Genomic DNA, 57,671 nt, shown 5'->3' on the forward strand with positions numbered 1-57,671 from the left:
ACTTCTTCCAAGGCAACAGCTGTCGCGGTATTACAGGCTATAACGATCATTTTTGGATCGAATTGTGCTAAGTAGTCGACAATTTGTCGGGTGAATAACCGTACCTCGTCTGCTGCGCGAGGCCCATAAGGTGTACGGGCAGTGTCACCAAAATAAATAATCTTTTCCCTCGGGAGCTGTCTCATAACTTCTTTAACAACGGTTAACCCGCCAACCCCCGAATCAAACATTGCGATAGCTTGCTGCACGAATACACCGCTTCCTTCATTTCTTGTTTGACTGACTTATGCTAGAACTTCCGCGTGTGTTTATGCGGATGGTATGGTACACCATATGTACAGTCCTTGAAAAACGTACCTTGATCTTAACTGATACCGAGACAAGGTTCAAGTCGAGCGCCATCCCAAATAAATAGCCTTGACATCAGCGTTAGCCGACATCAAAGCTATTTGTATCCAACACTTGTTATGAAATTTATTTATTGGACTCGCAAGTGCTGCCGCTCTCACACTCTTCTTCACCGCATGGAGGCTCATCTGCTTCGTTATCGACAGAAATCTCTTCGGCTACGGAAGATACTTGGAGTCTGGATTGCTTCCATTCCGAAATCGACTGCTTCACTTCGCCAATCCGATTTTTGGAAGCCTCAATAAATTCGCTCGTCGATTCACCAACTTGCTTAGCAATCGTTTGTGTGCGCTCTCCAACCTGTTTTGCGCCTTCCGCAATATCTTCTCTTAACTCACGCCCAGACTTTGGCGCAAACAATAAAGCGGATACGGCTCCTACAACTGTACCAATAATCGTTCCAATCCAAAATGGCTTTGTGCCCTTTGCCATATTCAACGTCCTCCTCGCTGTTGTCTCCGTCATTCATCCCGACAAGCATATGTTCAACGATCCGGTTGTTATTGCTTGACTGCTGCATCAGTCTCATCTGGCGTTCGCGCAGACTTAGTTGGCGGCGAACGGCGAGCCGCCACACTGGCATACAACCCAGTGGCGGTATCTATCCAGCGCAGCAAATCATGGATTCGATGTTGTTGGACTTCATAGGCGCTATCTAACGTATTCATCGTACGTGTAATCCAGCCGTCCACCTGTTCATGGACATGATTGACCGAGCCGCGTATGCGTGAAGATGTATCGCTCCATGCGGCACTTTCTTGGCTTACTCGCTCTACTGTATCAAGTAGATGCTGCCCTCGCTCGGTAATCGATCTCCCTTGCTGAATCAGCTGCAGCGTCTCTTTATGCAGCTCAACGAGCATGTGCTCTGTACGATGCATGAACTTCATCAGACGGTCCAGCAATAGCAAAGCGGCGGCGGCTGTAATAACGGAGAACAGCAGCACGATAGCAATGATCCAATCCATCGAATCCCTCCTTAACAACGGTCTTGACGGGCGAATGCCCATGTCATAGTGACAGTATAAGAAGGTTGGGCTTGACTTGACACAAGGGAACGAAAAAATATTTTCCGGTGTAGAAAAGGTGTGCTATTGGCAGATTGTCCATGTAGACTATCTATACAGCGGTGAGAGATGGTTAGCAACAATAAGGAATGTTGAAGAATATACAGGGATGTGGCGCAGCGAAGAACATATACAGTAATTGGAGTAGAACAGGATCACATTACCTTACATTTGATTATCAAACGGGTAGATGTATGAAAAAATGCTGATGGCAAGCAAAAAACTAACAACGAGTGCCTTGGCATAACTAGTCATTTTGTATGGCATATACTTAATCCCTAAAGCAGCGATCCCCCATATGACTCCGAGGCTTAACGTTTTCGCTATATAGTTGCCATATAAAAAGCCGCCAATCACAAGATACGCTAAAGATACTAAGCAAACACCAACAAAACTGAAAATTAAGACAGCGATGAAAATCTCTATGAGTTTATTCACTTGGACCTCCATTAGTACTTTAGTACTTATAATCACATAACACCATAATATACCACCAAAGCAAATGACAACAATACTTGGTTATTTAAGAATACATAAAGACTGATAGAGTTGTACGCTTTCTATCTGTATATCCATCTAATCTATTGCAAATACCCATCGCCAAATGGATACTGAAATAAGTAAATACTAATCACACTCAGCAATATGATAATTAGAGCTTTGGCAACGTTGTTTAAATTAAAGGGAGCAGCCTTAGCATACAAAGCTACAATAGCCCACACAACTACTATTCCTAATATCTTTGCAACGATGGAGTCGAACCAATAACCTGAAATTAGAAGTAGGGCTACCGATCCTAGGCTGACCCCAACGATACCAAAGGCTACTGCAACAATGCCAAACTCTATTATTTTTCTCATTCAGCTCTCCAAGATAACTTTCTCATTCACATTCGTATTCTTTCTTCTAATGCACAGAAAAAACCTGCCTACACCCATAATGTATGGATAGCTGACAGGTTTCGGATTAAATATTGTTATATCATGCATGTTCAAATGACAATAGTTCACGCGCGTAGCGATATCATGGCCACAATCATGATTAGCCTACAATGATGCTATAGTGTTCCCCTTACAACATTGCCTTGGAACACGACAGCCTTACGCGCTGGTCTTCTGGCCACCACTTCAGCCGAACAGCTTGCCTCAAAGAAGATCATGTCCGCTTTGTCTCCTACCAGCGGCCATAGGCGGTTGCCCTGCTCATCCAGCGTCTTGCGCCCACCTGTAATAAAGGTCAACGCTCCTGTGAGAGAACGCTCATCAATCCAACGATAACGCTCTGCAAGCAAAGTTGCTTTCTCTAACACATCGCCTGTTCCAAATGGAGCCCATGAATCATAGAAGCCGTCACATCCGAGAGCAACGGTAATTCCCTTTTCATGCATTTGCGGTACTGGGATAGGGCGGCTGCTGGCAACAGTCGTCATAATCGAGACACCGAGCGCTGCAAAACGATCAATCATATCGTTCACCTGTATTTGTGGCGCATCCCCTAACGCAAATGCATGGCTAATCGCCATTCGGTTATGCCATCCCGCTTCCTCCGTCAAGTCAGCAATGCGCTTCATCGTATGCAAGCCTAGCGTAGATGCATCATGCAAATGGATATCCACATCTGCATTCGCCTCTACTGCAATGTCCATCATTAGCCCCAGCGACTTCTCAATGTCACCGTCTACGCCGCCTGGATCTAGGCCCCCAACATGAGTGGCGCCTTCCCTCATCGCCTGCCTCATCAATGCTCCCGCATCGGAACGCAGCAAGCCATGCTGCGGGAATGCGACGATTTCTGCCGTCATGCGATCACTGTACGTATCCAATGCCCGGCGAACGCCTTCGAGATTTTTCAACCCAACATGCGGATCAATATTAACGTGAGTACGAATATGTGTCGCACCGAATGAAGAAATAAGCTCCAGCATCGCTTCTGCTCGTGTTTGAATCGAGTCCAACAGCAAGATGGATTCCTTTGCTTCCATATCCAAACGCTCAATCAAATTTTTGACTGGCTTGCATGATTTCCATCCGTAACCGAGATAAGTCTTGTCCAGGTGGTTATGATTTTCTTGAAAAGATGGCAAGGCCAATTTTCCATTCGCATCATGCCTCTGAAATTCTGTCTCCAACTGACGATCAGCGGGTACAATTTGCTGGATTACTCCATTTTCGATGAAAAGATGAACAGGTTCCGACAAGGTGTGAAATACACCATCTTCATCTTCTTGGAAGCCACTGTCTAAACGAACGTTTGTTATCCAATATGCGCTCATTGCTGTATCAGCCTTTCTGTATGCAAGATCGTGAAAATGACTCTATCTATGAGATTAGCACATCTTGGAACGTTAGAAACATACGGATATCATATTACGATCATATCAATAAACGTATATACCAATCCTAAATAAATGCGAATATAAGCCAATGAAGCACCCTATCCTCGGAAGGATGTATCATTACTTTACATAGACGCACAAGCACATTGAAATACATCGGATTGCAACATAAAAAGACCAGCCATCAGGCCGGTCTCATTTCTAATTCACATGTTGAAAGGGGTACAGGATGATTGCATGGATCCAAAAAGTATCTAATCCCCCTTGTACATCCCATCAGTCATCCAGCTTATTAGCTATCTGACGAAGACTGCCTGTTACGTATCCGATACGTACATCTACTGCCCTGCTTCGCTAAACATTCAAGCCGTTCTACATCAGCTCCAAGCAATTCTCGGAACAGCTCCAATTCACAATGACAAGGATATTCATACGCTTGTGCAACTTGGGCAATTGGACAATTATATTCATGCAGCAGCCATTCCTCATCAGACAACTGCTCTGTTTCTACCATATATCCGCCTGCATCCTGAATGCTGCTCAGCTGTTGAACACGCTCACTGAACGTCTTCCCTATCATAGAAGATTCATATTTACGCTTTAAAGAACGACGTCGACCTTCAAATAGCTGTTGAACACTATTATCCGTACCGCTATCATTTCCTTCTACTTCATGCAGCAAATCCAATAGCAGCTGATGGTATTGCTTCGGAAACTGCTCATCGCCTTGTGCAGAGATGCGGTATAACTGCAATGGTCGACCCATAGGCTGCTTGACCTGCTCGGTTTCCAGCACATTCTCTTCGATCCCTTGATGAAGATGGCGTCTAACACCCATCTCAGTTAATCCCAAACGCTCTGCAAGCTGAGCCGCAGACATTGGGCCGTTTCTCTTAAGCAGCATGAGCAGCAAATTACGAGTTGACGGTTTCTGTTGCGCTCGATTCACTGGCATTCACCTTTTTAACGGTCATTTAGTACCGTCATTGTAACGCATATCATACATCTTGTAAATTCAATGACATTCTACGCCTTTACGAATTAAACTTGCAGTGCAGGCAATTCCTTCTGTAAGAAACGATGTACACTTTCGCTGAATTGACGCATCGTAACATCCAAATTTTTAAATAACGGATGCACACCTTCACGCTTCCACTTCTCATAATCCTGAACAAGAGGTCTACGCAAAGCTACTAATTGAATCAAGACTTGATGCAATTCTTCATCCATTGCTCCCGCTTCAGCAATAATATCTACAATATCTTCATAACTGCTGGCATCACGCAAAATAAAGCCGTCAATTAATAGCGAGCCGACATCCGTAACAATCTCAATGGCAATATGCAAAGCTCGTTCTTGGGCCAAATGATCTACAATCGAACCGCTCCAATTTGATGTTAAGCTGCCTACTGCCTGTTCTAGCAATTGGGCTTGATCCAAACGATTATCAATCTGTTGACGATTTACGTAATACATAGCACAGCCCCCATACGAGTCATAGTGGATCAAAAAGAGGCTTTCAGCAAATGAAAGCCCTTTCTGCCTCTAATTATTATTTAACCACACTTGGGGATTTACTGTCATCCTTATCCTTTAGACGAATTCATTATTGTTGTTATTTGCGTCGAGACTTATTAACGCGTGTTCGAGTATTCCTCTTCGTTCGTGATTGTTTCCTACCAGATCGCACAGTTACACGCCTATTTGAAGCAGCTTGTCGCTTCGTAGAGTGAGCATTTTCCAAGGATGACCCTGGTGCTGTCGCGCTCTTGCCTGTCTGTTCAGCTTGATGCCCCACCTTTTGCTTCGTCGATTGTTCGTCTACGCGGAGCTCCTCTTGCCATGTTATCTGATCTTTTTTATTCTGTACTTTTCGCAAATCTATATCCACTTCAAATGGCCGCTCAGCTTCCACCGCATGCTTCTTTACTGCCTGTCGCTGTTCCGTGACCGATTGTGGTTCCTCTAGCTCACGGTGTGACCACTCTCTTAGTTCTCTTTCTTGAATGGGACTTTTGATGACGAGCAAATGCAGCATGAGCTGATAAGCTACATTCATCTGCGACTGCCTTAATCGACGAAGCTCCACTTCATCATAAAGACATTGATACTCTGGAAAATAGAAGTACTCCATTCGCAGCAGCCGCAAATCCATGCTTTCTTCTGATGTAATCTCTCCATTCGATAGAAGCAAAGACCAATTTTCACTAAGTGGATGGATAAAGTCCTCTTCATCTAGCATCGAATTCGAATACGGGGACCAATGACGAGCAGAATGTTCATTAAATAAATGCAGATAATGAGGATGAGTAAGATGCGAGCTTACATGTGCATAGGGTACGACAAGGCAAACGAGTGCCCTATCTTGGCTTACCCGATAGATTTCACGCATGATATATGTCAGATCATTCACATATTGGAGCAAATGTGATGCCATTACAAACTGTACATGATTCGAGGGAAACGGAACTCCATCGTTCAGATCATGAACGAGGTCAACATCTGCATATGGATGCTTATCAATGCCTATGCAATGAGAATGCTTATTCCGTCCACAGCCCAAGTCTATCCTCACCGGTCTTCACATCCTTCAATCGCAGCTATAAATTTAGTACAGTCTATTCGCTGCACATAAGACCAGTTTGTACAGCCGCCTTGTAGCCCGTATTTTTCCGCGAACAACCTTGCCCGCTTTCTACTTATAGGCTCATTTGTCGGAATCCTTTTTATTGTCATCCTTTTTGAGAACAGACATGATTTGCTTAATACGATCTGGGAGAGGAAGTCCAAGGCGTCCATAGTTCTCTGTAATACTTAACAGCTCATTCACCATATAAAAGCAAATAGCTCCATCTCTAAACCCTTTCGTGCCAAAAAGCAAATCCATATGATACGCCATCCCGATAATGAGCAGCATGAGCGCTTTTTTGGCCAGACCCCAGAATCCAGCATTACTGCTTAATCCTTTTCCCTCTCGAATAGAAGCTGCAAGACCGGACAAATAGTCAATCACAATCATTAGCATAAATAGTGTAATTAACGGATCCCACGTACCAAACAAAAAGGTAAGAATCCCGCCCGTTACACCCGCGAACATGTTCAATGCCAATTGGTTCATCCCTGTTCCTCCTTATCCTTTAAGGGATGATATATTGTATTCGACTTGTCCAGTGCTGGCACGGCAGGACGACTATGAGTTAAAGCTTGTACACCTGATATTTTCTTAGTAAAAATACATAGCCAAAAAACCTATCCCCTGTTCGACATAAAGGAATAGGCTGTTTCAATTCTTATAGGCTTATCAAATATTGTTCTTTATTGATTAGTCTCTACTTATTCTTAGTTTCTCGGTCTTGTAACTGTTCCTCAAGCCGCTTCTTATCCTCCAAATACAGCTTATGACTTTCTTCCTCGGCTCGTTTCTGTTCCTCCTCGCTTAATTGCGGCTTGTTCCACATGGATGGCCTAGCGTTCTTAACAGCCTGTTGTATCCTTTGTTCAAAAGACTCCATACTCATTCCTTCTAAAGATCCTTGAAAATGCTTAACGCCACCGTATTTATCCGCATCATAGACGACTTCATTATCGTCATCTATTGCAAATATCCCTTGATAATATCCGACGACAGCATACGCTTCTTCTGTAATGGGACCATCATATTTGTTTAAGAAAAGTACACTCTTTGTGTGCGGAGCCGAGTTAAGACTGCCTATGTCAATAATTTTAATGGTTTGACCTGCTAACTTTGGATCTCCCTCTAACACTTTATTAATCTTGATGTCGTTAAGCTCAAAATTCGCCCCTGAAACGTTAACGCGTTCCGTTTTATTCGTCCATTCAGCTTCTACAATATATTCAGCATCATAGGCAAGCTCTTCAAGCGCCATATAATGAGTAGCCACCGAAACCATACCGTAAAATGGTTGCTCTACTTCTTTTGGGGCTGTGCTATGTTTTTGACCACACGCAGACATGGTTGCAACGATTAATACAAATAAGATAAAGGTCAAGAATTGATTTTTCATCTAATATCCTGCTCCTTGTCTGTAGATAAAGACTATAAACTAGTTCATATCATTTCATTGCAGTTCAAATGAACATGAAAACCACTCTAACTGTTAAAACTAAATAAAGGCATCTTTACAGAATGACCGAGTCGATTGTTCACCAACGTCATTTGCAAGATGCCTTCTTTATTTTCAAGTAGCGTTCACTCGAAAATAATCGCTACTTGGCGCTATGCATTCTTATATTATCTTCCCGCACTATTTACGAAAGAAGTTCGGCAAGTACTCTCGGTTCGCTTCCAACATCTCATCCAACAGCTTCTTCGCTACTTCAATCGAAGGAACGAGCGGATGATGAACAAGTGCTTGTAATGCAATGCCGCGATCCCCCGTAATCGCAGCTTCAATCGTCAGCTGCTCATACACCTTCACCGCATGCATCAAGCCTTTTACATGCTCAGGCACATTGCGTGGAGGAAGAGCGATTGGCCCTTGTGCCGTAACGACACAGTTCACCTCGATACTAGCATCAGCTGGCAGGAAGTCATAGATGTTACCGTTCGCAACGTTCAACGTCTGAATATCTTTGCGATCGTTGTAGATCGAGGTCATTAGATTTACCGCTGCTTCGGAGTAATAAGCGCCACCGCGCTGTTCCAACTGCTTTGGCTTCTCACGCAAGCTCGGATCTTTGTACAACTCGAACAACTCTTCTTCTACGCGGCTTACGACGTCGGCACGAGTACCGTTCTTCTCCATCGCTTCCTTCATCTCGTTGAACATATAATCCGTCATATAGAAATATTTCAGATAATAGGTCGGAATGCCACCAAGCGACTTCAAGAAGTCGGCATCCCAGCCTACAGTTGGCACGTTCTTCGCCGTGTATGCCATACCGCCGGACAAGATTTCAGGCAGCTTCTCTTCGCCTTTAACTTGGCAAGAAGTAACCCAATGAAGGTGATTGATGCCCACGAACTCTGGCAATACGTCTTTCTCGGACACTTCATATTGCGCAGCTAGGAACTTTTGCACATTGATTGGAGAGTTGCAAAGACCAATCGAGCGAACACGGCTGTACTTTGCCACCGCCTCTGTTACGATACCTGCAGGATTTGTAAAGTTCAGCATCCACGCATTTGGCGCAAGCTCTTCAATATCGCGGCAAATATCCAAAATGATAGGAACGGTACGAAGCGCTTTGAACATCCCACCTGGACCTGTCGTCTCTTGACCGATTACGCCGTGTGTGATCGGAATATGCTCGTCTCTCTTGCGAGCTTCAAGCAATCCGACGCGCATTTGCGTAGATACGAAGTCAGCGCCTTCAATAGCTTGACGACGATCAAGCGTAAGATGAACCTCAATCGGAAGTCCGGATTCCTCCACCATGCGTTTGGCCAAGTTTCCTACGATATCTAGCTTGTGCTTGCCTTGCTCAATATCTACAAGCCATAATTCACGAATCGGCATTTGATCGTAATTGCGAATAAACCCTTCTACGATCTCCGGTGTATAAGATGAACCTCCACCAATAACTGCAATCTTCAACCCAGAACGTTGTGTCATCCAGCTCTCCTCCTCATTATGTACACTAGGATATCAATTCAAATGTTAACGACTTCATACGAGTTTCTAATTCTTCGTTTAACGTTATTCCATCGCATTCCATGGCACTCATAACAGCCCCTGCTACTGGATCTGCCGTCAATCTAACACAGTTTGCATTCGGTGCATGTTGAGCTACAACTCGCTCAATCGCATCTGTCAAATACGCGCCGCTTCCTTTATTTAATACACTGCCAATATATACGATATCGAATTTATCTTCTGTCATATTCAACCGGCGAATTAGCGTGGCAACAGCATTACCCAGCTCCTCACCTTCTGTTGTCAAAATATCAATGGCCACTTGATCACCCGCTTGTGCTGCCTCAAACAAAGTCTTCGCCAAGTCAAGTGGTATGGAGCGCTTCTTATCTAGAACTTCATTAAACAATTGCTCCGCACTGCTCATATTCATATGTCGGAGCACAATATCTGTAAGCGCTGTCTTAGGACCACGTCCATCCCACGCACGCATTACTGAACGGAATGCTAGCATAGCCAAGCTTGATCCCGCTCCATATCCATCCCCGAACTTGTAGCCAAATCCACCATATTGCAGTTCATCTCCTGCACGATTACGAGCAGCGCTGTTGAATCCCGTTCCACAAATGATGACTGCGCCATGCGCTTGATTCGTACCTGCACGCATACCAATCATCGTATCGCATGTAATAGAATGTCGTGGGAAGCCCAGACCCGCTATCATCGGACGCAAAATTTCATAATCCGCTTCACGATCCGCTCCAGCCAGACCAAAGTAGGCGTAATTTACTTGTTCACGCGTAACTCCCGCTTCCTGCAAAGCACCTTCACATGCTTGACGAATATTACTTTCTGCCACTTGGCGGTTGACCTGATGATTACCGTTGCCTGCATGCCCCTTGCCGAGCACTTGGCCGTTATGATCGGTGATGACGGCATGTGTCTTGCTTCCGCCTGCGTCTACACCCAAGTAAATGCCCATCGTTCTCTCTCCTGTCACACCTAGAGTTAGTAATGATTCGCTCCATATCTATCCTAACGATACACCTTTACAAACTGCCAAACTACTACTATACCGTTAATGATTGATACTATCTTACTGTCTCTATAAAAGTAGGAACGCCTTCATAATGCTGTCTCACATCACTCGGCGAGGTTCCAATATGCTGCTTGAACAATCGATTGAAGTTGGACAAGTTACGAAACCCGCATCGTTCAGCAATATCAATAACTTTTAGCTCCGATGATTCTAGCAAGTGAACCGCTTGCGTCAATCTAAGCTGAATCAAATAATCCATGGGTGACGTACCTACAGTTTGTTGGAATAAAGCACTAAAGCGTGATGGGCTTAGATGAACGAGATCCGCCAGTTCACCTAGCGTCCAAGGGTAAGCCATATTTATTTCCATCGTATGAATAATTTCTTTTATTGCATTCATACCTCTGTGCTTCACCGGCGCAAGCGGAACTTCAGATAGTGCTAAATGACGATTGGCAAGTGCGAGAAACTGCAGTAAATACGCGCGGGCGAGGGTCAACGCGGAAGGTCGTTCATGCTTCATTTCATCCATTATCGCTCTAAAAAGATGAATTAAATCTGCGGACACCCGCTGCTCACCCCCAACAAGCGGAGAGAACGAAACTCCCATTTCACGGAACGGACGCAAGATGTCTGGGTCATATTTAAGGTCAACTGCTAATAAAGAAGGTTCAAATAAAATAACGTCCATCACGAGCTGTTCCTGTTCGAATGCACGATGAACATCATTTCCATTTATTATAATCAAATCGCCTTGCTTAAAAGGCACCTTGATACCATTAATCAAGTAATAGCCGAAACCATGACGAATATAATTCATCTCCATGGCGACATGCCAATGAAGCCGCTGGAATCCAGGGCTTACTCCTTCTGTCGTCGTTGCCATTAGCGGGAATGAAGGGTTATCGAATTGGATTTTATCTCGTTCTATCATATGGGGTCTTACCATCCAACAGCCGCTCCTTTCAAGCATATCCTATGTCACGATTTCGATATAAATACGACTTATCCTTTTTTATAAGCCAACTTTCTTTCACCATAAACAAAAGTAATACCATGTAACAGATGATAACGAAACTATTTATACCGCAAATCCAGATGGGAATCAATCCATATCTCGAGTCGTTTATATTAATTCTTACTAAAAAGTGCATCCAACTAGGCAAATTGTAATTATGAAAATAGAGTTTTTCTGTATACTGTGCATAAGCTATCTCCTGTCGAAAACTCCAAAAAAAAGACAGCCTCTCAGCCGCCCCTCCCTTGTTAATGAATTACTTCATACTAACGCTATATTTCAAATTATTTGATCGACATCACTTGACCGCTAGTCGCTCTGCATATGAAAATGCACTATCTATCACACTCAAAGTTCATGCAGCATCTGCATAAAATCATCTTCAGATATAACGTTGAAACCATGCTTCTTCAGCAAAGCAGCGGTAATTCCATTCCCCGCTATTTTCTCACCTACAAACTTACCATTATAAATGTGCGAACTGCCACAGGACGGACTGTTTTCCTTTAATACAACAAGCGTAGCTTGAAGTTGTTGAGCCAACTCAAGCGTTCGCACAGCCCCTTCCATATAAGCAGCAGTCACATCTACACCCGAGCGATCCTTTATGATGGCCGCCCCGTTCAAAACATCGTAGCCATCACCCTCAATGATCTCAGCTGGCTCTCGTGGCGTTGGTAGTCCCCCCATAAGCTCGGGACATACTGTTATCGCTTGTTTATTATCGACCAGCTGCTTTAACTTATCATGCAGACAATGAGTACCATTATATCTGACTTCCAAACCAGCAAGACAAGAACTCACCATAATCATATTGGATACCTCTCTCACCTATTCGATATGCCGTGTTGTTATTCCAAGACGATATGGGTCCTCATCATCGTATAGACCAGCTGCGGCATGACATTGTCTACATATTAGACGATCTGCGTTTAAATCCTTCCAGAAACAGTGAGATTACGTTCATCGTTTCTTCCAGAGATTGTTTCGAATCCGATTGCTGTGCATTCCAAAGTGAAATTTCATTTAATGCTCCTGAAAGAAAATGTGTAATCGCATCAATCGAAACAGGATGAAGACAGCCTTGCTCCTTCATCAATTGAAGCTGCTCGCGCAGCAGACGCATCGAATGCTTCTCATCGAGCATACGCCACTCTTCCCACCCTAACACAGATGGGCCATCTATAAGCATAATTTGTTTGCGTCGAGGCTCTACTGCAGCAATAACAAATGCACGACATCCAAAATGAAGTTGTTCCCACATATCTTCACTCCTAGAAGCTGCTTGCTCTAAAAACTCGGCAACTTCCTGCTGAACCGATTCTAGTACAACGCGGAACAATCCTTTTTTATTTCCAAAATGATGGTAGAGTGCCCCGCGTGTTAACTGTGCATCCTGTACGATCGATTCCAATGATGTATCCGCGTATCCATGCTCCGTAAAATGGGCTCTGCCCACTTCAATCAACTGACGGATCGTTTCATCTGTATCTGCCTTATTCCTCTTCATTTCCTGTATAGCTCCGTTCGTACGATATTTCTATATCCGTATCCATTACCTCTATATTTTTTCTAACTTCACTTATTTTCTTTTTCCTCATCCCATACTGTTTCATTGTACTGACTTAAAAACTGTTCTGAAGGCGGAATGATGGTAATGATATCGATCAATACCCCATTAGGATCTGCCGTGATGAAATGTCGCTGACCAAATGCTTCATCTTTTATTTCTGAATGAAGGGGCAGCTTCGCTGTCTGAATTAATCGTTCATACTCTGCATCAACATCGTCTACTTCAAAGTTAAGAATTAAACCTTGCACTTTGTGTTGAAAGGCAGCGGGTATCGTAGCATGAGTAGGATCCATAATAGCCAGCTCGTACGAAATATCGCCGTTAGACAATCGCAGACTTACATACCAGTCGGATTCGAAAACAGCCTCGAAGCCAAAGTACTCCTTGTAAAATGCAGAGCTTGCAGCAACTTGTTCTGACAAAACGACAGGATAAAAGCTGGATATTTTCATATGATCATTCTCCTCCAACATTTGGGATGAACTCAATTTAACATACATTCTGTATGTATGTAAACTATGTATGTTTATGAATAGGTTTAGCGCATTCTACACATAGATAGGGAGATATGGATTTCATTTTGTTCATTTATAACGAACTTATATTTATATTTGACAACATAAAATTCACGAGTTATAGTTATCTTATTACTAAAAGTAAGTCAATTATTTTCACTTTTCATCTGTATGATTCCCTATCAAATAGTCCAATTTGTATAAAATCAAATCAACGATGAGCTGCATTTTTTAAGCCTTTAAATTATCAAATTATAAATGCCACTCAACACGAATCGTAATAAACATACACAAGGAGGCAATTACAATGAATTTCCACCGCGAACCAAACACTTTTGTAGGCCAAGTCAACCTAAAGGTACAGAATTTAGAGCGTTCCCTTGCCTTCTATCAAGAAGTCATTGGGTTTCAAGTGCTGAAGCAATCTGCCACAAGTGCGGAATTGACTGCCGACGGCAAGACTACTTTAGTAAAAATAGAGCAACCCGAACAAGTCATTCCAAAGCAACCCAGAACAACTGGCCTCTATCACTTTGCTCTATTGCTGCCAGAACGTTCTGATCTAGCTAATATCGTACGTCACTTTGTCGAACTTGATGTCCAAATTGGAGCGGCCGATCATCTTGTAAGTGAAGCTCTATACTTATCTGATCCAGATGGTAATGGAATCGAAGTCTATACTGATCGTAATCCTGGAGTATGGGATTGGGATAATGGAATCGTGGCAATGACAACGGAGTCGCTGGATTTCCCAGAACTTATGACGAATGAAACGGGTAAATGGAGTGGCCTTCCAGCTGGAACGATTATGGGGCATATTCATCTTCATGTTGCAGATCTAGCTAAGGCAGAGCATTTTTATACGAAAGGTCTCGGTTTTGAAATTGTAAACCGCTTCGGCCCCCAGGCACTATTTATCTCGACAGGTAAATACCATCACCATATTGGATTGAACACATGGGCTGGAGTTGGCGCTCCTACACCGCCTGTGAACAGCCCAGGCTTGGAATCCTATGCAGTCGTGTTCCCGAATGATGCTGAAAGACAGCGCATTATTGCTCAATTGAAAGAGATTGGCGCAGCTGTCCAAGAAGTCAACGGTCGTTTTATAACGACGGATCCGTCAGGCAACCGAATTCAATTGCAAGTGTAATCTGTTGAAGATCTCATCGGCAAACGAATATCAAATGATCTTAACACCCTGCCTTCCCCTTTTGGCAGGGTGTATTTGCATACTCACAGCTAGCCATCCTCCCATTTTGAATTGAAATTTTGACATCAATAATCAATTTATAGTTATCTTTCGTGCAGCTTCATCTGAAATCCAAGTGCTTTTCACAATCCACGTAATGCTGGACGATAGAAGCTTTTTAGCCCTTGTCTTGACGAGAAGAAATTCATGAGTTAATATTTTGATTAATCGATCAGTTAATTATTTAAACGATTAATTATTTTTTTCTGTATGGAGGAATCATCATAATGACGAACAACAAACAAGAACACGCAATTGGAGTATCCGCATGGTTGCAAAAGGTAATTCCTTTTCTAAGTGCATTTCTTGGAGGGGCTGCACTCTGGTATACTTGGTATATGTACAACGATAATTGGTATGCGCTAGACTTTCCTTGGTACGGATGGATACGAGTTGCATGCATCGGTCTGCTCGGGATATTCTGTGTAACCGCATCATTGCTGTTACTACTAGGCAAACCGTCTGGTTGGAATGTGCTGAAGCTCGGATTGTCCATCATTCCATTTATGCTCTTGTCGGGGCTCATCATTGTCGGATTCCGCGGCATTCATTATTTGTTCAACAACAGCGGAGTATTCTTTGAGCGCCTATTCACGGATCCAAGTAATTTTGTGATTCCCATTATCGTCGTGGCTTTATTATTGCTCGGGAAATTAAATCAGACAAAATCCAAATAATTGCGACAATCGAGGCGATGTTAGATGAACCAGGATCATAAACCAGAAGGAAAGCAATCATTTATTGCAGCTGCGAGACGTGAGCAAATTATTGAGGCTGCTGTTCAAACCCTTGATGATATCGGGTACGTAAATGCCAGCCTAGCTAAAATAGCGAAACAAGCTGGCATTAGTACGGCGCTTATTTCCTACCACTTTTCGGATAAGAATGATCTGATGAATCATTTGCTCATCAAACTTGTAGAACGTTCTTCGTCCTACATTCTTGAGAGAGTCAATCAGGGACGTACGCCTGAAGAGAAGCTGGAAGCTTATATTGCTGCTAGCTTAGCTTATCAGGTTACGCATCCTGCTCATCAAACTGCGCTAATCGAGATTATTTTCAATGCGCGAACGCCTGAACAAGTTCCGTATTATAAATTGGGCGCGGAGGAAGACGAGGAAGATGCGTTGATGAGTACATTGCACAGTATTTTGCGAGAAGGCCAACAGCAAGGGGTATTTGGAAACTTTCACGTAACCGTGATGGCAAATGTAATTCAAGGCTCGATTGGTGAGTACATGCTAAATACTTCAACAAAAGATGTAGATTTGGAGACCTATAGCAGCGAACTTATCAGCATTATTCAACAAGCCACGAAGAAACAGTAACAAATAAGTAGGCTTTCTTAGTTATCAAGTAAATAAGCACGACAACAAAAAGAGACAGCGACGGTGATCCATTTACCGCTGCTGTCTCTCTTTATTGTGAACCTAATGAACGATACCGATTTTTTCGTCCATAGCAAGTAATCCTTCTGATTCAGGGAAAGACGGAATACGTTCCCTCATCCAATCAAGCCTCTGCAGGAACTGCTTTGTACGTTCCTGAGTCGGAGCATCAAATAACTGATCTGGCGAGCCTTCTTCGATAACGACCCCTTGATCAAGGAAGATAACATGATCAGCAATAATACGAGCAAATTGCATTTCATGGGTAACAATGACCATGGTCATCCCTTCCTGCTTGAGATCATCCATCACATTGAGCACTTCTCCCACAATTTCAGGATCAAGCGCAGAAGTAGGTTCATCAAATAGCAATACATCCGGCTCTAATGCCAATGCTCTCGCAATACCGACGCGCTGCTGTTGACCTCCTGATAACTGGAACGGAAACGAATCTGCCTTATCGGCCAATCCTACTTTCTTCAACAGCCGGAGAGCCGCTGTCCGAGCTTCAGCCTTCGCTTGGCGCCGGACAGTAACGAGCCCTTCCATTACATTTTGCACCGCAGTCATATGCGGAAATAAATGATGTGCTTGAAACACCATCCCTGTATGCAGTCGTATTTTCATTAGATCTGCCTGCTTGATCGAATCGCCTTCCTTAAGCTGAAGCGAATCATCTGCTATACGCAAATAACCGCTCGTCGGCTGCTCAAGCAAATTCAAGCAGCGCAGCAAAGTTGACTTTCCCGATCCAGAAGGTCCGATAATAACGACGGTTTCTCCCTTATTTACGTGCAGATTAATATGTTTTAATATGGGGACATTTCCGAAACTCTTGTTTACGTTTTTTAACTCAATCATAACGATGCCCCCTTAACGAACGGTATAGCGTTCAAAGTATTTTTCCACTCTTGCTTGCAGTGCAGACAAGATCGTACTGAAGAACAAGTAAATTAAGGCCACTTCACAATAAATAAGCATGTGTTCGTAGGTTACAGCCGCAATTTGTTGGGCACGCTGGAACATTTCCGTTACCGTAATCGTCGCAGCTAAGGAAGTATCTTTTACTAAACTAATAAAGGAGTTCGATAACGGTGGCACCGATACCCGGGCTGCCTGTGGCAAGATAATACGGCGTAAAATTTGGCTGCGTGTCATACCAAGAGATTCTGCCGCTTCCCACTGTCCTTTTGGAATAGACTGAATAGCAGCTCGCATCACTTCTGCATTGTATGCACCAACACTAAGTGAGAATCCAATAATGGCAGCTGAAAACGCGCCAATTGTAATGCCTAAGCTAGGAAGTCCATAGAAAATAATAAACAACTGAACGAGCAATGGTGTTCCACGTATAATCCATACATAGAACCTCGCCAGCCATACTAACGGCTTAATGGATGACAAGCGAGCAAGTGCAGTTAATAACGCTAACACGAGACCAATTGCAAAAGAGATCAGAGTAAGCGGAACTGCGAACAGCAATCCCGCTTTCAATAACGGCCATAGTGAATCAAGGAATATATCCAAATATTTATCCACGAGCGATCACCCAATTATTTTGAAATGTCAGCATTAAAGTATTTCTGAGAAATAGCTAAATACGTGCCGTCGGCCTTCATATCTGCAAGTGCTTTGTTAATCGCATCAACAAGCTCTTGCTCACCTTTAGGAATCAATACACCGCTGCTGGAAGCATTCGGATGCTCGTCCACAACTTTTACTTTTGCATCGGGACGATGTTTTTTAAAGTCTAAGAAAGACAAACCATCATTAATCGTCACATCAATACGCTTGGAAACTAACAATTCGATCGCTTGGTTGAAGCCATCTGTTTGTACAATTTCCGCGCCGTTTGCCTTAGCGATCTCGGTTAAGTTGGACGTCAAGGATTGACCAGCCTTCTTGCCTTTTAAATCCTCAAATGATTTCACATCAGCTGTTTCTTCGTGTACAATAAGCACAGCTTTCGATACACTATACGGGTCAGAGAAATCATACTTCTTCTTGCGATCATCGTTAATGGACACTTGGTTTACGACAATGTCAAACCGCTTGCTGTCCAAGCCTGCGAACATGCCATCCCATTTTGCCTCGTGAAATTCTGGAGTGACACCTAAGCGCTTTGCTATCTCTTCAGCAAGCTCTACGTCAAAGCCTGTCAGCTTGCTAGTAGCATCATGAAACGTAAACGGAGGATACGTCCCTTCTGTACCGATACGAATCTTGCCATTTGCCTTAATTTGCGCCAGCGAATGGTTCGCTTCTGGTGTACCTTGGCCAGCTTCCGACTTGGCGCTATCACCCTGACTGCCGCATGCCGCCAGTACCATTGTGACAAGTGTAATAAGCAAGATGGTTAGCGTCTTTTTCTTCATATCGTACAGCCCCCTAAAAAAATGTAATATCACCATTTGTAAGCCATAATTCGCTACTCGTTGACTCCTTGCTTTCGATGATTGTTCCGATAATATCATGCATTTCGATTCTGTACAATATATTTTTCTTATAATTCCGATGAATTAACTAAGTTTTATTATTTTCATCTGAAACCCTACCATTTTATATAGATATCATCTTCTAAGAAGCCTAGTTTATTCCTTATTTTCAATATTGATGGCATAGCCATTTGATGATTCACTTGGAGGCTTTTCTAAATACTGCCTTCAGTAAGAAATACAATATCCTTCGTTTCTTTCGTGTTCGCGAACCATCTTAGCACTTGATTGTGATGATCAATAATTTGTTGTGCCGTGAGTTCTGAAGATCCCCATGTACTATGAGCATCTGTTACTAACGTAGACTTATATCCTAAACTGAACGCTCTTCTACAGGTTGTATCTACGCATACATCACTCTGAATGCCAATGAGCAAAAGATGCTCGATATTTCGTTTCTGGAGTTGTTGATGTAAATCGGTCTGATGAAAGGAATCTGGAGTTGTCTTCTCTATAACGATGTCTGCTTCAGTAGGGGCAATTGGAGGGTGTATCATCCAAGCTGGGGAGCCTTTTTCAAATTCACGACCAGTTGGCTCCGTATGTTGAATGTAGTAGATTGGTATGTGCTGACTTCGTGCATAGGCAATTAGCTGTTGGATGTTAGCTAGTAACTGTGTTCCATTGTATACAGGATTCTCTTCTGCAAACATCCCTTGTTGGACATCAATGATGAGTAGAGCTGTGTTGTTCATAATCATCCTCCTTCTAAAATTTTCTAATCGCACATTTCCTACATTGTAGAACGCTCATTTGTTTTGATCAATTAGGCTCAGGGATTTCGGCCATCCTCCAACTCAGATTCATTTAAGATCGAAATAAAGCGCAGTGCAAGTTCACCATTTCCGTAACTAGAACCATTTACAGAGTGTTCCGTAAAAGTCTTCTTGCCTTGGCGATCATAAGTATTCCAACCGATGCGCAATTGAGAAGAAGCAGACATCCAACCAAATAAATCCGACGATTGCCCGCTTCCGCTAATTTGGACCTCCTCTTCCATCATACGTATCCAATCGTCTGGCAATGGAATGGCGTCATATCGCCGTTCTTCTTGTATAGGTATGGAAAGTGACATCTGAACACGCGGCGTATATCGTTGCAAGCCTCCGGAAATTTGGTAATACCTTTCACGGATCAGATGATATTTCATTGTTCCTATCTCATCCCTCGGATCCACATGATAAACGATATATTGCTTAGAAAATTCTCCATCCAACTTCCAAATATAAGGCTCACCCTTTTCTAGAATTGCACCTACTTTCCACTGAGTCCTATCCCATGTCCAAAAGCTTTGCCCATAGCTGCCACCATTAGAAATGTAAGGAGCATACGCGTGTCGATCATCTAATGAAATCACATCTACAATCTCTCGAGCTTCAACGCCGAAGGAGTGTTCACGCAGCTTTTCAAGCATAGCTTGGCGACTAGGGAGAGAACTCGGATGCGATGGCAGCCATAGAAACCATATGCAGCTAAAAATGACTACCAACAATCCTGCCCCTAGAAATATCCACTGCTTCTTTCTATTGTGCATCGTTTACCTCCCTCTTAAGAAGCGACTCTCCGACCCGATAGTAAAACTGCTGTTCAGCCGTCGTAAGCAATAAGCCCTTACCATCATCTTCGATATAAACCGTGGAAGACAGACCACTTCCCCATCGAGCCTTTATACCAACGAGTAAATAGGGAAAACGCTCACGTTGGTAATAAGCTTCTGTACTTATAACCGATTGACGATGCCACTCGATGACCTGCATCTCTGCAGCAGTTAATTGTTCTAATTGCTCTTGAAGTCGTTTTTTATTGAGTTCAGCTGGTTGTGCAGATGGATGAATAGCAATGAGGTCAGCATCATCGAGGTAGGAAATGAAAGTTGCAGGATTAGATTTTGGGTACACTCCGTCATGAATAAAGCTTGTAAGGATAGTAATAAAAAGGAACAAATAGTTGGCACAGAATCCTAGCCATGCATACGGGCGGTATTTGTCTTTCGATCTTTGTGGCATAACTACGAGTAGAAACCATACGCCAAGCGGAAGTATGGCGAGCTTGATCGATTCTTGGTTAAGCGTAAAGTTCACTGAGAAAGAGAATATTCCAATATAGATGACGGGAGCTATGATCCATAATCTCACTGATCTATCTTGCTTTTTGCGATACATATATATGGCGATGATTAACACGATTATCCAGCTTAAAGCAAAACCAACAAATTGAACAATATTAGGTTGACTGAATGCGCTCGTCTCAACTCCCATGATCTCACCTCTTCACGAATCTAACTCACACATCATCGGACAGTTCTTACTACCCACTTTGCTCAGAACAGAAAGTTAACTTATAATTATTAGCCCTCATTATATGCACCATAAATTAGGAAGATGGTAATCAGTCAATCTTTCTTATTCCACATTGCGTCCGCATATTCCTTGCTGCATAAATAAACGAGCCCAACTAGGCCAACCCAACGTTACCACCAAAATAAAAAAAAACCCGCTGCATAGTACACATGTAACATCGTGTCCACACTACGGGTTCTTCTTTGTTAACTTGCATTAGGTGACTATTATCTATCTCTAATCATTTAGGTTACTTCTTCATTTACATGCTGACTTGCGCTATTACTTTCCTTCTACTGCCTTAGGCTCTGGAGCCATCTTCTTCGCAAGGAAAATAGCTACAAATACAGCTGTAATTCCACCAACCAGCTTACCGACGATCATCGGGAAGATCATTTCTTTGGCTACCCCAGCTGTGAAGCCAAGGTGATCACCGAACACGAATGCTGCGGATACTGCGAAAGCAACGTTGATGACTTTACCACGAGCATCCATGTCTTTCATCATGCCGAACATTGGAATAACGTTAGCAAGTGTCGCAACCATACCAGCTGCCGCAACTTCGTTCATGCCAAGCAATTTACCCATTTTCATAAGTGGCTTGTTGAACAGCTTCGTAATAACAAACACCATCGCGAAAGCACCTGCCAAGACGATAGCAATGTGACCAACAATTTCGATTCCTTCACTAATTGGAGCCATACCAGGAATAATCGTAACATCTGTAAGCTGATGAATAATACCTACTGCAAGACCTAGTGTAGCTACAATTACGATAAATTGACCAAAGATAGTGAAGCCTTTAATCATCCCTTGCGGGAACTTCCACAAGCCAAGTGCGATAAGTACTGCGAAAATAATAATTGGTACTAGGTTGGATAAAATCATGCCAATCGAGAAGCCTGCAACCAATCCACCAACCAAGCATCCAAGTGGAATGGTAATAATACCAGCCAATACACCCGTTGCAAGGAACTTGTGGTCATCTTTCTTAATGATACCTAGTGCAACCGGAATAATGAATACGATTGTCGGTCCTAACATCGCGCCTAAAATCGTACCTGCGAACAATCCTGCTTCAGGTGTGTTCGCCAATTCCATCGCAAGTGAATATCCACCCATATCATTCGCTAACAATGTAGTCGCGAACATAGCAGGGTCAGCACCAAGTGCGCTGTAAATCGGAACGACGATTGGGCTTAATACTTTTGCCAAGACCGGAGATAGAGAGATGATCCCTACCATTGCAAGGGTCAAGGAACCCATCGCCATAATCCCTTCATCGAATTGATGTCCCAATCCGAACTTGTTTCCGATGGCTTTATCAAGCGCACCGAGAACCATAAATAGTACCATGGCGTAAATAATAATTTCGTTGATTTCCACGAAGGTGATCCCCCATTCTTATGATGAGCGTTCGATCGTTTATAATGACCTCTTACCGGAACTGCTGCTTAATTTCCTCGCTTGGAGAGCGCAGCACTGACGTGTGGATGATCCGTTTCTGATCCATAGCGGAAATAAAGACGTTCATTCCTTCCTCTACGTCGCTGACACTTCCCGTAAATGCGGCGAGGAATTTGCCGCCAATCGCCATGCCTAGGTTCATTTTTTTCACATAAATATCGCACTGCTTCAAAGCTTCATTTAGAGCAAAAATACCGGAAGACACGGTGGACGTTTCTACGATACCAATCGCGTCTACAGAAATAGAGGACTTTCGTCCCTTCAATCCTTCGATGATGTCAGAATGGATACCATGAAGCACAAAATCGCTTATGCGATACTCGCCTGCTTCTAATTTGGCTGTTTCCATTGCAATTTCTACATCTGCCGTATTACCACTCATAATGATTAGAAACTTACCTGGGCATATCGGCTTGAGATGATGAACCGTCACAGGTGAAGTTTTCAGCATCTGATCTGCTGTCTCATAGCCCTTGCTAATGCTACGCAGCTCAACGACGCCTACTGCACTAGTCATGGGATACCTCGATTGAATCGACGATTCCTACGATCACTGCGTCCACAGGAACATCCGAATTCGACATCGACGCTCGGGCAGCACTTCCTGTTGTCACAAGCACCGTATCGCCGATACCTGCACCCGCGTTATCCGCAGCAACAATGCTGTCACGCGAAACCGCACCATCCTCATGTGTTATGGGTTTCACTACCAAAAAAGTTAACCCATTGAGCTTGTTGTCTTTACGAGTAGCCCACAGGCTGCCTACCACTTTTCCCACGATCATCGGGTTCACCTCACCTTGCCGTTATCTTCTGTGTACTTCCATCTGCTGCATGCGCAGATAGTCTTGCGCCAGCGGTGTAATAATGCTGTGCTTGCTAATGACGATCGCTTCGCGTTGATGCGCGTTACGGAACTTCTTCACTACTGCCTCTGTGATTACTTTCGAAGTTAACACTTCGGATGTCATCGCTTCAGATGTTGCTGTAGTGACGACTTTAGGCATTGCACATGATGCAGCCGCTTCCTTCGTATGCGCGCGCGTGAGTGAGCATCCCATCTGTGGCTCTGATGCTGGATGTTCATTTTGCAGGCATACCGACAGCAGCTCGGACGTCTTTGCCATTCGAATACCGTAATTGCTGAGCTGATGTGCAAATCCTTCATACAACTTGTACAAATGGACAGGTGCTGTTGCTTTATATTTGCGATAAAGCAATCCTTCTTCCAGCACGATAACTCGTCTGCCTTTGAGAAGCATCGTCAACACAAATCGTTCACGCGGCCCAGCACTAAGTCCATTCGCTAGGTTCGCAAGTAGTTGAAGACATATTTGAGGAATAATGAGCAAATCGCAATCTCGCATAGATGCCTCATAATAAGAAACTTCTACATGCGGATTCAGCATACTTTCTAGTTGTGGAAGCGATTCCATAGAAAGGAGCACCGCTCGTTTTTTATTCCCATTTGATTGGCCCTGTTTCACCTGCTCAAGTCTTCGCATAACTTCATCCGTTACCGCCTGAATGAGCGCGGCCTGTTGGTGAGCTTCTAGGTTCATTTTTTCACCCCCTATAACGATAGGTTGAAAGAAATATAGAATGCTATGCCTCAACCAAAAAGTAGAATCTAATCTTGTAAAACCGAAGTGGTCGCCTTTGTCGTCGAGCTCTCACCGTGAAAGAATACCTTCATTGAAAGAGCTCGACGACAACAGCGATCAGAAACAAGATCGGCTCCTCCCACTTTGGCAAGCACAGCTATTTCTTCAACACTTATTTTCCTTTTTTCAAGATGTTCCCTTTTGTACCTTTCACAAAGCCGCATGCATTCGCCTCGTCATAATCGATATGCATATACGTTTCAAAGTTAGGGCTAACACGGATAAGCACATCATCGAAAATAAGTGGACGCTTGCCCATTACTTTCACTTGTACGATCTCGCCATTCGTCACGTTGAATTTTGCTGCATCTTCTGCCTTCACGTGAATGTGACGCTGTGCTGCAATAAGACCTTGATCAAGCTTATATACATTGCTGCCAGCTGCAATAATAACACCAGGTGTTCCTTCAATCTTGCCGCTCTCTCTAACAGGTATAGATATACCTAGTACAACAGAATCCGTAAGTGAAATTTCCACTTGGGAATGCTTGCGCTCCGGCCCTAACACGATAACATTGTGCAAGCTGCCTTTCGGTCCGATGAGCGTAACACGCTCTTTGCATGCGTATTGTCCCGGCTGGGAAAGATCGCGTGCTTTCGTCAATTGATAGCCTTCACCGAACAATGCGTCGATTGCTTCACGATTCAAGTGCACGTGTTTGCCAGATGCCTCTACCTCGAAGGAAGCTTCATCCTGCACGCGTTTGATAACTTCATTTACAATGCTTTCAACTAGCTGATTATCCATCCTGCTCACCTCATCAGTTGTACGTTCTTAGTTGTACTGTCCTACGCGGATGCGGAACATAATAATCCAGAACAACGAAGAGAGTCGATTCAGTGATAGAATAATATCTTCACGATCGGCTTCGCCATGCTCCTTCTTAAAGGCTTGATAAGCCAGCAGTTCCGTCTCCCTCGTCATTGTGCGCAACGCATTTATGACAACAACCGCTTCGCCCATATCAAAGCTGGGTTGAAAATGTTCCAATCCAAAATGCTTCTTGGGAAAATGAGACTGCTCACGCAGTTCAATAGGAGTCATCCCAAGCAAATGAAATTCTTCAATCGGTTCACTTAATACTTCACATCGAACGATGCGTCTTACAAACTGCAATACTTCTTCCAAGTCCTCGACCAACTTGGCCATGTTCAGCTTGTGACAGCTGATCTGTGCTTCTAATAATTTCGTTTCTAGCGAATCTAGTTTGCCACGGAATACAATCCGAGGATGATCTTTAAACACAAGCATATTGCCATACAAATGAGTCATATGCTCCGGCTTCGTTTCTAGAAACCCGCCGTACAACGTGCGAAAACGCTTTTTCATTGCCGTCTGTGGCTCAGTATCCAAGTTTCTCGTAATTTGCAGCTTTACTTCCCGATTGGGAGCCGAAGACGCAGCAGACGTATTAGCTGACTCTGATGCTTCTGACATTGATGACGTCGTCCTCAATGACTCGGCTTCAGGAGCGGAAGCTAGTCCAGGTTGTATGAAGCGAAGCTCAATCTGGTGATCTGTTAAGAAGCTTTTTGCCGAAGGTGTCAGAATCGTTCCCTTCACTACTTCGTATACAGCAACCTCTTTCAAGTTCTGGTTGCGAAAGTGCTTGCGCAATTCGCTTTCCGTTATGACAGCCATGTTCTCACATCCTTTACATGCGGTCATTTGAGCCGCTGCCTTTAGAGAATATCGCTATAGGCAAGATGAGGGTGCAAGTATACACCGCACCCTCCAATCTAACCTTTAGGTATAAATCATCTACTCTATTTCATGAGCCGTGAACTTGAATAAACTAGCATAATGCGTAATGCCTAATGTGAGAGTCCCAATACTTCCAGTACGTAATTACTCTGTAATTTTTGTTTTTGGAAGAATTGCATCAACTTCATGGTGTGGTCTTGGGATAACGTGTACAGACAACAATTCACCTACACGCTCAGCTGCTGCTGCGCCTGCATCTGTAGCTGCTTTAACTGCACCTACGTCACCGCGTACCATAACTGTTACTAGACCAGCACCGATTTGCTCTTTACCGATAAGTGTAACGTTAGCTGCTTTTACCATTGCGTCTGCTGCTTCGATTGCGCCTACCAAACCTTTAGTTTCTACCATTCCTAGTGCGTTTGCGTTTGCCATTGTAAATTCCTCCTAAGTTATATGTGAATTAAATGAATAAATAGATATATATAAACAAGTTGCTTGCGAATAGCGTCTGGGAAACAGATCATTTTAGGTTCACTGTTATAGTCGAATTTTATTGGGGAAAAACCCTCCTACAACGGCGAACCGTTCATTTCTGTAAAACGATTCTGCTCCCTTTCGCTGATACAAGCGATTGCTTACAGCAAGTCCAAAATAAGAAAACGAGAGCAATTACATTTTTTCGAGAATGCGAGCTACGATCATGCTGATCAATTGCTCTTTGTCGTCTTGAGAAATCGTTGCAGCCGTTGGTGCAGCCTGTACGGCTGGTTGTTCCACCAAGTCTTCCAACTCTCTCAATCCATAAGTCAATTTACGGATGTTTAGAAGGTTCATCGGGCCGACGTTGTCGGAAGTCGAGCTTCCGCCTACAGCACCGCATCCCAGTGTAAGTGCAGGGGCGATTGCTGTTGTAGCACCAATGCCGCCTAGTGCACCCGGCGTATTAACAAGCAAGCGAGATACGGGCTGCTTAAGTGCGAACTGACGAATGATTTCCTCATTTTCAGAATGAATCATCATCGTATGTCCAGCGCCTTCGCCATTCAAAATCTCGATACAGCGCGCGCAAGCCGCTTCCCAATTGTCTTCTGTGTAGAAGGCAAGAATTGGAGCCAACTTCTCACGGGAATATGGAACGTTGCGGCCAACGCTTGTTTCCTCAGCAATAAGGACACGAGTGCCAGCTGGAACGTTCAAGTTCGCCAACTTCGCGATATGGTCAACGCTGCGACCCACGATTTGCGGGTTCATCGTGCCATTCGCACGCATAATGAACTTGCCAAGCTGAACAGCTTCTTCAGCAGTCAGGAAGTATGCTCCCTGCTTCTTGAACTCAGCCATTACTGCTTCCTTGCTGCAAGCTTCTACGACAACCGATTGCTCGGAAGCACAAATCGTGCCGTTGTCAAATGTCTTGGAATCCAAGATGCGCTTAACTGCAAGCTCAATGTTTGCGCTCTTCTCGATGAAAGCAGGACCATTACCAGGACCTACGCCGATTGCTGGCGTACCAGAGGAGTAAGCGGCTTTCACCATTGCTTCTCCACCTGTTGCAAGAATCACGGAAGTATCTTTATGCTTCATCAATTGATCCGTTCCTTGAATCGTAGGAACGGTCATGCAAGCAATTGCCCCTTCTGGACAGCCTGCCTGCACAGCAGCTTCATTGATGACTTTAATCGTCTCCAAAATGCTTTTCAGTGCATTCGGATGCGGAGAAAACACGATACTGTTACCAGCTTTAAGCGCAATTAGCGCTTTATAGATAACCGTAGATGTTGGGTTCGTAGATGGAATCAATCCCGCAACGACACCAACTGGTACAGCTACATCCATCACTTTGTGGACTTTGTCGTCATTGATAATGCCTACCGTCTTCATGTCTTTGATAGACTCATAGACATGTTTCGAAGCGAATGCATTTTTGACGATTTTGTCCTGCCAACGGCCAAATCCCGTTTCTTCATTAGCCATCTTCGCAAGCTTCTCGCGATGTGCATAACCCGCATCAGCGATTGCTTTGACGATAGCGTCGATTTGTTCCTGTGTCATAACAGCCAATTTTGCTTGAGCTTCCTTGGCTTTCTTAATAAGATCACGGACTTCTTGAATGGATCTTAGGTCTTTATCCAGCATTTCCATCAATATTCCTTCTCTCCCATTACGTTAGTTAAGAACTGGCTTTCTTCTTATGCTTAGAACGCTTCGCTGCCGATGGGGCAGTTGGCTTTACAGGTGCAACAGTAGGTTTCGCCTCAAGTTTTACTTCAGGCTTCCCTGCTGCTTCACTTTGCTTACTAGTCAAAGAGGTCAGCTCTTTCGTGTTGTTTTCTTTGTTCGCCTGACGGTTCGTTGTATCCGCCAAGCTTGCATTTGCAGATTGTGCAGCTTCTTGATGTTTCGTCGTAGTTGTTTCTGCACGATTTGCTTTAGGTGAATCTATGGTTGCTTCACCCACAATTGCATGTTCGAGCGTCACTGACGTTTCCTCTGTTGCGGCTTTCACCTGTGCAGATGCCTCTTCTGCTTGAGCAGATGGGACTGCATTAGATGGCGCTGCCACATTTTGATCAGCTTCGGCAGTAGATGCTTCTTTCGCAGCCGCAGATGCTGCCTTTTTATCGCCAGCATCGTTCGATCCAAGTACCATCGCAGCCGTCTCTTCATGCATTCTCGCAATCACATGACGGGTAACGAGTACATCCAACTGCACCGCTACTTCTGCTCCAGCATCCACTGCGGATTGCACAGCGCCTACATCACCGCTCAGCTTGATCATGCGGAATCCATCTTTCACTCGCTCAATGCCAAGGCAAGTTACGTGTGCCGCCTTCAAAGCAGCATCCACTGCAGCTATTGCCCCTAAATACCCTCTTACTTCTATTAGACCTAGCGCATTATGTCTCATAGGCTAGCCCCTTAATAACGCGTCGGGTTATCTGCTACAAATTGCACAGCTTCAGCAAATGCATCGCATGCCGCTTTACAAGCAGATTGACTGCCTGTCAATAGCGCACCACCGAAATTCGTTTCGGATGGTGGTCCGAAGAAGGTCGCGATCGAAACATCGGCTGCTTTCAACGCTGCATCAAGTGCATACATCGCTTCCAATGGAGGTGCAATCAAGTAAGCCAAGGCTTCACCCTCTTGCACATTCGCTGTCTGGGACAAATACGTACCCGTACGGGATACGCAATGTGCGAAGTACGTAATGCTGTTATCATCATTTGCGCTCACAAAATGTGCGCCGCTCTCGATAAAATCAGCTACAGCGTTAAGTCCGCTGTGCACTTCCGCTGGACTAGGCCCAGCGATAATGCCGATAACTTCACCCGCAAGCTTCGTGGAAGCATTTGCGGAACCAGCGTACATGCTCTTTGCGTAAACAACGTCTACGACTGCTGCTTTTGTAGCTTCATCAAGCGCTGCATACGTGACATCATCGATATCAGCTGTAATAATACCTAAGCTTTTATGGTGGGGCTGCAGCTCCAACTGGGTCGCCATATCAGGGCTTACGTTAGAAATGAGCTTCATGCCCAACACCTTTGCATGAATCGGATCGTTTCTCATAGCTGCCTCCTAGACATCTTATAGTTTCAAATCGATACCTGAAGCTTTGCGATCGATCATCGTCTTGATCAACTCAGCAATATGAGCACCAGCTTCTACAGCAGGCGTTCCTCCTGAGTGAATGTTGGAAATAACGGTACGTCTTGCTTCTGGCATACCGACAGTTGGCTTATAAGCGATATAAGCACTCATCGATTCTGCTGTAACAAGTCCCGGACGCTCACCAACTAGCAAGCAAACGACATCTGCTTCTGTTGCATCACCGATCACGTCCATGGAAGGAACGCGGCAGTGCTTAACGAACAAAATGTTGCCTGCATCAAGGCCGTACATTTTAAGACCTTGTGTAATCGCTGGCACGATATCGCGCAAATTCGCTTCAATAGCCGCAGAGCTCAAGCCGTCTCCGACCATAATCTGAACTTTTGCCTGCTTCGTTGTGTTTTGCTTGATATATTCGATCGTCTCAGCGGAGAACTGGCGGCCCAAGTCAGGACGCGTAATGTACTCATCCTTGTGGCTGCACAAAGTCTCAACTGCTACGAGATTCATCTCTTTTACGAAATCTTCGGAAACGTAAGAGAATACCGCATCCTGCGCTGCCGCATGGTCAGCACGGAATCGCAAAGACGTAATCGTCTTATAACGAGGGCCTGCACGACCTACGCCAAGGCGAGCCGGTGTCTTCTCTTTCATTTTCAAGTAGCCTTCGCGATCTTCTGGATCATCAACGAGCAATAGCTTGCGCAAATTGATCTCCGTAATATCATCCAGGCATTCGCCTGTGTCCACTTGCTCCTGCATTTGTTCTTGTGGAGCCATAGTCGGTTGAGCAGGTTCTGCAACCGCAGCAGTTGGAGCAACACTAGGTGCAGGTGCTGCACTCGTTGTAGGAGCTGCTGGCTTCGCACTTGCCTCAGCTGGTGCATTTCCTACCATTTCATTAAGGATCGATTCAATCATGGATTTAAGATCTTTTTCGTTCATGTTCAATTCCTCCTTTCCTACTTCAGAAACACAGATGCGTCTCCAGCTTTTTTAGTCAACTTGCCATTTTCCATGAAGCCCATTTTCTCCATCCATTGTTCAAACTCGTTAATTGGACGCAAGCCAAGCAATTCACGCAAAGTAGCTGTCTCATGATAACCAGTTGTCTGATAGTTCAACATGACATCGTCACCATGTGGAATACCCATGAAGAAGTTACAACCTGCTGTTGCAAGTAGGACTGCCAAGTTCTCTAGGTCGTTTTGATCAGCCTTCATATGATTCGTATAACAAGCGTCGCAACCCATAGAGAGGCCGGATAGCTTGCCCATGAAGTGATCTTCAAGACCAGCACGGATAACTTGCTTCGCATCGTACAAATACTCAGGTCCGATAAAGCCTACTACCGTGTTGACTAGGAACGGATTATATTTTTTCGCGAAGCCGTAGCAGCGCGCTTCCATTGTCACTTGGTCAATGCCATGATGCGCTTCTGAGGAAAGCTCAGAACCTTGACCTGTTTCAAAGTACATCACGTTCGGTCCAGCTACTTGTCCATGCTTCAACACAAGATCTTGTGCTTCTGCGATTGTAGCTGCGTTAAAGCCGAACGCTGCATTACCTTTTTCCGAACCTGCGATCGATTGGAAAATTAGTCCTGTTGGCGCACCACGCTTAACAGCTTCCATTTGCGTAGTAACGTGAGCCAATACGCAAGTTTGTGTCGGGATATCCCACTTCGTACGGAATTCCTCAAAGCGATTAAGAACGCGAGTAACGCTTTCTACAGAATCGTCTACCGGATTAAGACCAAGTACCGCGTCACCGATACCGAACGTCAAACCTTCCATAAGGGAAGCCATGATACCATCTGGATCGTCAGTCGGGTGATTCGGCTGCAAGCGAGCAGACAATGTACCAGAACGACCGATGGTTGTGTTTGCAGTAGCTGTAATGCGAATCTTCTTCGCACCGTACATCAAGTCAAGGTTGGACATGATTTTAGCAACTGCTGCAACCATCTCAGCCGTGAGGGCGCGAGAGATACGCTTGATGTCAGACTCGGTTGTGTTCTCGTTCAAGATCCACTCGCGAAGCTCTTCAACCGTCCAGTTCTTAATTTCGTTGTAAATGCGCTCATTAACGCCATCCTGAATAATACGAGTAACCTCGTCCAACTCATAAGGAACTGCAGGGTTGTTGCGCAAGTCAGCCAATGTAATCTGGGAAAGCACCACTTTTGCAGCGACGCGCTCTTCCGAGGAAGTCGCCCCCAAACCAGCGAGCATATCTCCCGATTTCTCTTCATTTGCTTTAGCCATCACTTCCATCAAGGAATTGAATTGATAGACGCGGCCAAACAGTTTCGTTTTCAAAATCACAAAAGCTCCTCCTTCCAAATGCACCTAATAATCACTCTATTTAATGAAACACAAGCGTCTTAATGACGATCGGTAACACTTTGCCATCTGCAATCGGCTTGCCGATATCGATGTAATCACCGTTGTCTACAACCACACTGTCTAGGCAAATGACATCTTTTTTGTAATCAAGCAGCGCATAGAGCGTCTGTCCAAGTACTTTCGCCATATCATGATGGACAACGACAATGAGCGGATATTCCTGCTCCAGCAGCTCTGCCATCCCTTTGTGTAGGCCGCGAGCATACTTTTGCACCTCTTGGAAGCTTGGACTGCTCTTCCCTTCAATCGCTACCGCAACCTGCTGCAAATCGTTATGAAGCTTGAACCAACTCAGCTTGTCCATGATTGCTCGTGCCAGCGTGTCATCATCACCGGATTCATCCGCTACAGACAGCTTCAAGATCGGAACACTCTTAATCGGGAAGCTCTCATCCGTGTAGGTAATCGTGCTTCCGCTGATCTCCGTCGTATGTGATCCCGCACCGACCACCGTAGCTCGAATCGTCTCTGCTGCACGTGCCACGGTTAACTGCTGCGTCAATGGAGAGGCAGCAATCGCTCTCCCGAGCAATATACCGATATCGCCATATTGGAAGACGTCACCTGCTGCTTCGTTGTAGATATAGTCAGCTACTCCGCCAGAGAACGAGATGCTCGCAATGTTTCGATCGAGCTTCAAGCCTTTATTCGTGACAATCGTGTCGTAGAAATCACTTAGCGGTCGAAGCCCAACACTTTCCTCAAGCAGCTTGACCATTTCACCGATAATCGGCTCCAGATCTACTGGTGTTACACGCTGGCCAAGTGCAAGCTTAATGCCTCTACGTTCTGCGAGCTGCTTAATCTTCGGTGCGATATACGTAATCTCGTGACTGTTCTGATCCACCTTGATAAGGCGCCCGCCAATATCGAGACAGCCCGTATCCAGCAGATCGCCGCTTGCGAACAAAGCTAAATTACTCGTACCGCCGCCAATATCGATGTTTACAATCGAGGTCGAACGATCCTTCGAATACGTGTGAGCACCTGCTCCTTTAGCAGCGATAATGCTTTCCAAGTCAGGACCTGCTGTCGCGACTACGAAGTCACCAGCGAAACCGCTTAATGACTGAAGAACCTCACTCGCATTTTCTTTACGCGCCGTTTCTCCGGTAATAATGACAGCACCCGTTTGGATGTCTTCCTTGGAAATGCCTGCTTTCACATACTGCTCTTGCACAAATTGTTGAATCTGAACCATATCGATTCGGTTGTCAGCCAGTACAGGTGTAAAACAAATGTCACTGCGATAAACAACCTCTTTATTCGTGATGACCAAGCGAGGCACCGTAAAAGAGGATGCCAAGTTCTCAATATGCAGCTTCGACAGCACGAGTTGAGTCGTAGAAGTCCCCATATCAATGCCTACACTCAGCAATTGCTCGTTCACAACCCTCATCTCCCATCGCTTGAATTGACCCAGATGTATACAAAAAGGCTTAAAGTTACAACCATCCTATCGTTCAGGAATGGTTCACTTTAAGCCTCTTTGCTTACTAGACTACATCGTTGTAGTCAGATTAGTTTATTTATTTTTTGAAAGTAAATGAAACCGCCGTACCTTCTTCGTTGGATACAAACGCGAGCTTGCCTTTCAGCTTGTCCTTCACATAGCTGCGAACAATCGATAGTCCCAAGCTCTTGTGCGAAACTTCGCCAACATCGAATCCAATTCCGTTATCAGCTACGACGACTGTAACTAATCCAGCTTCCACTTGGGCAGTCACCGTAATGGCGCCTTCCATGCCATCATCAAATGCATGTTCATAGCTATTTTGCAGCAGTTCGCTTACGATAAGCGCAATCGCAACGGTGCGATCACTATCCAAGCAAATGCTTTCTTCCGCATATATTTGAACATCAATATCTTTATTGTTAACAAAGGTCCGTTGAACGTTCGAAGCGATAAGCCGAATGACATCCAACAAATCCACCTGTGCTTCAATCTCGGTCGACAACAGTTCATGCGTCGCTGCAATAGCGAGAACCCGGCTGACACTGTCGTTTAAGCATTTTTTTGCTTCTGGACTCTCACTCTGCCTGCTCTGAATGCGGAGCAAGGAGGCAACCGTCTGCAAATTATTTTTTACACGATGATGAATTTCACGGATCGCAACGGATTTGGAAATAATCTCAGCTTCCTTGTCTTTGATCTCCGTCACATCGTGCAAGATAACGCCTACGCATAAATCTTGCTGCTCAATAAACACTCGCTTCACCTGATAATAGCGTCCAGCTGCCTTTACATCCTTCGTCAACGTACAGGACGGTAATGTGGTATGCTGTCTCATTAATTCAGAAAATATCGTCTGATCCAATGACAGATTGTCATAATGCAATCCTTGAATATTTTCTAAATAGCCAAGCTGTCTATAATATTCGTCGGCCTTCTTATTTTTCAGCTTCAGAAAACCTTTCTTGTCAAACAAGAGAACGGCATCTTCTAGCTGATTAATAATCGAAGCCTTAAAGCCCAATATCGTAGACAGCATCGAAGAAAGTTCACTCTCTTCAAATTCTGTACCTGTTACATTGAAATGATCTTGTATATTATCACTAACGTCTTTTTCATAAATAACAACTGCTATGACATCATCTTGACTCTTAATCGGATATACGGTCTGTCGAACAAGATGATTCTCCTGCGTATTCGCTACTAGCCCCTGAGACATAATACCTGTCTCCAGCGTTCGCAGCACACCAGGCTCATTCTCGCGCAATGCCTTCTCACTCGTAACCGAACGAGCGTACAAGGACATTCCTTCTTCTGGGCGACGGTGGTACACAACGATAGCCTCGTTAGATACGCACGAAAGTACATCAATGAACACATCATGCTGCACGTCGGATATTTCGAATGACTCGGCAATCTCTTTAATCCGACCTATATCTGTATCTGTCAATGATGTATGCGTATTGCACAATCGCTCAATTTGAGCCTTATACTCAGTCATAGGAAATGACGATTGTCGAGGCAATCTCGATCATCGGACACCGTCTGTCCATACTGAGTTTGCGCAGCGTTTGATACGCTTCCTCTTCGGTGCAGCCATTTTCCTTCATCAAAATGCCTTTGGCCTTCTCGACTGCTTTGCGCTCTTCCATCTTCAGCGTCAGCTTGGATAGATTCTGTTCGAGCTTGCGAATTTCTTTCCCTTTGGCGATGGTGACTTCCACCATCGGTATAAACGACTTTTCGTCTAACGGCTTCACCAGATAAGCAAGCGCTCCGACAGAAGATGCTTTCTCAATCGTCTGTTTGTCGCTAAATGCAGTTAGGAGAATAATCCCGCCCGCAAGCTGCTCTGAAATGATTCGTTTACCCGCCTTTAGCCCGTCCAAAATAGGCATTTGAACATCCATAATCACTAAGTCGGGTAGATGCTTTTTGCATAGTTCGATGGCTTCAAAGCCATCAGAAGCTTCGCCTACTACACTGTAGCCTGCTTCTTCAAGCATCTCACGAATATCCATTCTTGTAATAGGTTCATCGTCGACTATTACAATTTTTCCATTCATGTGTCATGCACCTCATTGTCTGCCGTTATTTGCTTTTCGTTATTGTGAAGACCTAGATGAAAAAGTCGTCTACGCTTCCAAATAGGATCGAAGCGCGTCTACTCCCACATTTTCTATCGTCGAGACTTCAAAAATCTGTTCTACTCCCGCTGCTTGCAAATGAGCTCTCGCTTCCGCAATTTGCTCCTGCGTCTCAGCCAATTCGATCTTCGTTACGATACCGATAACAGGTTTCGCAAATACAGTCGCAAAGGCTGGCGGGAAATAGCTTTCTTCCTTCGTGCAATCTTGTACAAGACCAATGACGTCCGCATCTACACTGGAAACAAGCAGCATCTTGTACAAATATCGATTCTCTATGCATTCCCCAGGCGTATCAATCGCTTGATCAAACGTTTCAATCGCTTGGGTCTTTTTATAAGTAATCTCCTGACCATGCAGCCATTGGCATAAGGTCGTCTTGCCTGAGCCGGTACTGCCGGCAACGATTAATTTCTTCATCCAGCTTCGCCCCTTACGTTCTCGTAATTTTCGAAGCAGAGAAGCCTAAAATATTTTGCAAGCCAAGCAGCACTTCACTAACAGCCGCTTCTACCGAAGATACATCGCCTGTAATAACAAGCGAGCCGCTGAAGCGATCGACAAAGCCGATTTGCACGCCAGCTGCCTTCGTCGCGATATCCGCTGCGATAATGGAGGCTTCACTTGGTGTAATGGTCATAATCCCAATGGCATCATGTGTATCGGTTCCTAACCCCAGCTTCTTATAAATATCAGCATTTGGGTTAGCGATAATATGTGCCAGCGTAACCTGTTTACCAGGAACGTATTCCTGTATGACGCGTTGTTTTTCGTTGTGTTGATCCATACTCATCTCATCCTATCTCTTATTCAGAAACACGATTTAGCTGTAAAAAAACATAAAGACCCCTTAAAAGTCCACATGGAAAATTTAAGAAGCCTCATCGCTTGTATTTGTATGCAACACGCCGTTGTGTTACTTTCACTATATTTTAAATGTGTAAACGTTGTCAACCGCATAACGCACGAAATGCGATTTCATTTTAAGATTGATACATTTTGTTCAAAATTTGAACAATTTCCTCCAGTTTAGGTACACGTGGATTGGTAGCTGTACAACCATCCTGCAAAGCACCTTCTGCAATAGCTTGGCTATGTTCTTTCAACGCAGCCTTGTCCACGCCGCAATCACGCAAGGATAAGGGCATGTTCAATTCTTTCTGCAATTGCTTAATCGCCTGCATCAAGTTGCGAACACCGCTCTTCACATTCGGAGCAGACAGACCAAGTGTTTTTGCAATTTCTGCATAACGAACTGCTGTAGCTGTCTCCTCTTCTCTGCTGTATCCCGGCTTGTAATTCGCATTGTACTCAATTACATGCGGCAATAGTAGTGCATTTATACGCCCATGCGCAATCTTGAACTTGGCACCTGCATTATGAGCAATACCATGATTCAATCCAAGAGATGTCATGTTGAATGCTATACCAGCCAAGCAAGATGCGCTGTGCATTTTCTCACGTGCTGCGAGATCATTTCCGTCTTTATACGCACGTGGCAAATATGTGAATACAAGTTTCATCGCTTTTTCAGCCAAAGCATCGGAAATATCATTCGCTTTCGTGGAAACATATGCCTCGATTGCATGCGTCAATACGTCCATCCCTGTATCAGCGGTAATGCCAGCAGGAACTGTTTTTACCAATGCTGGGTCCAAAATTGCTTCCTGAGGCAGCATCAGATCCGATACGAGTGGATATTTAATATTTTTTTCTTTATCGCTAATAACGGAGAAGTTCGTCACTTCTGATCCCGTGCCGCTCGTTGTCGGAATCGCTACGAACGGAATGTCCACTTGATCCAGCAGTTTGTGAGCAAACAGCTTCATTGCTTTAGCCGCATCGATTGCAGAACCGCCGCCAATCGCAATAATCAGGTCGGCTTTGAATTCAGCAAGCTTTTCAACGCCCTCTGTCACTGTTTCAATCGGAGGATCCGGAACGATGTTGCTGAAAATGTATTGTTCATTGCTGTCATGTACGCGTTCAAACAACATATGAAGGAGACCAGCCTTCACCATAAATGGATCTGTTACCACAAATATACGACGATTTCTGTATTCAGACAGGCGATCTAGCGAGCCTTCTCCAAGATAAATTTCTGTTCTAATCGAAATTTTTTCCATGTAAGCACCTCCAAAAGAAGTCAAAGTCATAACAAAAGTCGTAATTAAAGATAAAGAATCGTAAAGCGTTCATGCTTAGAAAAATAAAAAGAGGCCTTCAAAGGAATACGATGTACTCCCTTAAAAGCCTCTTTGCTTGTTATGTTAGATGCACGCCATTGTGCAACATTCATGAAATTGTCTGTTACTACTGTACACTGCGATCCAGATGCTCGTCAACCACATCATATGTGGCAAAGTCGCGACCTTGGCGTTGTGTAGGAAAGATTCGCGGGTTTCTGCGCTATCGTTCGCATTTTTTATTGTATATGCGGAGTCGCAGTATCCTCTGTGCGATAACTCACACCATTAGCTATGTAAAAAATGGGATGCACTTCATTGTGCATATCATTCTTCAGCATTGAAGAACTTCCCGCTTGCTAACTATACGTCGTTGTATAGGTAGGTGACACACACCTGGCCTTCGCAACCTCATCGTTGACAGCCTTTTCTTTCCATTAAAAAAAGCCTAGCGAGGCGCAAAACGTCACTAGACTTGAAAATCCAACCCTTTTGCCTCGAAAGGATTGGCTAGACAAAGTTATTAGACAATTGACCTGACTTAAGACCGTGTATTTCGGTCTATCACAGTGGCGGGACCGCGTTGGATTTGCACCAAACTTCCATTGCCTATAACTTTTTCTATTGTTTGTACATGACGTGAATGGCCTCCCATTCGAAATCATTATAGCATACTTGATCATCTTGACAAGAAAAAAAGCAATGACATTTTCATGAACTTATAATGGGAAAATTTATATCCAACTATTTTCCACAAAAAACTTGCGTAAAAGCTGCCTTCTCTCTCCACTAGAAGCTAGAAGGGCTTTCAACGAATATCAGCAGCTATTTAAAAGTTTCTTTTCTTTGCAAATTGTTGGATATAACATACTCAATTAGTTCACTTCTTTTGGTTACATTTAATTTGATCATTAGCCTGCTCTTGTGCGTATCTACCGTCTTCACACTTATTACTAGCTTCTGTCCAATTTCCACAAGGGAATACCCTCTTGCTAAATAATCCAATATTTCTTTCTCCCGAGCGCTTAACAGACGATATAGCTCCAGATGTCTCTCTTGATCCGACTTCTTTTTGATGGATGTCAACAGTACATGTGTTTCTTGGGGCCTCAAATACGTATATCCTTTTAACACCGTTTCAATAGCTGCATACAAGTCCTCGTCCACTGCCGCTTTAGGAACATAGCCTGATGCCCCTGCATGAATGACCGCATTTATATACTCCTCATCTTCATGCATGGTTAAGACGATTATTTTAGCTTCTGGATAGGAGGACTTGATTTCTTTAAGCACTTGGATTCCATCCATCCGCGGTAAGCTTATGTCAAGAATCAAAATATCTGGTTCAAGCTCCTTATATAATCGCAAAGCTTCCATGCCGTCTGCTGCTTCACCAACAACTTCATAGCTAGCCCTCTTGCCCAACAATAATTTAAGTCCTGAACGAATCAAGGCATGGTCATCAGCCAACATAATTCTCGTTATCGCTTCCATCTGCTCCCCCTCTGTTTGGCGTTTTTAGTGGAATAGACACCTTTACTTCCGTGCCACCATCTTCTGATTTTTCAATTTGAAACGTCCCGCCAAGCAGCAAGGCTCGTTCCCTCATCCCCTGTATACCAATACGATTTTGTTGACGCGCCTTCTCGAAATCTTCCTGTTCAATCCCATGTCCGTTATCATGAATGATGACGGATATAGCCTGCACCCCAACTTCCATATGTACATTAGCATGAGTAGCAGCTGTATGCTTCACTATATTCGTCAAGCCCTCTTGAAGGATGCGATACAAAGCAACAGCGATGTGACTCTCAATGCTGACACATTCATTAGGTACAGTCATTCTAACTTTGATTCCATATTTCTCTTCAAATTTGCTCGCATGCTTTCGCATCGCTGGAATTAATCCCATATCATCCAATATAGGAGGTCTCAGTTCAACGGCCAAGTCTCTCATTTCTCTAAGGATGCCCGCCGCGATATCTCTACTCGTCGTCAATAACTCATGCTGTTCTGCATCTTTGGCTTCATCCGCCATCACTCTCATCGTTACGATCAGCGACGTGAGGGCTTGACTCGTTTCGTCATGTAATTCTCGCGATATACGCTTGCGCTCATCTTCTTGCGCAGATATGAGCTTTAAGATTAAAGTATCACGCTGACGATCTTTATCTCGCAGCTCATCAAGCAAAGCCTCAACTTCTTTGTTCGAACTAATCAAATTGTCTGCCATCTCATTGAATGCCTGCGTGAGCTTTCCAATATCATCATTGCTCGACACCTTGGCTCGAAGCGACAGTTTACCTGCCGATATCCCTGATGCAACGCGGACTAAACGATTAATCGGTTTAGTAATAATGCGGGTAACAAGATAGGCAATTCCCGCAGCCCCAATACACACGAGAATGGTAGCAACAATTAACTTCCCGATCTTATTCAAAATGTACGACTTTGCCTGCTTTTCCGTCATCCCTACACGAACAAATCCGATGTCTCCTTCTTCAATAGGAACTAACACATCATGAATACGTCCTTCATTGGAGGTAAGCGTTTCCACATTAGGACGATTAAAAGCATCAGGGACGTGAGCCCTTATAATCCCTTTCGGAATATCTCCTGCAAAGGTATGAGAAACAAGCCCATGATTGTTGTTAATAATCAAAATATAGCGAACATCTTCATCTGCTTGCTGTGCCTGAGTAATAAGCATATACGTTGCATAATAATCATCCGTTAATATGTAGTCTGAAGATGATGCAGCAATCGTGTTGGCAATCGTTAATCCTCTTTTTTTGAGTTCATCCGTCATCATATTGGTGAGAGATTCCCAGATAATATAACCTAATATGGACGCGAGAAATAGCAGCGCAATCATAATGGCTCCGAATATTTTTTGATTGATTTGAAACTTATCTACCCATCTCATCGTCGGCCTCCTCCACTATCACTGGAGCTATCCGTGATTTCAAACAAGGCAGGATCTACAGGTACAAATCTATCTATGGACAAACCCTTAAGTGCCGCTTTTAACTTCTCATTTTCGTGCATCGTCAAAAAAATATGCTCTATTTGATCCTTTTCTAGGTCAGATAAATTGCGGTTAACCACCACAGGTCCCGTTCCCAGTCGCTTGGATTTATCGATAACTTTAAGTTTTTTCGATAATTCAGGTTGCTTTTGCAAAGCTTGTTCAAAGACCAAATTGTTCACAGCGGCAGCGGTTACAACATTATCAATTACGGCTCTCAACGAATGTTCGTGATTATGAGTAAACAGCGAACGTCCAAAAAATTGTTCTGGCGTTTCATTCATTTCAGCTAATTTATGTTGTACAAATTGGTACCCTGAATAGCTGAGAGGATCCGTAAACGCAATGCTCTTCCCGATTAAATCCGTTATATGATCAATATCTTCTCTTGCATTATTTACGACAAGATACCCCTGATAGTAAGGAACCCCCATCCGCTCCTGAACCGCGATCGGTTCCAACGTTTCCACATCTCGAAACGTAAGATAGGCCCCTGCGGAAAGAAGTGCGATATCCGCGCCACCATTTATAACGAGCATGCTCATCTCTCTATAGCTTTTCCGCTGTATTAAGATGACAGGTCTTTGCATTTGTTCTCCGATATAATTTGCAATCTTCCTATAATGTACAATCGTATCCGATGGTGCCAGCAAGCTAGAGAAGGTAACTCGAATAGGATCATGTTTGCCTTCATGAGATTGGATCGGGGCAGACTCAGACTTCGTAAAGTCGATTTGATAGTCAGAATGAGTAGGCTGACAACTTACCAATAAAATCGTCATGACGCAAATAAGAAGCACCGAAATACACTTGTTCAACTTCCCACCTCAATTCTCATACTTCATTAATTTCAATCAACAAGTATAGCATGATCCCTGCCTCCTGCAATTGATATCTATTAGCAGCATCCAAATTTGAATATAAAGTCGGATGTTTTGTAGGAATAATTCCTACAAAACAAATAAAAAATCTGACAACAAAATCAGAGTTCCGCTGATAGTGATAGCGCATAACGACCCTGATAATAAAGAAGTAATGAGTCACATCACATTTATGAACAGCACAATGAAAGCGCTACATTACAAAAAAAGGGGTTGAACACTGTGTTTGCATTTTTGAAGCCAAAAATAGCTTCAGCCAAAGTACCCGCGGATCAAGTTGAGAAGAGATATAAACAACTCCGCTTACAGTCCTTGCTAGGTGTATTCTTCGGATACATGGCCTACTACATCGTTCGTAATAACTTTAAATTGTCAACACCGCACTTGCAGAAAGAGCTAGAACTCTCTAATACCGAAGTCGGTATACTATTAAGTTGCTTGCTTATTACCTACGGTATAAGTAAAGGGATTATGAGCAGCCTTGCGGATAAAGCAAGTCCTAAGCGTTATATGGCTCTAGGTCTAGCGCTCTGTGCGATGGTCAACATTATGTTAGGCTTTAGTACAGGCTTCTGGGTCTTTGCAGGACTTACTGTTTTACTCGGTTTATTCCAAGGGATGGGTGTCGGTCCTTCGTTTATAACGCTTGCTAACTGGTACCCTCGTAAAGAACGTGGATTCATTACAGCATTGTGGAATATTTCTCACAACATCGGCGGCGGTATCGTAGGTCCGATCGTAACTTTTAGTTTACTTATGCTAGGCGGAGATGAGCACTGGCAAGTAGCCAGCTATCAGATTCCTGCTGCTATTGCGGTAGTGTTCGTTCTTGTCATCCTTTACTTTACAAAAGAAAAACCTGAGAACGAAGGCTTGCCTACTGTTACTGAAATGTTTAAAGATAATCTTGATTCAGCACTAGCTAAACAAGATGTAAAACCCCCATCTGACATGACAGCATGGCAAATTCTTTATCACTATGTACTAAAAAATAAAAATGCATGGTTGGTATCCCTTGCAGACGTATTCGTATATATGATTCGTTTCGGTGTTATCGCTTGGTTGCCAATATACTTGTCTAATGTAAAAGGATTCTCTAAAGGTGAGATGGGTATTGCCTTCCTTATTTTCGAATGGGCAGCTATTCCTTCAACGCTTTTGGTCGGTTACATGACAGACAGATTCTTCAAAGGCTATCGTATGCCACCAGCCATCATTTGTATGTTCATTATCTTCTTCGGTATCATCGGCTACTGGCTAAGTGACTCTTTAATTATGGTTACCGTCTTTGCTGGTGTAATCGGTGCTTTGATTTATGTACCGCAGTTCTTGTGCTCATTGCAAACACTCGAAGTTGTGCCTCCATTCGCCGTTGGTTCCGCCGTTGGTCTGCGCGGAATTCTAAGCTATTTGTTGGGTGCATCTCTCGGTACGACACTATTCGGTCTCTTTGTTGACCTTTGGGGCTGGAACAGTGGGTTCTACTTGCTTTTAGTGGCGACAGTACTTTGTATCATCTTCTGCTACTGGTTGCATGTAAGCGTTAAAGCTGTTCAGAAGAAAGCTGAAGAAGCCTTAACTATGTAAAATTAGAAAATAAATAAGCCAAACACCAATAAACGCTCAAGCTAATCCTCGCGGATTACAGCTTGAGCGTTATTTATGCATCGTATTAAGTTGAGAGGGAGTTATAAGAATATCAGCCCATACGTACTCATTTGTTTTGTAGACTTAAGCTTCCGCTTCCTGCTTACTTCCCACTTGTTTTTCTGCACCTTTGTGCGCAGTTCTCAGCGGAATTTCTTTCAGGAATAGTGTCAAAATAAGACCTAGCGCAAGTAAACCAGCACCGAGCATAAATACCATAGACACGGTATCACTTAATACCGAGCGAAGCATATCCATAAGCTGTAAGAACCCTTGCTGCAATTGTTCAGGCAGCGAAGCTTCAATCTCTGCCAACTTCGGCTGATTAAGCAAAATTTGCGGATTCATCAACGTACCCAATTGCTCGGCTTCTGCTGGGTCTATTTTAGACAAGTCTGGACCTTGTCCGGCAGCCATCGCTTGTTCCATATTGCGCGTAAGCACCCCATTCATCACCGAACCAAATACAGCAATCCCAATCGTGCCGCCTAAGTTTCTAAACAGCGTAGATGTAGCCGTAACGACGCCCAGTTGGTCCAAAGGAACTGAGTTTTGCGCTGCTAACGTAAAGACTGGCATGGCTAGTCCAATACCTATTCCGAACACACACATGCTGGCCAAAGCCATTGCAATGCTGTCCATAACCACCATCATCAACATACCTACGACCATGAACGCGATGCCGCTTATCGCATAACGCTTGTATTTTCCAGACTTAGAAATCCAACGTCCCGTTAATGAACTTAATACGATCATCATGATCGACATCGGCATATTGACGAAGCCAGATTCGGTCGGGCTTAACCCTTTTACCCCTTGCACAAAAAATGGCAAGTAAATCATAGCACCCATCATGCCCGCATTCATTAGGAAACCGCTCAAGCTCGTATTTACAACAATTTTATTTTTAAATAAAGACAAAGGCATTACTGGACTTTTAGCTTTGCGTTCAACCATTACAAATAGGATGACAAACACAATAGCTGCTGCAAATAGTCCAACAATTTCAATCGAACCCCATGCATATTTCGTTCCTGCCCATGAGAAACCTATTAACAAAGCAACGAGCGACAGGGATAGCAATAACGATCCCAAGTAATCAATCGATTCCGATTGAGCTTTATCCGTTTTAGGGAATATTCTCCAAATCATTACGAACGCAATAACACCTAACGGCAAGAACGCCCAAAACACCCATTGCCAATCCATATGATCGATCATGATTCCGCCTAAAGTCGGTCCAATAATACTAGAGAAGCCAAATACAGCCATCATAAGCCCCGTCCATTTTGCGCGTTCACGAGGCGCAAATAAGTCACCAACTGCCATTGACGTACATGACATCAATATCCCTGCGCCTAAACCTTGAATTCCTCGATACGTAATCATTTCAAATATCGTTGTAGACAATCCTGTTAAAAAGGCACCTATCATAAAGATAACAATCCCTGATAACAAGAACGGCTTACGGCCATATATATCCGACAGCTTACCAACTAATACGGTAGCAACTGTTGAAGTAAGCATATAAATCGTGATAACCCACGAATAATACTCCATCCCGCCTAGTGTTGCAATAATTCTAGGCATTGCGGTTCCGACGAGCGTTTGATTAATAGCTGCGAAAAACATCGAAGTCATTAATGCGATCATGACAACGACTTTCTTTTTGTGAGATAAACTCTCCATTCCATTCCTCTTTTCTAGTTGTGTTAAATACTCGTTGAATGCCCACTGCCTATGTCGTGGTTCACTTATATTTTAATTAGTTAGGCAACCTATCTAATATTATATAAATTTTTATATACTTTCAAGCGACGAAATCCCTTGAAAAATGCCGCTTACTCAGCTTTATTGACTGAATAGTTTCAAATCCTTATCATTACTTGCGTAACCTTACTTTTAAAGCTACCATTTCAATCGGAATCGAGTGACTATACATGACAGAATCTAAATATGAAAATGTTATTGCGCTGCGCCGTGTATTTGCCACACTGGCAAGGATGGATTGGCGAAAAAAAATGAAGTGGACACTAAAAGGAAGCGAAGTCCGTCTATTAATCGCGCTTAAAGAAGCAAACAGTAAACCATGCCTAGAAGGTTTAACGGTGTCTGATTTGAGCAAACTTTTACAAGTTACTTCCCCCACTGTGACACAAATGCTTAATAGTCTAATGAAAGACGGCTACGTAAACCGCACGGTTCATTCGAGTGATCGAAGAATTGTTGAAATTACACTGACCGATAAAGGCGCACAAGTCGCACAAGACTCTCAGGAAATGATTACGACTATTTTTTCCGGACTCATTGACCATCTTGGAAAAGAACAAAGTGATCAGCTCATTGAGCTTCTCACCCAATCTTTGGATTATTTCGATCAACTTGATGACGAACGTCAACGTTAATACACATGTACCAATCAAAAAAAGTGACTGCTCCACTGCTTATACAGGGAACAGTCACTTCTATTTTCACTTATAACTCACTTCGAATCTTCAACGATAACCTATATAGTTACACAGACTCAAACATCTTGAGTTCCTAGTTAGTAATACCACTCAAAACTCCTCCAGGCTGGAAGAAGCGCTGAATATCCTCTTCTACATCTGGATCAGGGATTAATGGCGGCGCTTGGTGTGGCTTCGTGCGTGCATCGATAATAACATTATCGCAACCCCAGTGCTTATGCTCATAATAGCTATTGACGCCGTAAATATCATGAGACGGATTGCTGCGCGTAAATGCAGCCCATAGGAAGTTATTAAGCGTCTCGCTCATAAATTCACTGTCATTGCACAAGATAATCATCGGGCAGGATGACAGATCCCCTTGTTCACGAATCGCTGCACTCAGCTCGTCCATTTGACGTTGTGCATCTGCATAGCTCGTAAAGGCTGGCCCTTGAATTGCAGCAATACCCGGCATAATCATGCTAGCTTTTTCAAACCCAGGCAAGGACTTCAATGGCTTCGGTACTTCCGCACACAACTCTCGCTTCTTATCGCCAACAGCCGCAAATATAACCTTACTTCCTGTGTTCAACCCAGTTCCCGAATAATCTAAGGTATCGATCGTCGTGTTCGTTTGGAAATGAATATCCCGATGCAGATCGATGCGCTCCAGTATATACATCAAAAATTCCTCAATATGATGTGTCGTTACTGGCTGCTTCTCTTCTGCCGTAATGAACAAGTACTTCGCCAAGCTTAGCTGACCTGTACCGAGAATCCGGTTCGCTATCGTAAGAATCTCAGCAGGCTGCTTCACTTGCTGATAAGGCGTATAGCGCTCGCTTCCGATGGCAAACAACAATGGATGCACACCCGCTGCATCAATCGCATGAACTTCTTTCGCACCAGGAATCTCCTGACGGATTGCGCTTCCCGTAAGCTCATGAATCAATGCTCCGAAAGAAGTGTCTTCCTGCGGAGGACGACCAACGACCGTGAATGGGAAGATGGCATTTTTCCTCGCATACACTTTATGCACTCGCATCATAGGGAATGGATGCGTAAGACTATAATAACCCAAGTGATCGCCAAACGGCCCCTCTGGCTTTGTCTCATCTGGGTAGATTTCCCCTGTTATGACAAAATCAGCATCATGACTTACACAGTATCCTTCTTCATAGCTGTAGCGGAAGTTACGCCCACCGAGCAAACCTGCAAATGTCAGCTCGCTCATTCCTTCAGGCAGTGGCATAACCGCAGACAGCGTATGCGAAGGTGGGCCACCAATAAAGCAGCTTACTTTCAAGGGCTTGCCCAATTTATTGGCCTTATGCTGATGAACACCGATACCGCGATGTATTTGATAATGAACACCGACCTCTTTGTTCAATTCGTACTCATTTCCGCTAATCTGTACGCGGTACATCCCTAAGTTGGAATTCATAATGCCTGGCTTCTCAGGGTCCTCCGAGTATACTTGCGGCAAGGTAACGAATGCTCCGCCATCCATCGGCCATGATTTAATCAAGGGCATGTCGGAAATTTGGATTTCTTCGAAACCAGCAGGAACACCAGACTTCTTAATCGGCAAGGCCTTAGACGCTGATAAGCCCGTTCCCACATATTTAAACGGACTTTTAAGCGCCTTCATCGGATCGTTGCGCAGTCCGATAACCTCTTGCACGGATTCCAACGTATCGCGGAAAATAAACTTGCTACGCTCCATCGTACCGAACAAGTTAGAGACGGCACGATATTTCGATCCTTTTACATTTTCAAATAACAGTGCCGGACCACCAGCGGCATACACTTTCAAGTGGATAGCTGCCATTTCCAGATTCGGGTCAACTTCTTCATGGATGCGGATCAAATGCCCATGCTTCTCCAAATCAAGGATGCATTCTTCTAGATTGCGATATCTCATTGTACTGCTCCAATCTGTTGAAGATAGTGAGCTCATTTCTTCCTGATAAATATGAGTCACTTCTAAAATGTATGGTATAAAACCTGTTCATTCATAAGTTAAAAAGTTGTCCCTTCTATTATCAGGAATCTGGCAGCTCAGGTCAATGATGGACCTGTTCGCTTTATGATTACTTCTTTTATCGCAATCGAAGAATGCAAGCTCATTTATTCGCTAACAGCTGCATGAAAGGTAATACAGCACTGTTTACTGCTTTATAGATGCCGATTCATAATAAGGATACTCCATCGTCATTGTGGCTGTACGTGCAGCTTCTATTCCAAGAAGCCTTTCAACGATATACATCGACATATCAATCCCTGCTGAAATGCCCGCGGAAGTCAGTACATCTCCGTTGTCCACAAAACGGACATTTCTAACGACTTCTACATCTGAAAATTGGTTTTCTAAAAAGTCCAATGCTAAAATATTTGTCGTTGCTTTTTTATTCGTTAACAGACCCGCTGCCGCCAGAAAAAAGGCCCCCGTACATACTGACGCAATCGTCGCTCCCGCCTTGTGCTGGGAAACAATCCAGTTCAATACTTCTTTATTGTTCATACCACTTTTTATCGCCTTAAGAGGTCCACCTGGAATAATAACAATATCAAATGTTTGATTATACGTATCAAAGCAAAAGTCCGGCATTACTTTCAATCCGTGGTCCGCAGTAATTAGCTGCTTGTGCTGAGCAATTGTTTTTACGTTAAACGGTTTGCCCTCAAGCTCCTTTTCGCTCTCAAAAAACTCCTGCACTTGGTTCGCATCTCTAAATGACAAATTGAACACTTCATATGGTCCTGAGTAGTCCATAACATCCACATCTTCAAACAGCAAAATACCCACGTTCCACTGGTTTTTCATACAATCATCCCATCCTTTTTATCGAGACCGATCGGTCTCTTTATTATATAAAAATTACTGCTTTACGCAGTAATTGATATACCTTTTTAGTTGAGCAGCATATTTCATCATGTACTCGTTATCTTTATACAGCTTTCCCATCATAATACTGCCTTCAAAAGCAGATGTTAAAAATATAGCAGCCTCTTCTACATCCAAATCTGCCCGGAACTCCTGTGACTGAATCCCCTCGTGCAGAATCGAGCTAAGTAAAGAAAGCCATTCGGTCATTACATCACGTGCTTTCTCATTTAAAAGTGGATGTGTATCATCCGTGTCTATAGCCGTATTCAACAACGGGCAACCTCCCTGCAAAGGTGGTGCCTCAACGACATTCATATAGACAGAGAGAACAGCAATCAGCTTCTCCTCTGCTGTCTTCTTGCCACTAACCGCTTGGCGATATGACTTTCTCAACACGTCAACAGCATAATGAAATGCTTCTAACGCTAGTTCATCTTTATTTTTGAAATGACGATAGATGCCGCCCTTCTTTAGTCCTGTAGCGTCCATAATATCGGACATGGATGACCCAGAGTAACCTTTCTCATTAAAGAGAACAGCGGATTGTTCGATAATTCGGTTTCTTGTATCTTGACCATTTCTCATGCTAAATCTCCCGCGCGGAAAATTAGAGACCATTCGGTCTCAATAAGTACACTACCACATTTTCTCAATGATGTACAACTACATAATTAGCCTAACACTAACTGAAAGTTACTGAAATTACTCTAGTTTCATGTTAACAAAGCACAGGAAAAAACTTCATACACATCTAAAGTCCCCTATGCTATCATTTTCCTTATCTGCTAGCGAGGTGATAACATATGAGTAATCGCAAAAGAGAAATAAAAAGAGCATGGTCAAAGGTAAAATCCGTCTTTAAATTTTTCAGAAAAATCTTCCGAGGTATCTGGAGAGTAATCCGAGCCATCGGGCGCATGATTCGAGGCATCTTTAGATTTTTCGTTGATCTCGTCGATTAAATTCCTGTACATTCAGCACTACTACTGTTATCTATCTACCATACATACGAGAACCAGGGGCATTTTGCCCCTGCAAAATAATATCGCTTCCACGTTAACAATCGAATCATGAAAGGTGACAACAAACTGAAGCGATCGGCTCTAGTGATTCAATCCACCTTCTCGAATCCCTGTCCGACTCACTCATCTGTTCATTTCTCATGTTCAATTAGTATAATCGGTACTCCCTCTGGATCTATCAAATCGACTCTCCTACCAGCTTGAAAATGGTGAAGTTCCTTCGTCAGACTAGCCCCTAGCGATAGCGCCTTGCTTCTTGTTTCATCCACATCTTTCACGGTGTAACCAACATTCCATTGAGTCATTCCTATTTTAGAAGCAATCTGCTTCATACCTCCTATCCTCTTTCCTCCAAGCCCATACACACTTATAAATGAATGGTCTTCTATCCGTTCCAAAGTCCAATCAAATACTTCCCTATAAAACATATAAGAACGTTCTATATCCGTCGTCTCCAGTTCAAACCAACTTTGGGCACCTTCACGAGTTGCATCAACATTCATCCCTTTAAACCGTCGAGGCTCCCATATCGAAATAACCGCACCCACATTGTCCTGTATTACAGCCATACGGCCAAATTCAGCCATATCAAACGATGGAATAAGTATTGTACCTCCCGCTTCTTCTACTTTGGCAACGGTTTGATCTACGTTATCGACTGCCATATAAATACTCATATGCGGCTTCGTTCCCAGTGGAAATATCGAAGCATTCAGATCCGTGAAGCCTCCCAACTTTCCGTTACTTACATAAATCGTTGTGTACATTCGATTAGACCAAGCTTCTTCTTTAAAGTGCCAGCTAAGCACTGCTTGATAAAATGTTTGAGCAGCAGCAATATTCGCCGACTTCAAATCTAACCAACAAATTTCATCTGCTGCACGATAATTGGTCAACTACCTCTCTCCCTTCATTAATTGATCCAGCTCTCCAACACCCCTTCACAAATAGCTGAACATCCTTCATGAACTTACCCAAAAATGGAGGGACCACTGTTGATTCCAACCTATCCTTATTACAGTCAGGAGACGCAGTGCAAACTGGTGCCGATTACGTTCCCTATATATTTAGTATCCGATGATTCATCGTTAGTGACAGGGCAAGTATTTCATGTAAATGGTGGTATTATGACGGAGTCATACAATCCTCAACAAACTGTATGACCTCCGAACGAATCGGTACTAGTCCTGAGCCTGGATCAGACGATGCTGGGTCCTTCCGCACATTCCAGAACTTTTCCATCAGCTCTCTATCACCTGCAAAGGTCAACGCAGAAAGCCCTTCAATCTCCCTTGCAATCTGCGCTCCTTCTTCCGAGTGCGGTCCAATCCCCTCATGCAAACAACGTTCGATACGAACGATCACATTGATCCACTGCTGTGTAATCTCGTCGTTGCTTTCCAACTTAGGAAGGCGGGTAGTAAGCAATCTCAACTCATCCTCATTAAAATAAGACTGCCACGGCTTTACTTCTTTCTGCGGCCCTCTAACCAGCGGCAGCAATGTATCCCAGCGCAACTCGCCCTCTATCCCGTAGAGATTCAGCAGCGCTGTTGTATGCTCCAAGCTTTCTTGCAGTTGAGCCACTTGAGCACGCAAATGCTTCTGATGCGCTTCAAGAATCTGTTTGATCGACAGCTCGTCCAGCAAGTTCTGAATTTCGCTAAGTGGCAAAGATAATGACTTCAACAGCGTAATTTTCTCCAGCCTAAGCAAATCTTCTTCTGAGTAGATGCGTCTGCCCCCGGTCTTCTTGCTTTTGGGACTGAACAGTTTAATCGAGTCGTAATATCGAAGCGTACGGACAGATATTCCAAGCTTGGAGGCGACCTGGCCTGTCGTTAATTGAACGGTCGTCATGATGTGATCCTCCTGATGAAAGTTTTTCTAATAAATTCCAGGTTGAAAAAACGACGTTCATAACTAGCAATTAGAAATATGCAAATATCATCGCTAGTTTGAATTACTTAACATCTCATCTAATTTACGTCGGATTTTTACAATTTCATTTGATCCTGTAGTTGGTAGACGAAGTAGTGGTACATCGTATTTTTGCAATATCGAATTCTTCTTCTTATCCCTTTCTATCTGAGCTTTATTATTTCGATGTGACTCAAAACCGTCTACCTCAATTATTAATAGTGGCTGCTTATTCAGCGCATCGTAGACAACAAAATCCACAGAGGATCCATTTGCCACAAACTTTCTTTCTACTTCATTGAGACGATTCATATCTTTCAGTAAATGTTTAAGATGGATCTGCCTATTAATAAAAAAACATTTATAAGCATCCTCTTTCATTAAATCGGTCAGAACCGTCCATATGACACTCTCCGACTTATATGGCGAGATAATAATAAGTCTACTTTCCAGGTCGGTAAGCTTTTCTGAATATTCTGTATAAAGTAGATCAAACACTGAGATCAATTCACTCTGCGTAATATGCTCATGAAGTGTAGTGTACTCAATATATCGAATCAAGTTACCAATGTCTTTTCTCGAATTTCGAAAAAATGAATGATCGGTCACAAGAATAAGTTGCTTCTGCGCTCGTGATACCGCTACATTAACTAGTCGTGAGTCTTCAACAAACTTTTGTGATCTCTCACCACTCGTCTGATCCAAAACGGTAGATAGAATCATCACAGGTTTTTCACGACCTTGGTATTTATGAACTGTATCAATCTCCACACCCTGATCTAGTATTATGTCGGCTTCCTTTACTTGCAGACGATAAGGCGTAGTGAATCCAACGTCTTCATTTGAAATATGATCCAATTGTAGTTCTTTTAAAATTTCTTCTTGTACGACATCTATTTCTCTATGGTTAAACGTCCCTTCAAGGCCTTTGACGGTCACTGTTCTCATGTGATTTCCTTTACTTGTGTAGTGCAGTTTAATTGGAATGTCGGAAGCCTCTACTGAAGTAAATGGAATTAATTCATCGTTGTAATACTGATTATTGCAAAATCCAATGATTTGCGGATGGCAACGATAATGCTCCTTTAACATAACCTTCGGCGCATTTTCTCCATATGCTTCAAGTACTGAAGATAATAGACTATGATTAAAATAATCATACTCCCTTTCTACATCAGCAAAATTAAGCTTTCTTCGAATCTTTTTATCAACGATCTGTGGTAGCTGCTTCGTATCACCTACAATAATCATTCGTTTACAACATGACATAGCTAGTACAGCTGTTAATAAATCCACTTGAGAAGATTCATCAATAATTACATAATCAAAAAGAAAATCTTCTGGAATACAACTTCGTAAAGAATGGGTTGTACTTAGCAGTATTGGATAATGTGTAATAAATTCTTTAAAATTCTCCTTATAATTTTTAACGTTTCCCTTGTAAGGTGCTTTAGAAGCATATTTTAAATATAATTTATGCTTGAATAGGATTGTTGAATATTTCTCATGTTGGTCCAATAAATCTTGAAAAGATTCTTGTTCCAGCTCCAACTGTATCTGCTCTTTCTCTCGATTCAAATCTAGAATTTTTGATTCATAGTATTTCATCTGCATGCTCGTAATTAATTCAATTCGGTTATGTTTTAGTTTCTTAAAATCAAAAAATCCATACTTTAGTAGTAGCTTAGCCTTTGGCAACAAGCGATTAGCATATTTTCCAGCAAAATACTCATCGACTAAAAAAGATATTACCGTTTCTGATGTCTGTCGCCGCCAAAATAATCGTCCCATACTATCCATATCTTTTGTTTCATTATGTAATTGAAAGTGCTTTTGTTCTAAACTAAAAGCCTCGAGCTGTTGATCAATCCTAGCTTTTCGATTAGAAAGTTCTAGTAAACGATTAAGTTGTCCCGTTAATCGGGATAAAGTATCTAAAATTTCATTTTCCTGAAGCTCACTTTTCCAGTTTTCAACATCTCCTCGAGGGAGATTACTGAAAAATGATACTCTTTTTTCCCTTCTACCTAACGATGCGGCTATAAAGTCATAACCGTTTTTGTCTAATTTATCTTTCACATTTTGCACAGCTGCATTATTCCCCGACACAACTGCTACTGTTTTATTTTGCATAATAGCCACATTTGCAAGAATATTTAAAATCGTTTGAGTCTTTCCTGTACCAGGAGGTCCCTCGATGATAGATAACTGGCTAGTCATAGCCAACTCAAGCGCTTCTTTCTGACTTAAGTTAAATCGAAATGGAAATATGGCTTGTTTCTGAAGTAACTCCGATTTTGCTATAGGTGACTTATTCATGTAAACCGCTAAAACACTTTCTGGATGTACAGAATTGAGTTTATCAAACTCTTTTTTAAGGAATGATTTCTCCTCATCCTCTATATTGGTGTATCGCGCTATATCTGACCAATAGTCCAGTAGGCTTACTGCTTGATTTGAGATATCACCTAATTGTTCAATTCGAATGAATTGAGAATCATATATTTGTGTAGTTCCATCAATGAAAAAAACTTTGAACGTACCTTCGAAATCAAATATTTCGTGTACATTACGAATAGGTATTTCACCATAAAAAATATATTTATTATGGATGTCTAATTCAAAAGGCTCCTTTTTTATTGTTACTTTTGACGAGGAATAATAATAGGATTTAGTACTATTTTCGAATTTGATTTCTACCGAGTTTCCATTTATCGAATAAGAATCGATTTCTCTCGTTTGATCACCTTTGTTGGTTATAATTAATACAGCTCGTTCATTCATAGTTTTATCATTTCCTCTATTAAAATAATCAAAATATTATAGTAAATCGATAAAAACTATATAAAAGAATCACTAAACTTATTGATAATTTTACCACAAAATAAATTAGAGAGGTCTTTACTTTCTCGACCCTCATTATCAATCAACAAACCTGCTTCTGCATTAAAATGGAATCATTAAAATTTCGTAGTTTATCCCTTAGCTAGAGCATTTATAGTATAGCTAGCAAAAGAAAGTTGGAGGCTATACAGACATGCGAAGAATAACACACAGCAAAAAAATAATAGTAACTTCAGCACTAGCCGTTTCCATGACTGTAACAAGTCTATTTGGCATGACTACGGTACAAGCTGCTCCTAGCGGGTTTAGTGAGAATCATATTTCTACAGGTTCTAATATACTGTCCCAGCAATATACAGGCAAAGGAATAAAAGTAGCCGTTATCGATAGCGGCATCAATATGGAGCATCCATTATTTAAGGGCAATATTAAAAAAGGCTACGACTATTTGGATCAGGATTCTGTTCCTCAAGACGAAACCGGACATGGCTCACATGTTGCAGGTATTATTATGCAGCAAGCACCAGATGCTGAGCTGCATATTTATCGTGTATTCGGCGGAGTTAAAGGTCAGACAAACTATTCTCATTTCGTTGTAGATGCTATTCAACGAGCTGTCCAAGACAAAGTCCAAGTTATCAATCTATCCTTAAATGCAGATATAGACGCTCCTGGTGAACCGATTGCTCGCGCGGTTGCAGAAGCTGTGAAGCAAGGTGTCGTTGTTGTAAAGTCAGCAGGAAACAACGGTGAGGATTGGTCGATCACGTCCCCAGGTTATGGTGCAGAGCCGATTGTTGTAGGAGCAACTTCACAATCACGCACAGATGCTGCACTTGTTACTCGCACGACTAAAATTCAATTGCATCCCTTATATGGTGCGAAAATGCTCCCTACAACAGGACCTGCAGCCTTCATATACGCAGGGAATGTGGCTCCAGAAAAGCTGAAAGATGCTAAATATCGCGGGAAGTATGTCATCATTGAAGCAAGTGAAGATTCGGATTATTTCGTAGAAGATTGGTATCCAGCAGCTCAACAAGCTGGCATAAAAGGGATTATTTTGGCTGTCTCCTCCTTTGATGAAGATGGTTCTACGACGTACGTCAATGTAGATAAAGATCCGTCACGCATGATTCCGGGCGCTATCATTCCAATGAAAGATGCTCATAAGCTGAAAAAGCTAGCGTCTAAATCCTGGTCATGGAGCAGCGTAAACGTAGCAGAACGACTTGGCAGCTTAAGCTCACGCGGGCCAGCAGTAGGTACTTGGCTCCTTAAGCCCGATCTCGTTGCACCTGGGATGCATATCTACAGTTCATTGGCTTCAGAAGATGCATACGGCTTGAATAGCGGCACAAGTATGGCAGCTCCTCAAGTAACGGCAGCCGCTGCGCTGCTGCTAGAGGCACATCCAGACTGGACCCCTGATATGGTTAAGTCTGCGTTGATGCAGCATGCTAATCAGCTCGTAAATGAGAAAGGCATCCCTTATAAACGCACAGAACAAGGTGCGGGCAGCTTGAATGTAGAAGCCGCATTGCAAACGAACACGTTCGCAGCACCAGCCAGCTTGTCATTTGGACAAATTGCACCTGGTTACAAAGGGAACAATCCTGTACTTTCTCAAACACTTGAGCTTAAAAATACGTCGCCCAAGCCAGTTACTTATGAGCTAGAAGCAATAATGGAAACAGGCAAAGGTCACATAGATATCCCACAGCAAATCACGGTTCAACCGAATCAAATGGTCAAAATCCCAGTAAAATGGACCGTAGATGTGAAGCAAAAGGCGGGAATATGGTCAGGTGCTATTTCGATTAAAGGCGATAAGGATGTGTTAAGCGTTCCCTTCGTACTAGTCAACCAAGTAAAAAGCTACCCACTAGTACAAGGAACGTACATCGATAATACGATGTATGCACCTAAAGGTGACAGCAGCAGAAAATCTTCGACCATTCATTATTATGTGACCGTCCCTTCTCAACGTGTGCTCGTAACGGCAACACGTGAAGATGAACAACCTAAATCTTTGGCGGGAAAAACATATGTGCTGTTGAATCAAGCGAATCATGCAAAAGGATTAACTCCATTCAAATTTACAGGTATAGATATGAATGGAACAGTACTCCCAGATGGCCATTACACGATTAAGGTGAAAAGTTTTGCAGAACATCGTCAAACGGTAGCAGAAGGTACTTCCATCTTTATTGATTCGAAGGCACCTGTTATGACCATCAACCAGCAAAAAGCTGCCAAAGGACAGCTTTTTGGTAAACTCGAAGATCAGCTTACTGGCTTTAACGGTCTTATAGTGACAAAAGAATTGGAAAGCAACCTTATCTTCGATCCTAAACTTATTACGATGCAGTGGCGTGTCAATGACAAACAAAAGTGGAACTATGTGAATGTCAACGTAGACGAGAAACAATTTTTCGCTGATTTGCGTTCCGCCAAATTAGCTCCCGGAAAGCATACGATTGTCCTGCGTGCAAAAGATGTGTTTGGCAATCAAGCGGAACGTACAACAGAAGTAACTATTAAATAAAAATTTAAGACATGATAGAGATATGAATAAGGATTGAAATACGGAAAAAGACCGTTCCACATTGGCAAATGCCTAGATTGGAGCGGTCTTTTATTTTTGAATATTAAGGACATCCCTCGACCAATCAGTCATAGGATTGATACATGCAAATCCCATGTAAATAGAGTCTATCTCTTTACCAACCAGCTTTGCTCATAGGCATAGCGTGCAAGCTGGACTCTATTTTCCAATTGGAGTTTCTGAAGAATATTTTTTAAATGATTTTTTACCGTATGTTCTGAAATTTCAAGCTTACTTGAAATTTCCTTATTGCTTAGCCCCTTGGCGACTAATCCTAATATTTCGCGTTCTCTGCCTGTTAAGCGATTGGATTGTGCCTCTTCAGCTCCCATAGGAGAAAACTCTTTTAAAATACGAAACGCTAACTCACGCGTCATCGGCGCTTCATCAACCGCGATCGCTTTCAAATATTCATGCCATGCCTCTGGCTTTAAATTTTTTAATAAATAACCTTGAGCCCCTTTTTTGAGCGCATCGAATAAATGTGCAATATCATCGGATACGGTTACCATTACGACTTTGACATAAGGAAATTTCTCCTTTAATCGACGAGTCGTTTCCAAACCATCTATGCCAGGCATTTGAATATCCATCAAAATTAAATCGGGCATCCACTGCTCGCTGAGTGCGAGCGCCTCTTCACAGTTACTTCCTTCCGCAACGATTTTAAAGGCAGGATCGCTCTCCAAAATTATACGAATCCCAGC

The 57,671-nt window shown here is 43.2% G+C and carries 58 protein-coding genes and 1 riboswitch (2 of these 59 only partly in view); of the genes, 6 read left to right on the plus strand and 52 right to left on the minus strand.

Annotated elements, in window-relative coordinates:
• The 17 genes from racE to NQ117_RS07300 all read right to left on the minus strand — a co-directional run.
• Nucleotides 1–248 carry the 5' portion of a glutamate racemase gene (gene racE / locus NQ117_RS07220; RefSeq protein WP_258277293.1) on the minus strand. 562 nt of this gene lie to the left of the window's left edge, so only the first 248 of its 810 coding nucleotides appear in the window; the start codon lies at nucleotides 246–248; its stop codon lies off the left edge, out of view.
• A 226-nt stretch (nucleotides 249–474) separates the two neighbouring features.
• The gene (locus NQ117_RS07225; RefSeq protein ID WP_258277294.1) at nucleotides 475–840 is read right to left on the minus strand and encodes a YtxH domain-containing protein; all 366 of its coding nucleotides are present in this window, start codon (nucleotides 838–840) and stop codon (nucleotides 475–477) included.
• Between the two features lie 68 nt (nucleotides 841–908).
• Entirely contained in the window at nucleotides 909–1,376 is a 468-nt protein-coding gene (locus NQ117_RS07230; RefSeq protein WP_258277295.1) for a hypothetical protein, read from the minus strand.
• 264 nt (nucleotides 1,377–1,640) lie between these two features.
• Nucleotides 1,641–1,913: a hypothetical protein gene (locus tag NQ117_RS07235; RefSeq protein ID WP_258277296.1), complete on the minus strand. Its 273-nt coding sequence runs from the start codon at nucleotides 1,911–1,913 to the stop codon at nucleotides 1,641–1,643.
• 143 nt (nucleotides 1,914–2,056) lie between these two features.
• Nucleotides 2,057–2,335: a hypothetical protein gene (locus NQ117_RS07240; RefSeq protein WP_258277297.1), complete on the minus strand. Its 279-nt coding sequence runs from the start codon at nucleotides 2,333–2,335 to the stop codon at nucleotides 2,057–2,059.
• 197 nt (nucleotides 2,336–2,532) lie between these two features.
• Nucleotides 2,533–3,747: an amidohydrolase gene (locus NQ117_RS07245; RefSeq protein WP_258277298.1), complete on the minus strand. Its 1,215-nt coding sequence runs from the start codon at nucleotides 3,745–3,747 to the stop codon at nucleotides 2,533–2,535.
• A gap of 355 nt (nucleotides 3,748–4,102) precedes the next feature.
• Nucleotides 4,103–4,759 carry a helix-turn-helix transcriptional regulator gene (locus NQ117_RS07250; protein WP_258277299.1) on the minus strand — a complete coding sequence of 219 codons (657 nt, stop codon included), beginning with the start codon at nucleotides 4,757–4,759 and terminating at the stop codon, nucleotides 4,103–4,105.
• A 92-nt stretch (nucleotides 4,760–4,851) separates the two neighbouring features.
• Complete coding sequence (locus NQ117_RS07255; RefSeq protein ID WP_258277300.1) at nucleotides 4,852–5,286, minus strand: DUF86 domain-containing protein; 435 nt, start codon at nucleotides 5,284–5,286, stop codon at nucleotides 4,852–4,854.
• Nucleotides 5,287–5,425: 139 nt separating this feature from the next.
• Complete coding sequence (locus NQ117_RS07260) at nucleotides 5,426–6,385, minus strand: class I SAM-dependent methyltransferase (RefSeq protein WP_258277301.1); 960 nt, start codon at nucleotides 6,383–6,385, stop codon at nucleotides 5,426–5,428.
• A 132-nt stretch (nucleotides 6,386–6,517) separates the two neighbouring features.
• Nucleotides 6,518–6,928 (minus strand): phage holin family protein, encoded by a 411-nt coding sequence (locus NQ117_RS07265; RefSeq protein WP_258277302.1) that lies wholly within the window; start codon nucleotides 6,926–6,928, stop codon nucleotides 6,518–6,520.
• A gap of 211 nt (nucleotides 6,929–7,139) precedes the next feature.
• Nucleotides 7,140–7,835 (minus strand): hypothetical protein, encoded by a 696-nt coding sequence (locus tag NQ117_RS07270; RefSeq protein WP_258277303.1) that lies wholly within the window; start codon nucleotides 7,833–7,835, stop codon nucleotides 7,140–7,142.
• Between the two features lie 240 nt (nucleotides 7,836–8,075).
• Nucleotides 8,076–9,386 (minus strand): 6-phospho-beta-glucosidase, encoded by a 1,311-nt coding sequence (locus tag NQ117_RS07275; protein ID WP_258277304.1) that lies wholly within the window; start codon nucleotides 9,384–9,386, stop codon nucleotides 8,076–8,078.
• A 25-nt stretch (nucleotides 9,387–9,411) separates the two neighbouring features.
• Complete coding sequence (locus NQ117_RS07280) at nucleotides 9,412–10,389, minus strand: N-acetylglucosamine kinase (RefSeq protein ID WP_258277305.1); 978 nt, start codon at nucleotides 10,387–10,389, stop codon at nucleotides 9,412–9,414.
• 109 nt (nucleotides 10,390–10,498) lie between these two features.
• Nucleotides 10,499–11,395 carry an AraC family transcriptional regulator gene (locus tag NQ117_RS07285; protein WP_258277306.1) on the minus strand — a complete coding sequence of 299 codons (897 nt, stop codon included), beginning with the start codon at nucleotides 11,393–11,395 and terminating at the stop codon, nucleotides 10,499–10,501.
• A 417-nt stretch (nucleotides 11,396–11,812) separates the two neighbouring features.
• Nucleotides 11,813–12,277 (minus strand): 2-thiouracil desulfurase family protein, encoded by a 465-nt coding sequence (locus NQ117_RS07290; protein WP_258277307.1) that lies wholly within the window; start codon nucleotides 12,275–12,277, stop codon nucleotides 11,813–11,815.
• A gap of 97 nt (nucleotides 12,278–12,374) precedes the next feature.
• Nucleotides 12,375–12,974: a TetR/AcrR family transcriptional regulator gene (locus tag NQ117_RS07295; protein WP_258277308.1), complete on the minus strand. Its 600-nt coding sequence runs from the start codon at nucleotides 12,972–12,974 to the stop codon at nucleotides 12,375–12,377.
• Between the two features lie 68 nt (nucleotides 12,975–13,042).
• Nucleotides 13,043–13,489 (minus strand): VOC family protein, encoded by a 447-nt coding sequence (locus NQ117_RS07300; protein WP_258277309.1) that lies wholly within the window; start codon nucleotides 13,487–13,489, stop codon nucleotides 13,043–13,045.
• Between the two features lie 370 nt (nucleotides 13,490–13,859).
• Here NQ117_RS07300 and NQ117_RS07305 point away from each other — a divergent pair, with 370 nt between their 5' ends.
• From NQ117_RS07305 to NQ117_RS07315, 3 genes are all read left to right on the plus strand, one after another.
• Complete coding sequence (locus NQ117_RS07305; protein WP_258277310.1) at nucleotides 13,860–14,705, plus strand: VOC family protein; 846 nt, start codon at nucleotides 13,860–13,862, stop codon at nucleotides 14,703–14,705.
• Nucleotides 14,706–15,031: 326 nt separating this feature from the next.
• On the plus strand, nucleotides 15,032–15,481 hold the full coding sequence (locus NQ117_RS07310; protein ID WP_258277311.1) for a hypothetical protein: 450 nt from the start codon (nucleotides 15,032–15,034) through the stop codon (nucleotides 15,479–15,481).
• A gap of 24 nt (nucleotides 15,482–15,505) precedes the next feature.
• Nucleotides 15,506–16,132 carry a TetR/AcrR family transcriptional regulator gene (locus NQ117_RS07315; RefSeq protein ID WP_258277312.1) on the plus strand — a complete coding sequence of 209 codons (627 nt, stop codon included), beginning with the start codon at nucleotides 15,506–15,508 and terminating at the stop codon, nucleotides 16,130–16,132.
• Nucleotides 16,133–16,234: 102 nt separating this feature from the next.
• On the opposite strand, the gene NQ117_RS07320 is transcribed toward NQ117_RS07315, so the two are convergent.
• The 27 genes from NQ117_RS07320 to NQ117_RS07450 form a co-directional block, all read right to left on the minus strand.
• Nucleotides 16,235–17,053 (minus strand): amino acid ABC transporter ATP-binding protein, encoded by an 819-nt coding sequence (locus NQ117_RS07320; RefSeq protein WP_258277313.1) that lies wholly within the window; start codon nucleotides 17,051–17,053, stop codon nucleotides 16,235–16,237.
• Nucleotides 17,054–17,065: 12 nt separating this feature from the next.
• The gene (locus tag NQ117_RS07325; RefSeq protein WP_258277314.1) at nucleotides 17,066–17,731 is read right to left on the minus strand and encodes an amino acid ABC transporter permease; all 666 of its coding nucleotides are present in this window, start codon (nucleotides 17,729–17,731) and stop codon (nucleotides 17,066–17,068) included.
• Between the two features lie 14 nt (nucleotides 17,732–17,745).
• Nucleotides 17,746–18,567, minus strand: coding sequence for an amino acid ABC transporter substrate-binding protein (locus NQ117_RS07330; protein WP_258277315.1), 822 nt, complete (start codon nucleotides 18,565–18,567; stop codon nucleotides 17,746–17,748).
• A gap of 275 nt (nucleotides 18,568–18,842) precedes the next feature.
• Entirely contained in the window at nucleotides 18,843–19,388 is a 546-nt protein-coding gene (locus NQ117_RS07335; protein ID WP_258277316.1) for a cysteine hydrolase family protein, read from the minus strand.
• A gap of 71 nt (nucleotides 19,389–19,459) precedes the next feature.
• Nucleotides 19,460–20,221, minus strand: coding sequence for a hypothetical protein (locus NQ117_RS07340; RefSeq protein WP_258277317.1), 762 nt, complete (start codon nucleotides 20,219–20,221; stop codon nucleotides 19,460–19,462).
• Nucleotides 20,211–20,945: a hypothetical protein gene (locus NQ117_RS07345; RefSeq protein ID WP_258277318.1), complete on the minus strand. Its 735-nt coding sequence runs from the start codon at nucleotides 20,943–20,945 to the stop codon at nucleotides 20,211–20,213. Before NQ117_RS07345 ends, NQ117_RS07340 begins: the two co-directional genes overlap by 11 nt.
• Nucleotides 20,946–21,308: 363 nt before the next feature.
• Nucleotides 21,309–22,412: an ethanolamine utilization protein EutH gene (eutH, locus tag NQ117_RS07350; protein WP_258277319.1), complete on the minus strand. Its 1,104-nt coding sequence runs from the start codon at nucleotides 22,410–22,412 to the stop codon at nucleotides 21,309–21,311.
• Nucleotides 22,413–22,464: 52 nt separating this feature from the next.
• The gene (locus tag NQ117_RS07355; RefSeq protein WP_258277320.1) at nucleotides 22,465–23,010 is read right to left on the minus strand and encodes a BMC domain-containing protein; all 546 of its coding nucleotides are present in this window, start codon (nucleotides 23,008–23,010) and stop codon (nucleotides 22,465–22,467) included.
• Nucleotides 23,003–23,278: a EutN/CcmL family microcompartment protein gene (locus NQ117_RS07360; RefSeq protein WP_258277321.1), complete on the minus strand. Its 276-nt coding sequence runs from the start codon at nucleotides 23,276–23,278 to the stop codon at nucleotides 23,003–23,005. Before NQ117_RS07360 ends, NQ117_RS07355 begins: the two co-directional genes overlap by 8 nt.
• A gap of 21 nt (nucleotides 23,279–23,299) precedes the next feature.
• Nucleotides 23,300–24,055: an ethanolamine utilization protein gene (locus NQ117_RS07365; protein ID WP_258277322.1), complete on the minus strand. Its 756-nt coding sequence runs from the start codon at nucleotides 24,053–24,055 to the stop codon at nucleotides 23,300–23,302.
• A gap of 214 nt (nucleotides 24,056–24,269) precedes the next feature.
• The gene (gene eutD, locus NQ117_RS07370) at nucleotides 24,270–24,905 is read right to left on the minus strand and encodes an ethanolamine utilization phosphate acetyltransferase EutD (RefSeq protein ID WP_258277323.1); all 636 of its coding nucleotides are present in this window, start codon (nucleotides 24,903–24,905) and stop codon (nucleotides 24,270–24,272) included.
• 27 nt (nucleotides 24,906–24,932) lie between these two features.
• On the minus strand, nucleotides 24,933–25,799 hold the full coding sequence (locus NQ117_RS07375; protein ID WP_258277324.1) for a cobalamin adenosyltransferase: 867 nt from the start codon (nucleotides 25,797–25,799) through the stop codon (nucleotides 24,933–24,935).
• A 207-nt stretch (nucleotides 25,800–26,006) separates the two neighbouring features.
• Nucleotides 26,007–26,297 (minus strand): BMC domain-containing protein, encoded by a 291-nt coding sequence (locus NQ117_RS07380; RefSeq protein ID WP_258277325.1) that lies wholly within the window; start codon nucleotides 26,295–26,297, stop codon nucleotides 26,007–26,009.
• Nucleotides 26,298–26,534: 237 nt separating this feature from the next.
• Complete coding sequence (locus NQ117_RS07385; protein ID WP_258277326.1) at nucleotides 26,535–28,007, minus strand: acetaldehyde dehydrogenase (acetylating); 1,473 nt, start codon at nucleotides 28,005–28,007, stop codon at nucleotides 26,535–26,537.
• Nucleotides 28,008–28,035: 28 nt separating this feature from the next.
• A complete protein-coding gene (locus tag NQ117_RS07390) occupies nucleotides 28,036–28,773 on the minus strand; it encodes a BMC domain-containing protein (protein WP_258277327.1) in 738 nt (245 codons plus the stop codon).
• A gap of 11 nt (nucleotides 28,774–28,784) precedes the next feature.
• On the minus strand, nucleotides 28,785–29,438 hold the full coding sequence (gene eutL / locus NQ117_RS07395) for an ethanolamine utilization microcompartment protein EutL (protein ID WP_258277328.1): 654 nt from the start codon (nucleotides 29,436–29,438) through the stop codon (nucleotides 28,785–28,787).
• Nucleotides 29,439–29,456: 18 nt separating this feature from the next.
• The gene (eutC, locus tag NQ117_RS07400; RefSeq protein WP_258277329.1) at nucleotides 29,457–30,425 is read right to left on the minus strand and encodes an ethanolamine ammonia-lyase subunit EutC; all 969 of its coding nucleotides are present in this window, start codon (nucleotides 30,423–30,425) and stop codon (nucleotides 29,457–29,459) included.
• Nucleotides 30,426–30,442: 17 nt separating this feature from the next.
• Entirely contained in the window at nucleotides 30,443–31,807 is a 1,365-nt protein-coding gene (locus NQ117_RS07405; protein ID WP_258277330.1) for an ethanolamine ammonia-lyase subunit EutB, read from the minus strand.
• Nucleotides 31,808–31,847: 40 nt separating this feature from the next.
• Entirely contained in the window at nucleotides 31,848–33,278 is a 1,431-nt protein-coding gene (eutA, locus tag NQ117_RS07410; RefSeq protein ID WP_258277331.1) for an ethanolamine ammonia-lyase reactivating factor EutA, read from the minus strand.
• Nucleotides 33,279–33,417: 139 nt separating this feature from the next.
• Nucleotides 33,418–34,842 carry a sensor histidine kinase gene (locus tag NQ117_RS07415; protein ID WP_258277332.1) on the minus strand — a complete coding sequence of 475 codons (1,425 nt, stop codon included), beginning with the start codon at nucleotides 34,840–34,842 and terminating at the stop codon, nucleotides 33,418–33,420.
• Nucleotides 34,835–35,407 carry an ANTAR domain-containing response regulator gene (locus NQ117_RS07420; RefSeq protein ID WP_258277333.1) on the minus strand — a complete coding sequence of 191 codons (573 nt, stop codon included), beginning with the start codon at nucleotides 35,405–35,407 and terminating at the stop codon, nucleotides 34,835–34,837. Before NQ117_RS07420 ends, NQ117_RS07415 begins: the two co-directional genes overlap by 8 nt.
• A 69-nt stretch (nucleotides 35,408–35,476) precedes the next feature.
• On the minus strand, nucleotides 35,477–35,908 hold the full coding sequence (locus NQ117_RS07425; protein WP_258277334.1) for a EutP/PduV family microcompartment system protein: 432 nt from the start codon (nucleotides 35,906–35,908) through the stop codon (nucleotides 35,477–35,479).
• Between the two features lie 13 nt (nucleotides 35,909–35,921).
• Nucleotides 35,922–36,275 carry an ethanolamine utilization microcompartment protein EutS gene (gene eutS, locus NQ117_RS07430; RefSeq protein ID WP_144987958.1) on the minus strand — a complete coding sequence of 118 codons (354 nt, stop codon included), beginning with the start codon at nucleotides 36,273–36,275 and terminating at the stop codon, nucleotides 35,922–35,924.
• 196 nt (nucleotides 36,276–36,471) lie between these two features.
• Complete coding sequence (locus NQ117_RS07435; RefSeq protein WP_258277336.1) at nucleotides 36,472–37,614, minus strand: 1-propanol dehydrogenase PduQ; 1,143 nt, start codon at nucleotides 37,612–37,614, stop codon at nucleotides 36,472–36,474.
• A gap of 538 nt (nucleotides 37,615–38,152) precedes the next feature.
• Nucleotides 38,153–38,304: riboswitch (adenosylcobalamin (AdoCbl) riboswitch) on the minus strand.
• 195 nt (nucleotides 38,305–38,499) lie between these two features.
• Entirely contained in the window at nucleotides 38,500–39,168 is a 669-nt protein-coding gene (locus NQ117_RS07440; protein WP_258277337.1) for a response regulator transcription factor, read from the minus strand.
• Nucleotides 39,137–40,600: a sensor histidine kinase gene (locus tag NQ117_RS07445; protein ID WP_258277338.1), complete on the minus strand. Its 1,464-nt coding sequence runs from the start codon at nucleotides 40,598–40,600 to the stop codon at nucleotides 39,137–39,139. Before NQ117_RS07445 ends, NQ117_RS07440 begins: the two co-directional genes overlap by 32 nt.
• Entirely contained in the window at nucleotides 40,597–41,520 is a 924-nt protein-coding gene (locus tag NQ117_RS07450) for a substrate-binding domain-containing protein (protein WP_258277339.1), read from the minus strand. The genes NQ117_RS07445 and NQ117_RS07450 overlap by 4 nt, the downstream gene beginning before the upstream one ends.
• Nucleotides 41,521–41,805: 285 nt before the next feature.
• Here NQ117_RS07450 and NQ117_RS07455 point away from each other — a divergent pair, with 285 nt between their 5' ends.
• Nucleotides 41,806–43,170 carry an MFS transporter gene (locus NQ117_RS07455; protein ID WP_258277340.1) on the plus strand — a complete coding sequence of 455 codons (1,365 nt, stop codon included), beginning with the start codon at nucleotides 41,806–41,808 and terminating at the stop codon, nucleotides 43,168–43,170.
• 144 nt (nucleotides 43,171–43,314) lie between these two features.
• On the opposite strand, the gene NQ117_RS07460 is transcribed toward NQ117_RS07455, so the two are convergent.
• Nucleotides 43,315–44,919: an MDR family MFS transporter gene (locus NQ117_RS07460; protein ID WP_258277341.1), complete on the minus strand. Its 1,605-nt coding sequence runs from the start codon at nucleotides 44,917–44,919 to the stop codon at nucleotides 43,315–43,317.
• A gap of 251 nt (nucleotides 44,920–45,170) precedes the next feature.
• On the opposite strand from NQ117_RS07460, the gene NQ117_RS07465 reads away from it, so the two are divergent.
• Nucleotides 45,171–45,635 carry a MarR family winged helix-turn-helix transcriptional regulator gene (locus tag NQ117_RS07465; RefSeq protein ID WP_258277342.1) on the plus strand — a complete coding sequence of 155 codons (465 nt, stop codon included), beginning with the start codon at nucleotides 45,171–45,173 and terminating at the stop codon, nucleotides 45,633–45,635.
• Between the two features lie 136 nt (nucleotides 45,636–45,771).
• Here the strand turns inward: NQ117_RS07465 and NQ117_RS07470 are convergent, their stop codons facing one another.
• The 6 genes from NQ117_RS07470 to NQ117_RS07495 form a co-directional block, all read right to left on the minus strand.
• Entirely contained in the window at nucleotides 45,772–47,604 is a 1,833-nt protein-coding gene (locus NQ117_RS07470; protein ID WP_258277343.1) for a UbiD family decarboxylase, read from the minus strand.
• Nucleotides 47,605–47,850: 246 nt separating this feature from the next.
• Nucleotides 47,851–48,507: a DJ-1/PfpI family protein gene (locus NQ117_RS07475; protein ID WP_258277344.1), complete on the minus strand. Its 657-nt coding sequence runs from the start codon at nucleotides 48,505–48,507 to the stop codon at nucleotides 47,851–47,853.
• Nucleotides 48,508–48,561: 54 nt separating this feature from the next.
• Nucleotides 48,562–49,155, minus strand: coding sequence for a TetR/AcrR family transcriptional regulator (locus NQ117_RS07480; protein WP_258277345.1), 594 nt, complete (start codon nucleotides 49,153–49,155; stop codon nucleotides 48,562–48,564).
• A 568-nt stretch (nucleotides 49,156–49,723) separates the two neighbouring features.
• On the minus strand, nucleotides 49,724–50,488 hold the full coding sequence (locus tag NQ117_RS07485; protein WP_258277346.1) for a VOC family protein: 765 nt from the start codon (nucleotides 50,486–50,488) through the stop codon (nucleotides 49,724–49,726).
• A 229-nt stretch (nucleotides 50,489–50,717) separates the two neighbouring features.
• Nucleotides 50,718–51,452, minus strand: coding sequence for a MerR family transcriptional regulator (locus NQ117_RS07490; protein WP_258277347.1), 735 nt, complete (start codon nucleotides 51,450–51,452; stop codon nucleotides 50,718–50,720).
• A gap of 93 nt (nucleotides 51,453–51,545) precedes the next feature.
• Nucleotides 51,546–54,296: an AAA domain-containing protein gene (locus tag NQ117_RS07495; RefSeq protein ID WP_258277348.1), complete on the minus strand. Its 2,751-nt coding sequence runs from the start codon at nucleotides 54,294–54,296 to the stop codon at nucleotides 51,546–51,548.
• Between the two features lie 253 nt (nucleotides 54,297–54,549).
• On the opposite strand from NQ117_RS07495, the gene NQ117_RS07500 reads away from it, so the two are divergent.
• The gene (locus NQ117_RS07500; protein WP_258277349.1) at nucleotides 54,550–56,904 is read left to right on the plus strand and encodes a S8 family serine peptidase; all 2,355 of its coding nucleotides are present in this window, start codon (nucleotides 54,550–54,552) and stop codon (nucleotides 56,902–56,904) included.
• Between the two features lie 167 nt (nucleotides 56,905–57,071).
• On the opposite strand, the gene NQ117_RS07505 is transcribed toward NQ117_RS07500, so the two are convergent.
• Nucleotides 57,072–57,671: the 3' portion of a response regulator gene (locus NQ117_RS07505; protein WP_258277350.1), read on the minus strand. The gene runs 48 nt beyond the window's last position; the window shows 600 of its 648 coding nt (coding positions 49–648); the start codon falls outside the window, past its right edge — the gene reads right to left on this strand; it ends in the stop codon at nucleotides 57,072–57,074.

The sequence above is a fragment of the Paenibacillus sp. SC116 genome (genome assembly GCF_024733555.1).
Classification (GTDB): Bacteria; Bacillota; Bacilli; order Paenibacillales; family Paenibacillaceae; genus Paenibacillus_B.

Coding starts and splice junctions, on each gene's coding strand:
- NQ117_RS07425 (WP_258277334.1), bottom strand. CDS start 35,908: ATGAAGAAATTAATCGTTGCCGGCAGTACCGGCTCAGGCAAGACGACC.
- NQ117_RS07475 (WP_258277344.1), bottom strand. CDS start 48,507: ATGAAAAACCAGTGGAACGTGGGTATTTTGCTGTTTGAAGATGTGGAT.
- NQ117_RS07290 (WP_258277307.1), bottom strand. CDS start 12,277: ATGATTATGGTGAGTTCTTGTCTTGCTGGTTTGGAAGTCAGATATAAT.
- eutL (WP_258277328.1), bottom strand. CDS start 29,438: ATGAGAAACGATCCGATTCATGCAAAGGTGTTGGGCATGAAGCTCATT.
- NQ117_RS07465 (WP_258277342.1), top strand. CDS start 45,171: ATGACAGAATCTAAATATGAAAATGTTATTGCGCTGCGCCGTGTATTT.
- NQ117_RS07270 (WP_258277303.1), bottom strand. CDS start 7,835: ATGAAAAATCAATTCTTGACCTTTATCTTATTTGTATTAATCGTTGCA.
- NQ117_RS07285 (WP_258277306.1), bottom strand. CDS start 11,395: ATGGTAAGACCCCATATGATAGAACGAGATAAAATCCAATTCGATAAC.
- NQ117_RS07445 (WP_258277338.1), bottom strand. CDS start 40,600: ATGAGATGGGTAGATAAGTTTCAAATCAATCAAAAAATATTCGGAGCC.
- NQ117_RS07300 (WP_258277309.1), bottom strand. CDS start 13,489: ATGAAAATATCCAGCTTTTATCCTGTCGTTTTGTCAGAACAAGTTGCT.
- NQ117_RS07265 (WP_258277302.1), bottom strand. CDS start 6,928: ATGAACCAATTGGCATTGAACATGTTCGCGGGTGTAACGGGCGGGATT.
- NQ117_RS07495 (WP_258277348.1), bottom strand. CDS start 54,296: ATGAATGAACGAGCTGTATTAATTATAACCAACAAAGGTGATCAAACG.
- NQ117_RS07320 (WP_258277313.1), bottom strand. CDS start 17,053: ATGATTGAGTTAAAAAACGTAAACAAGAGTTTCGGAAATGTCCCCATA.
- NQ117_RS07275 (WP_258277304.1), bottom strand. CDS start 9,386: ATGACACAACGTTCTGGGTTGAAGATTGCAGTTATTGGTGGAGGTTCA.
- NQ117_RS07415 (WP_258277332.1), bottom strand. CDS start 34,842: ATGACTGAGTATAAGGCTCAAATTGAGCGATTGTGCAATACGCATACA.
- NQ117_RS07310 (WP_258277311.1), top strand. CDS start 15,032: ATGACGAACAACAAACAAGAACACGCAATTGGAGTATCCGCATGGTTG.
- NQ117_RS07280 (WP_258277305.1), bottom strand. CDS start 10,389: ATGGGCATTTACTTGGGTGTAGACGCAGGCGGAAGCAAGACACATGCC.
- NQ117_RS07480 (WP_258277345.1), bottom strand. CDS start 49,155: ATGAGAAATGGTCAAGATACAAGAAACCGAATTATCGAACAATCCGCT.
- NQ117_RS07240 (WP_258277297.1), bottom strand. CDS start 2,335: ATGAGAAAAATAATAGAGTTTGGCATTGTTGCAGTAGCCTTTGGTATC.
- NQ117_RS07435 (WP_258277336.1), bottom strand. CDS start 37,614: ATGGAAAAAATTTCGATTAGAACAGAAATTTATCTTGGAGAAGGCTCG.
- NQ117_RS07340 (WP_258277317.1), bottom strand. CDS start 20,221: ATGCACAATAGAAAGAAGCAGTGGATATTTCTAGGGGCAGGATTGTTG.
- NQ117_RS07355 (WP_258277320.1), bottom strand. CDS start 23,010: ATGACTAGTGCAGTAGGCGTCGTTGAGCTGCGTAGCATTAGCAAGGGC.
- eutS (WP_144987958.1), bottom strand. CDS start 36,275: ATGGATCAACACAACGAAAAACAACGCGTCATACAGGAATACGTTCCT.
- eutD (WP_258277323.1), bottom strand. CDS start 24,905: ATGGATAATCAGCTAGTTGAAAGCATTGTAAATGAAGTTATCAAACGC.
- NQ117_RS07365 (WP_258277322.1), bottom strand. CDS start 24,055: ATGAACCTAGAAGCTCACCAACAGGCCGCGCTCATTCAGGCGGTAACG.
- NQ117_RS07420 (WP_258277333.1), bottom strand. CDS start 35,407: ATGAATGGAAAAATTGTAATAGTCGACGATGAACCTATTACAAGAATG.
- NQ117_RS07330 (WP_258277315.1), bottom strand. CDS start 18,567: ATGAAGAAAAAGACGCTAACCATCTTGCTTATTACACTTGTCACAATG.
- NQ117_RS07255 (WP_258277300.1), bottom strand. CDS start 5,286: ATGTATTACGTAAATCGTCAACAGATTGATAATCGTTTGGATCAAGCC.
- NQ117_RS07375 (WP_258277324.1), bottom strand. CDS start 25,799: ATGGCTGTCATAACGGAAAGCGAATTGCGCAAGCACTTTCGCAACCAG.
- NQ117_RS07345 (WP_258277318.1), bottom strand. CDS start 20,945: ATGGGAGTTGAGACGAGCGCATTCAGTCAACCTAATATTGTTCAATTT.
- NQ117_RS07440 (WP_258277337.1), bottom strand. CDS start 39,168: ATGGAAGCGATAACGAGAATTATGTTGGCTGATGACCATGCCTTGATT.
- NQ117_RS07230 (WP_258277295.1), bottom strand. CDS start 1,376: ATGGATTGGATCATTGCTATCGTGCTGCTGTTCTCCGTTATTACAGCC.
- NQ117_RS07360 (WP_258277321.1), bottom strand. CDS start 23,278: ATGATCGTGGGAAAAGTGGTAGGCAGCCTGTGGGCTACTCGTAAAGAC.
- eutC (WP_258277329.1), bottom strand. CDS start 30,425: ATGAACGAAAAAGATCTTAAATCCATGATTGAATCGATCCTTAATGAA.
- NQ117_RS07295 (WP_258277308.1), bottom strand. CDS start 12,974: ATGAAGAGGAATAAGGCAGATACAGATGAAACGATCCGTCAGTTGATT.
- NQ117_RS07500 (WP_258277349.1), top strand. CDS start 54,550: ATGCGAAGAATAACACACAGCAAAAAAATAATAGTAACTTCAGCACTA.
- NQ117_RS07225 (WP_258277294.1), bottom strand. CDS start 840: ATGGCAAAGGGCACAAAGCCATTTTGGATTGGAACGATTATTGGTACA.
- NQ117_RS07385 (WP_258277326.1), bottom strand. CDS start 28,007: ATGGAAATGCTGGATAAAGACCTAAGATCCATTCAAGAAGTCCGTGAT.
- NQ117_RS07315 (WP_258277312.1), top strand. CDS start 15,506: ATGAACCAGGATCATAAACCAGAAGGAAAGCAATCATTTATTGCAGCT.
- NQ117_RS07245 (WP_258277298.1), bottom strand. CDS start 3,747: ATGAGCGCATATTGGATAACAAACGTTCGTTTAGACAGTGGCTTCCAA.
- NQ117_RS07390 (WP_258277327.1), bottom strand. CDS start 28,773: ATGAGACATAATGCGCTAGGTCTAATAGAAGTAAGAGGGTATTTAGGG.
- NQ117_RS07335 (WP_258277316.1), bottom strand. CDS start 19,388: ATGATTATGAACAACACAGCTCTACTCATCATTGATGTCCAACAAGGG.
- NQ117_RS07470 (WP_258277343.1), bottom strand. CDS start 47,604: ATGAGATATCGCAATCTAGAAGAATGCATCCTTGATTTGGAGAAGCAT.
- NQ117_RS07490 (WP_258277347.1), bottom strand. CDS start 51,452: ATGACGACCGTTCAATTAACGACAGGCCAGGTCGCCTCCAAGCTTGGA.
- NQ117_RS07380 (WP_258277325.1), bottom strand. CDS start 26,297: ATGGCAAACGCAAACGCACTAGGAATGGTAGAAACTAAAGGTTTGGTA.
- NQ117_RS07460 (WP_258277341.1), bottom strand. CDS start 44,919: ATGGAGAGTTTATCTCACAAAAAGAAAGTCGTTGTCATGATCGCATTA.
- NQ117_RS07305 (WP_258277310.1), top strand. CDS start 13,860: ATGAATTTCCACCGCGAACCAAACACTTTTGTAGGCCAAGTCAACCTA.